Raw genomic sequence first — 54788 nt, 5'->3', positions numbered from 1 at the left:
GTCAACTACATCGCGGTCTTCCTGCAGGCCGACACGGGGCCAGCCGAGGGCGGGCTGCGGCTGGTGCCGATGACGCTCGCCGTATCGCTTTCCTCCGTGATCGCGAGCAAGGTCATCGCCCGCACCGGCGCGTACCGCTGGGCACCGCGGCTGAGCATGGCGCTCGGCCTGCTCGCGGTGCTCGGCCTGCTCACCGTGGACGAACTGCCGCTGGTCCTCGGCTGCCTGGTCGTCTTCGGCCTCGCCGCCGGGCTCAACCTGCAGGTCCTCGCCATGGCCACGCAGAACACCGCACCACCCGCGGACCGCGGCGCGGTCGCCGCGGCCGTCAACCTCGCCCGCGCGCTCGGCTCGGCCCTCGGCCCGGTCGCACTCGGCTTCGCCTACGACACCGGCCCGCACGGCGTCTTCCTCGCCCTGCTGCCCGTGCTCGCGCTCGGCCTCGTCACGGCGTTCGCGCTGCCGCACGTGCCGCTGCGCACCCACCACTGAGAAGGAGCCCCATCGTGATCTTCGTCCTCGGCGCCACCGGCAAGGTCGGCCGCGCCCTCGTCCCCGCTCTCCTGGACACCGGCGCCGCCGTCCGCGCCCTGACCCGCGACCCGGCGAAGGCCCGGATCGATCCGCGCGCCGAAGCCGTCCGCGGCGACCTCGGCACCGCGGACCTGCCCGCGCTGCTCGACGGCGCCGACCGCGTGTTCGTCCTGACCCAGGGCCACAGCGCCGACCGCGAAGCGGCGGTCGCTCAGGCGGCCGCCCGCGCCGGTGTCACGCACCTCGTCAAGCTGTCCACCTCGGGTGTCCACTTCGGACAGACCGATCCGATCACCCGCGCCCACGCCGAAGCCGAGCAGGCCATCCGCGAAGCGGGCCCGGCCTGGACGATCCTGCGGCCGGGTGCCTTCATGGACAACCGGTTCGCCTGGCTGGGCTCGATCCGCGAGGAGAACGCGGTGTACGTGCCCGACGGCGATCCGGCGTCCGCGCTGGTCCACGTCCGGGACCTCGCCGCGGTAGCGACGCTCGCCCTCACGACGTCCGGCCACGAAGGCGCGACCTACGAGCTCACCGGCGGCGAAGCCCTCACCACCACCGAGCAGGTCGCGATCCTGGCCGAAGCGCTCGGCCGTCCGCTGAAGTACGTCGAAGAACCGGAGTTCGCGGCCCGCGAACGCATGATGCGGAGGTATGGCTGGCCCGCCGAAGCCGTCGACGGCTTCTTCGCGCTCAAGCGCGAGTCCGCCGAGCACGAACACGTCGTCTTCGACACCGTCGAGCGCGTTCTCGGCAGGCCACCGCTCACTTTCGCCACCTGGGCGCGTGAGAACGCGGCAGCGTTCGCCTACCATTACCAGGAGTGACGGCAGGGAGGTGAGGGGATGGGCGACCGCCTGCGCGTCCTGGTCGTCGACGACCACCCCCTGTTCCGGTTCGGCGTCCTCACGCTGCTGGCCGCGGAACCCGGGATCGAGGTCGTCGGCGAGGCCGCCGGCGGGGCCGAAGCGATCGAGGCAGCGGCCGCCCTCCGCCCGGACGTCGTGGTCATGGACCTGCACCTGCCCGACCTGTCCGGGATCCAGGCGACCCGGCACATCGTGACCGCGAGCCCGGGCACCGGCGTGCTGATGCTGACGATGGCCGACGAAAGCGAGTCGGTCTTCGCGGCGATGCGCGCCGGTGCCCGGGGCTACCTGCTCAAGGACGCCGAGCCGGACGAGATCATCCGCGCCGTCCAGGCGGTCGCGCGGCGGGAAGCCATCTTCGGCCCGGACATCGCGAACCGCGTCCTCGGCTTCTTCCACCAGCCGCCGGCGAGCGAGCCGGTGTTCCCCGAGCTGACCGGACGCGAGCGCGAAGTCCTGTCCCTGATCGCGGCCGGGCACAGCAACGGCTTCATCGCGTCCACGCTGTGCCTGAGCCCCAAGACCGTGCGGAACCACATCTCGAACGTCTTCGCCAAGCTCCACGTCGCCGACCGGGCCGAGGCGATCGTCCGCGCCCGGGAGGCCGGCCTGGGCGGGTCCTGACGGGCGGCCGTCCGGGCAACATCGGGACGCCGGTCCCATGTGCCCGGGACACTCCGGCGGGCACTGTGGTGAAGGCGGGGGGTGGGGCCCTCGCCTCGTTCGAGGGGAATGGGTGACGATGTTCGAATCCGACCGGACACCGGTGGTGGTCCGCGCCACCGATCCGATCCTGCACAACGGCGTCTGCGTGGCGCTGCGTTCGCGCGACGACGTCCGGGTGGTGGACGGCGACCCGGACGGCTCGGCCGTGGTCGCGCTGCTGGTCGCCGACCGGCTCGACGAGCCGATGACCCGGCTGCTGTCGGCGCTCCGCCACCAGGGCTTCACCCGCATCGTGCTAGTCGCGGGCGAGGTCGACGACAACGAGATCCTCAACGCCGTCGAGCACGGGGTCTGCGCGGTCGCCCGCCGCGCCGACGCCGGCCCGGAGGTGCTGGTCCGGCTGATCAAGGCCGCGGCGGCCGGCGAGGGCGCACTGCCGCCCGACCTGCTCGGCCGGCTGCTGAACCGGGTTTCCCGCCTGCAGCGCCAGGTGCTCCAGCCGCGCGGTCTCCACCTGGGCGGCATGAGCAACCGGGAAACCGAAGTGCTCAGGCTCGTCGCGTCGGGGTTTTCAACGCAGGAAATCGCCGACGAGCTGTGCTATTCGCAGCGCACGGTGAAGAGCATCCTGCACGACGTGACGAACCGGTTCCAGTTGCGGAACCGGTCGCACGCGGTCGCGTACGCCCTGCGTGAAGGGCTGATCTGAGGCGGCTAACGCGGGACGCGTTCGGCGGGCCAGCGCACCTCGGGGACATCGGTGGGCCGCGGCACCTTCAGGAAGAGGCTGAACACGGCCGGACGGCGGTTGGACAGCTCCAGCCGGCCGCCGTCCGCCTCGACCAGGGCCCGGGCCAGCGCCAGCCCGACGCCGGTCGAGCCGCCTCCTGAGAAGCCGCGCTCGAAGATGTGCGGGGCCAGCTCGTCGGGCACGCCGGGCCCGGTGTCGCTGACCTCGATCACCACCGTGCCCTCGGCGTCGCCGCGGCGGGCGACGAGGGTGACCGTGCCGGAGCCGTGGCGCAGCGCGTTGTCGAGCAGCACGCCGATGACCTCGCGGAGCCGGCCGGGCGTCGCGCGCGCCATCAGCCCGTCGGCCACGCGCGTGCGCAGGTTGCGGCCCTCCGAGCGGAGCAGCTCGCGCCACTCCTGCGCCATCGCGGGCAGCTGGGTGGGCAGGTCCACCGGTTCCGCGCCGACCTCGCGCGCCGCGCGGGCCGCCGCGAGCAGCTCGTCGAGTGCCTCGGCGAGCCGGTCGGCCTGTTCCTGGGCGGCCTTCGACTCGTCGGCGACCTCTTCGTCCGAGTGCACGGTCAGGGGTTCCAGCCGCAGCTGCAACGCCGTCAGCCGGCTGCGCAGCTGGTGCGAGACGTCGCCGACGAGCTGGCGTTCGCGCTGCACGAGCTGGGCGAGCGCGGTGCCGGACGCGTCCAGCGCCTCGGCGACCATGTCGAGCTCGCCGACGCCGTAGCGGCTAGGGTCGGGCCGGAAGTCACCGCCGCCGAGCCGGGCCGCGCGTTCGGCGACATGCCGCAGGGGTTTCGCCAGCCGCCGCGCCGTCGCGATCGCCACCACCGCGCCGGTGCCGACCGACAGCAGCACCAGGAGCACGACGACGAGCGTCACCGTCGTCTGCCGCTCGTGCATCGGGCCGGCCGGGACGGCGATCTGGACCTTGCCTTCCCGCGCCAGGTCGGCCGTCTCGGTGACGGTGACGGGGCCCGGGTCGCTGCCGTAGCGCTTCTCGATCTGGCCGCTCGCCCGGACGGTCAGCAACCCGTTCGCCGGGACCGCCGCTCGCACCTGGTCGAGGTCGATCTCCTCGCCGTTGGCGATTTCGGTGTCCAGAATGGCCGCTGCCGCGCGAGCGTTCTCGGCGAGCGTCTCGCGGTAGCTCGACTCGATCTGCCAGCTCGCCACGATGCCCAGCGGGATGCCGAGGACCGCCGCGGTGACGGCGACGGCCAGCAGGATGGCCAGGAGAATACGGCGGCGCACGGCTTATTCGGCGTTGAAGCGGAAACCGACACCGCGGACGGTCGCGATCCGCCGCTCGCCGTCGTGGGTCTTGCTGGTCCGGCCGGCGGCCTCGTCGGCGGCGATGGCGAGCTTCCGCCGCAGCCACGACATGTGCATGTCGAGCGTCTTGGACGTCTTCGACTCGAGGTCGTTCCAGACCTCGGCGAGGATCTCGTCGCGGCTGACGACCTGCCCGGCCCGGCTCATCAGCACGCGCAGCAGCTCGAACTCCTTGTTCGCCAGCTGCACCTCGTGGTTGTCCACGGTGACCAGCCGGGCGCCGAGGTCCATTCGCACCCCGCCGGCCTCCAGGACCTCGGGGACCCGGCGGCGCAGCAGCGCGCGGATCCGGGCGAGCAGCTCGGCGAGCCGGAACGGCTTGGCGACGTAGTCGTCGGCGCCCGCGTCGAGGCCGACGACGAAGTCGACCTCGTCGGTGCGGGCGGTGAGCATCAGGACCGGCAGTTCGGTGCCCTGCGCGCGAAGGCGGCGGCAGACCTCCAGGCCATCCATCCCGGGCAGACCGAGGTCCAGCACGAGCAGGTCGACGCGCTGAGCGGCGGTGGCGTCGAGCACCGAAGGGCCGTCGGTGACGACGTGGATCTCGTATCCCTCACGTTGGAGGGCGCGGGAGAGCGGTTCGGCGATAGCCGGATCGTCTTCGGCGAGTAGGACCATGCTCACCTGGCCAACTCTACGGCGCGGAGGCGTGAAAACATCGTGACCGTGCCTGCCTACGAAGATGATCTGGCTCTCGCCACCCGGTTGGCTGACGCCGCCGACGCGATCACGACAGCGCGGTTCCGCGCCCTGGACCTGGCGGTGGAGCGCAAACCCGATCGCACCCCGGTGACCGACGCCGACACCGCGGTCGAAGACGCGATCCGGTCGCTGCTGGCGGCCGAGCGCCCGGACGACGCCGTGCTGGGCGAGGAGCGCGGCGGCTCGGCCGCGACCGGCCGCGCGTGGGTGCTCGACCCGATCGACGGGACCAAGAACTTCCTGCGCGGCGTACCCGTTTGGGCGACGCTGATCGCGTTGGTTTCGGACGGTGACCCGGTGGTCGGCCTGATCAGCGCACCCCTGCTGGGCCGCCGCTGGTGGGCGGCGTCCGGGTCGGGCGCGTTCTCGTCCGACACCGCGGGCACGCGCCGGCTGGCAGTTTCCGGCGTTTCGTCCCTTTCGGACGCTTATCTGTCCACAACGGACTTGAACTCGTGGACGGAGTACCACTCCCGCGAGAAGTACCTGGACCTGGTGGACGCGTGCTGGGAGACCCGCGCGTTCGGCGACTTCTGGCACCACGTGCTGGTGGCCGAAGGCGCGCTCGACGTCGCCGCCGAGTGCATCGTCAACCCGTGGGACGTCGCGGCGGCGCAGGTGATCGTCACGGAGGCCGGCGGACGGTTCAGCGACCTGGACGGCGCCGGGCGCTACGACAACGGGAGCGCGTTGTCGACCAACGGCCGCCTGCACGACGAGGCCCTGCGGATCCTCAAGCGGTAACCGGGTAGGCCGCTCGGCGGGAACTCCTTGACCGGTCTGAACCACCGGTGGTTCACTCCCAGTGCTCGCCGGGTCACCCGGTCCGTTGACAACGTTGTCAACCCGGTGGCCCGCTCACCCTGGGAGGAAGAGCATGCGCAGAGTCGTCACCGCGGCTTTGATCGTCCCCCTCGTCACCGCCGTGGCCGCCCCGGCCGACGCCCAACCCGAAAACCGGGACTTGGCTGCCTACGTCAACCCGTTCGTCGGCGCGAAGGCCGGCGACACCCCCGAGACGAACACCTACGCCGGCGACACGTTCCCCGGCGCCGACGTCCCGTTCGGCATGGTGCAGTGGAGCCCCGACACGCCCCTGCAGCCGAAGCCGCCCGCCGGGCAGGGCCGGTACTACGCCCGCGACCGCGACGGTGGCTACGCCTGGGAAGAGAACCGCCTCCGCGGTTTCAGCCTCACCCACTTCAACGGCGCCGGCTGCGGCGGCGCGGCGGGCGACGTCCCGTTCCTGCCGCTCGCCGGGCAGATCTCGACGTCTCCGGCCGTCGACGCGACGAAGTACTTCCCCACCTTCAGCCACGCCGACGAATCCGCGTCGCCCGGCTACTACAAGGTGACCACCGGCTCCGGCATCACGACCGAGCTGACCACCACCCAGCGCTCCGGCATGGGCCGCTTCACCTTCCCGAAGAACTCCCCGGCGACGCTGCTCATCGACGTCGCCCAGTCCGCGATGGGCAGCGACGACGCGTCCGTGACCGTCGATCCGGCCCGGCGGACCGTCGAAGGCTGGGTCTCCAGCGGCCACTTCTGCCGCGGCCCGAACACCTACAAGGTCTACTTCACCGCGTCCTTCGACCAGCCGTTCCTGACGTCCGGGACCTGGCAGAACGCCACCGTGACACCCGGCGGCACCAGCGCCCGCGGCGGCGACCTGAGCAAGACGACCTGGGACAAGCAGGTCGTCACGCCCGACGGCGGTTCCGGTGCCTACCTGAGCTTCGACCCGGCCAAACCGGTCCAGGTGCGCGTCGGATTGTCCTATGTGGACGCGTTCGGCGCGCGCCTCAACGCCGCCGTGGAACAGGGACACGACTCCTTCGACGCCGTGCGCGCCAAGGCACGGCAGACCTGGAACGACCGCCTGCGGCAGATCACCGTCGAGGGCGGCACCGAAGCGGCGACGAAGACGTTCTACACCGCGCTGTACCACACGCTCATGCAGCCGAACGTCTTTTCCGATGTGGACGGTCGTTACCCCGGCTTCGACAAAGCCGTCCACCGGACGAAACCGGGGCACGCGCAGTACGCCAACTTCTCCGGCTGGGACACCTACCGCGACGAGGTGCAGCTGCTGTCGATGCTCGCCCCGCACGAGGCCGCCGACATGGCGCAGTCGATGCTCAACCAGGCCGACCAGGCGGGCGGGATCTGGGACCGGTGGTCGCAGAACAACGACTTCATGGGCGTGATGGGCGGCGACCCCTACCACTCGATCATCGCCAGCACGTACGCCTTCGGCGCCACGGACTTCGACGCGGGACACGCGCTGAAATCCATGGTCGACGGCGCCACCCGCGTCCAGCAGGCGGGTGAACGCGCACTCGAGCGGCCCGGCCTGTCCGACTACCTGACGCTGGGCTACCACCCCAACAACGTCTCCGACATGCTCGAAGAGACGACCGCCGACTTCGGCATCGCGCAACTGGCCCAGCGGCTCGGTGACGCGAAGACGCATCAGCAGTTCATGGCCCGCGCCCAGTACTGGGAGAACGTCTACCACCCGGCCACCGGCTACCTGCAGACCCGGATGCGCGACGGCCAGTTCCTCTCGCCGTTCGATCCCGCGCAGTACCAGGAAATGCGTTACCAGGAAGGAAACGCGGCGCAGTACACCTGGATGGTGCCGTACAACGTCCGCGGTCTCTTCGACGCGATGGGCGGCGACGAAGCCGCGAAGAAGCGCCTCGACTTCTTCTTCACGAAGCTGAACAGCGACGCCAGTTCGCCGTACGCGTTCATGTCGAACGAGCCGTCGTTCGAGGTGCCGTGGGAGTACGCGTACGCGGGCGCGCCGTCGAAGACGCAGGACATCGTGCGCCGCTCGGCGGAGCTGCTGTTCAAGCCCACCGAGGACGGCCTGCCCGGCAACGACGACCTCGGCGCGACGTCGGCGTGGTACGTCTTCGCGGCGCTCGGCATGTACCCGGAGGCACCCGGCCGCGCCGAAATGGTGCTGGCCAGCCCGATGTTCCCGAAGATCACGCTCACTCGCGCGAGCGGGCAGCGAATCACCATCACCGCGCCCGGCGCGTCCAGCTCGGTGAAGTACGTGAAGAGCTTGAAGGTGAACGGCCGGCCGAGCACCAAGCCGTGGCTGCCGGAGTCCTTCGCGGTGAACGGCGGCCGGCTCGACTTCACGCTGGGCACGTCACCGACGTCGTGGGGCTCGGGTGCCTCCGACGTCCCGCCGTCGTTCCGCGACGGCGAAGTTCCGGTGCGCGGCCGCGTCGGCCCGGGCCGCGTCGTGGTCGCGCCCGGCGGGACCACCAGCGCCACGGTGACCGCCGAGGGCATCACCGGCGCCGGCACGGTGTCTTGGCAGGCGAAGCCGCCGGCCGGGATCACCGTGACGCCGTCGAGCGGCACGCTCACCGTGGGCGCGCACGAGACCGCTACGCAGCAGGTGACCGTGACCGCGGGCGGGTCGGCGGACGCGTACACGAGCGTTCCGGTGACGTTCAGCGGGCAGCAGGTGCCCGCGTCCCTGCCGGTGACCGTCGGGAAGCCGGGGACCCTGCACGCGGCGAACACGAACGTCGGCGTCACGGACGACAAGCTCGTCCAGTACGGCGACTTCGGCGAGACCGACCTCTACCCCGGCGGGTTCGCGTTCTCGTACTCCGCGCAGGGGTTCGCGTCCCACGGCATCACGCCGGGGGCCACGGTGACGGCGAACGGGCAGCAGTTCCGCTGGCCGTCGAGCCCGACGGGGTCGCCGGACAACGTGATCGCGGCGGGGCAAACGCTTGCGGTGATCGCCCCGCCGCCGGGCGCGACGAAGCTGTCGTTCCTCGGCGCGGCGACCGGCGCGGACGCCCAGGGCACGGTGACCGTCACCTACACCGACGGCTCGACCCAGCAGGCTTCCCTGGGTCTGTCGGAGTGGCTGCTCAAAGGCGGCGCGGAGACACCGCAGTTCGGGAACACGGTCGTGGCGACGGTGCCGTACGTGAACTCGGCGTTCCCCAGGTACATGTTCCGGCTCCAGCGGCCGTACACGTCGTCCCTGTTCGCGACGGCGCCGATCGCGCTCGACCCGGCCAAGCAGGTCCGCAGCATCACCCTGCCCACGTCGACCGGCGCGGGACAGGCGCACATCTTCACCTACGCCGTGAGCTGACCACCAAGTTCGTGAAGGCCACCTTGAGGAACTTGAAGTTCCTCAAGGTGGCCTTCACGAACTTTCAGGAACCCGGCAGCAGGCCGACGGCGCCGCGGGCGACCTGGGCCCAGGCCAGCCGGCCGAACAGGTAGTGGCACGCCACCTGTTCGCTGGTGAACCGCGCCCAGTCGTAGCGGTTGCCCTGTTCGCGCCAGAACACCTCCCACGCCTCGTCCTCGCCCTGCATCAGGCACCAGGCGTTGTCGACCTCGGCGCCGAGCGAGACGACCTCGGGTGGCACGCCCAGCACGCCGAGCCAGCGCTGGATCGACTGGGTGTTCATCAATCGTCTTCCCCCTTGGCCTCGGCGAGGTAGCCGAGCGTCACGAGTTCGTCGGCCGCCAGCAGGGCACGGTACCGGGTGCCGCCGCCGACCTGGCCGAACCAGTTCGCCGTCTCCGACCGCCACATCGGCACCGCGCGCACCACGACGTACCGGCGGTACTCGGCGTCCAGCATCCCCGGCGGCAGCGAGCGTTCCCTGAAGGGCGTGCCGTCGGCGAAGAACACCCGCCCGTACGCCGGGCCGAAGCGGTCGAGCACCGTGTCGGCCGGGACCATCACCGGCTCGGGCCGGTCCACGCTGCCCTCGGGGTAGATCTCGCCCGGCGGCCACGCGTACTCCGGCCCGAGGTCGCTGTGCCCGACGACGAACCGGCGGATCCACACGGCCTGCGTCGCCCTCGCGTACGGGACGTACCCCTCGGTCAGGTGCCGCGGCACCGGGCGCGGTGGCGCGGTCGGCGACCGGCGGAAGCCCGCGGTGACGTTGGTCAGCGCCTGGTCGTCGAAGATCAGCCGGGCGTCCGGGTGGTCGTTCGGGCGGAAGCCGTCCGGGTCTTCGGGCAGCGGCAGCTGGCTCGCCGGCCGGTCCATGGCCACCGGCAGGTGCCCGATGGGGAACATGTGCACCAGGAACAGCGCGACGATGCTCCCCCGCTCGGTGCGCGGCGAGCCGAGCGGCGGCAGCGGCACGGGCGAACCCGGGTTCGGTGGCGGGCCCGCCACCGGCGGCGGGGGACCCGCGACCGGTGGCGGCAGCGGGGCCGGCGCCGGCGTCGGCGGCGCCGGTGGGGCCGGCGGCAGCGGGAACGGCGGCAGCAACGGTGAGACCGCGTGCGGCCACGACGCGGGGCTGCCCGAGGGCGGCGTCGGCGCCTCTTCGAAGGCACCCGAATCCAGGCCGTACCCGGGCAGCTGCACCGGCCCGGTGTCGAGGTCGGCCTCGACCGGTTCGGAGCCCGCCTCGGAAGGCTCGGTCACACCCATCCTCCGGCTCGGTCGGTGCCCCGGTGGGCACACGCTGTTCGACGCGGCCGCGGCGCTGCCGGTCCCCTTGATACCGCACCCCTCCCCCGGGGGCGCGACGAGGTCAGTTTCTATTTTGGGGGGCTCCGGGTGGCGGAGCCCCCGGCCCGGGGCGAAGCCCCGGATGTCACTGCTTCTTTCCGGGGGCTCCGGGTGGCGGAGCCCCCGGCCCGGGGCGTAGCCCCGGATGTCACAGTGCGGCGACCACGCGGGACGGGCTCGGGCGGCCGAGCTGTCCCGCCATCCAGGCGCTGGCCCCGGCCAGCGCGTCCAGGTCGACGCCGGTGGCCACCCCGAGGCCGTCCAGCATCCACACCAGGTCCTCGGTGGCCAGGTTCCCCGTGGCCGACTCCGCGTACGGGCAGCCCCCGAGCCCGCCCGCCGAGGAGTCCACTGTCGACACTCCACATCGGAGCGCCGCCAGCGTGTTGGCCAGAGCCTGACCGTAGGTGTCGTGGAAGTGCACGGCCAAAGTACCGGCATCGCCGAACAGCCCGATCAGGTTTTCGACCTGGCCCGCCGTCGCGACGCCGATGGTGTCGCCCAGCGACAGCTGCGAGCACCCCATGTCCAGCAGGCGGCGGCCGGCGTCGGCGACCTGCTTGGCCGGCACGACGCCTTCCCAGGGGTCGCCGAAGCACATCGAGAGGTAGCCGCGCACGTCCAGGCCCGCCTCGCGGGCCCGGGTGACCACCGGCTCGAACATCGCGAACTGCTCGTCCAGCGACGAGTTGAGGTTCTTGCGCGCGAACGTCTCGGTCGCGCTGGCGAAGATCGCGATGTGCTCGACGCCGGCTTCGAGCGCGCGGTCCAGGCCCTTCTCGTTCGGCACCAGCACCGGGTACCGGACGCCTTCGCGGCGGTCGAGCCTGGCCAGCAGCTGCTCGGCGTCGGCCAGCTGCGGCACCCACTTCGGGTGCACGAAGCTGGTCGCCTCCAGGGTGGTCAGCCCGGCGCCGGCGAGCCGGTCGAGGAACTCCAGCTTGACCTCGACGGGCACGATCGTCTTCTCGTTCTGGAGCCCGTCGCGCGGGCCGACCTCCCAGATCGTGACCCGTTCCGGCAGCTCGCCCGCCGAGGGGACACGTTCGGGCAGGCCCAGTTCGCGGGTGCCCATCAGCGGCGTCTTTCGCCACGCGGCGGGTGCTCACCCTGGGGCGGCAGTGTGCTCTGGGGCGGCAGGGGCTGGGTCTGCTGGGCCCGCGGCCGGTAGTCGTCGTACGGGTTGTCGTTGACCTCCCGGTAGATCACCGTGTGCACCTTCTCCACGTGCGGGATGTCCTCGAACCGCAGCGGCTCGTCGGAGGCCGACTCGATGATCAGCGTGCCACAGCCGAAGACCCGGTCCAGCAGCCCGTGCTCGAACTGGACGCTGTTGATCCGGCCCATCGGGATGTCGATGCCGGTGCGCTTGAGCACGCCTTCACGGGCGATGAGCCGGTCGGTCGTCACGATGAAGTGGGTGGTCCGCCAGCGCACGAGCGGCGTCAGGAACAGCCACACGACCAGCACGAGCGCGACGACCCCGACGGCGATCAGCCCGACCGAGTTCCACGGCGAGGACGCGTCCTTCGCCAGGATCGCCAGCCAGGTGCCCGCGCCCACGGTGACCAGCAGCGCGAGCGTCGGCAAGACCAGCATCTTGAAGTGCGGGTGACTGTGCACCACGACGTGCTCTTGCTCGCTGAGCAATTCGTCCGGATAAGCCACGGCGGACGCTCCCAAGGTCGGTGCGGTGGTGTCGCTTCACCGTACCGGCGCGACACCCGGCCGGTGAGCGCAACGCCCCGAAGAATCAGGCGGGACGGACGTGCACCACGTCACCGGCGAACACAGTGTGCCGCTGCCCGCCCACCATGTCGACCTGCAACTGCCCGGCGGCGTCGATGTCGGCCGCGCGGCCGGTCAGCGCGGTGCCGTCCGGCAGCTGGACCTCGACGTCCTGGCCGAGGGTCGCGCAGTGGGTGCGGTAGTCGCCGAGCAGCCCGGCCTCGGTGAGGTCGCCGCCGGCCAGGCGCCAGCGCCGCTCCAGCTCGTCGAGCCCGGTGAGCAGCGCGACGGCGACGTCGGTGCGGTCGGTGTTCGTGGCGCCCTGCTCGGCCAGCGACGTCGCGGGCAGCCCGCCCGGGCCCGGCTCGACGTCACCCAGCGGCAGGACGTTGAGGCCGATGCCGAGCACGATCGACGGCTCGGTGCCCGCGACGGCCTCGGCGAGGATCCCGGCGCACTTGGCGCCGTCGGCCAGCACGTCGTTGGGCCACTTGAGCACGGCGTCGACGCCGACCCCGGCGGCGGCCGCCCGGACCGCCAGCCCGGCGACGAGGGACAGCGAGCCGAGCGCGGCGAACGGGACGCCCGGCCGGAACGCGACGCTGAGGTACAGGCCGCCCTTCGGCGAGCTCCACGACCGGGCCCGCCTGCCGACTCCGGCGGTCTGCTCCTCGGCGAGCAGAACGGTTCGGTCCGCGGCGCCGTCTTCGAGGGCTTTCCGCAGGTCGGCGTTGGTGGAACCGGTGCGCTCGACGACGTCGATCTTCGCGTACCGATCCTTGAGCGCCGCGGCCAGCCGAGCATCGTCGATTCCAGGCATGTGCCCACCATATGGGAGTCCCCCTAACGTGCAAGCTACTCAGTCGTTCACTAAGAGGTGTGCTCTTCTAAGTTGGACAACGTGACGTCCAAGCCGACCTCCTGGGCCCGCGGCGCGGCGCTGCGCGGCCTGGTCGCGCTGCCGCTCGTCGCGGGTCTGGTCACCGCGGGCTGGCTGCTGGCCGACCGGGCACCGGAGCCCGCACCTGCCCCCGCGCCGGTCCCGGCGCCGGTGGCCCAGGCCGGGCCGTCGGTCCTCGAAGTCAGCGCACCCGTCAAGGCGCAGGAGCCGGGCCAGGGCGCGTCCGGCCAGGGCGGCAAGAGCCCGTTGCGGCAGTGGGCCGACCAGCTGGCCGGGCCCCTCGACATCCCGGCGGACGCGCTGGTCGGCTACGCGAACGGCGAGCTGGCGCTGCGGAGCGAACGGCCGTCGTGCCACCTGTCGTGGGTCACCCTGGCGGGGGTCGGCTCGGCGGCGTCGGACCACGGCCGCGGCGGCGGCAACCTGCTCGGGCTGCCGCCGGCCCAGGCCAAGAAGGCGGCGGCTCCGGATTCGGCGTCGCTCGCGGCCGGCCGGGCGCTCTGCGCGAGCGGCGCCGACCTCGGCGCCGGACCCGGCTGGTGGAAGGCGATCGCGGCCTACCACCCGGGCAGTGAGACCGAGCTGTTCCGCCAGCGGGTCCTCGGCATGGCCCAGCTCTACGCGACGCTCTCGCTGGACCCGGCATCGGCCGGTTCGGCACGGGTCCACGCCACCCGGTTCGCGCTGGGCCAGCTCGGCCTCCCGTACGTCTGGGGCGGCAACGGCCCCGACGCGGGCGCGGCGGGCTTCGACTGCTCCGGGCTGACGAAAGCGTCGTACGACAGCGCGGGCGTCGCCCTGCCGCGGACGGCGGACAGCCAGTTCCGCGCGCTCCCCCCGGTCCCGGCTTCGCAGGAACCGCGCCTGGGCGACCTGGTGTTCTACGGAAGCCCGGCGACGCGCATCCACCACGTCGGGCTGTACCTCGGCAACGGCCTGATGATCAACGCGCCGACCGAGGGCCAGGCGATCCAGATCCACACGTACCACTCGAACGGCGACGACTACGCGGGCGCGGGCCGCCCCGCCTGACCCTGTTTCAGGACGGGCGGGGAGCCACCAGCCCGGATTCGTAGGCGAACACGACGAGCTGAGCGCGGTCGCGGGCACGCAGCTTGACCATGGCCCGGTTGACGTGTGTCTTCGCGGTCAGCGGGCTGATCACCATCCGCGCGGCGATCTCGTCGTTGGCCAGGCCTCGCGCGACCAGCGTGACGGCCTCGCGCTCGCGGTTGGTCAGCTCCGCGAGCCCCGCACCGGGGACGAGCGGCTGGGTGACGTACCGGTCGATCAGCTTCCGGGTGATCGACGGCGCCAGCAACGCGTCACCCCGGGCGGCGACGCGGACGGCGTGCAGGAAGTCCTCCGGCCGGATGTCCTTGACCAGGAACCCGGCCGCGCCCGCGCGCAGTGCTTCGAAGACGTATTCGTCCAGGCCGTAGTTGGTCAGGATGACGACGTGCACCGCGGCCAGCGCCGGGTCCGCGGCGATGCGCCGGGTCGCCTCGATGCCGTCGACGCCCGGCATCTGGACGTCGACGAGCGCGATGTCCGGGAGGTGCTCGCGCGCCATGCGGACCGCTTCGCTCCCGTCGGCGGCTTCGGCGACCACCTCGATGTCGGCTTCGACGTCGAGGAGCGCGCGGAACCCGCTGCGGATGAGCGGCTGGTCGTCGGCCAGCAGGACGCGGATCACGCCGGGTCCACGGGCAGTTCGGCGCGGACGCTGAAGCCGCCCTCGCGGCGCGGCTCCGCGAGCAGCTCGCCGCCGAGGGCGGTGACGCGTTCGCGCATGCCCAGCAGGCCGACGCCCGGCACCGGCGCGGTGTCCACGGTGGCCTGGCCGTCGTCGTCGACCCGGATGACCAGCGCGCCGGGCCGGTGGTCGATCCGGACCGACGCGGTGGCCGCGGCGGCGTGCCGGGCGATGTTCGTCAGCGACTCCTGGACGATCCGGTAGGCGGTCCGGCCCACCGCGGCGGGCACGTCGTCGCGCCGGCCCTCGATCGTCAGCCGGGCGTCCAGACCGGCGCTGCGCGCCCGGCGCACGAGTTCGGGGACGTCGCCGAGCCCGCGCGGCGGGTCCTGGTCGTCCTCGCGCAGCGCCTCCAGGGTCGCGCGCAGTTCCCGGGCCGCCTCGCGGCCGGCGTCCCGGATCGCCAGCAGGGCGCCGGGCACGTCCTCGCCTCGCTTGCGGGCCAGGTGGACGGCGACTTCGGCCTGCACCTTGATGACGGAGATCTGGTGGGTGAGCGAGTCGTGCAGCTCCCGCGCGATGTGCAGCCGCTCCTCGTCGGCGCGCCGGCGCGCGGTCTCCTCGCGGGTGCGCTCGGCCTCGTCGGCCCGGCGTTCGGCCTGCCGCAACGCCTCCCCCGCCGCGCCCGCGGCGATCAGCCAGGCCAGCTGGAGGACGTCCCGCGACTGCGTGAACGCCTCGCCGGCGTCGTGCAGGCCCGATGCCAGGAGCGCCAGCGGAACCCCGGCCAGCATGAGCACCGAAGCCACCACCGCGGCGACGCGGTGTCCCGTCCGGACCGCGGCGTACACGGCGAACAGGTAGGCGACGACGGGCACTTCGAAACCGGCGGCCTGGTACCCCAGCGCGCATCCAGCGGTCGCCGCCAGCACGGCGATCGGGGCCCGGCGACGCGCGGCCAGCGCCAGCCCGCCGGCCACCAGGAAGGCGTAACCCAGCACGGCAAATTCCGCGGGCCGCGGCCCGGACAGCCCGGCAACCAGCAGGGCCGCCGCCACCCCGGCGGCGATCACCCCGTCCACGATCCGTGCCCGGCTCACCCTCGCACCCTAACCGGGCGTTCGCGCGGAGAACTCCCGCGCGCAGAGCATTTCCGGACTACCGCGCCCGCGGTAGTCCCGCGGTTCCTGCGACAACCGCGGCAGCGCGAAGTGTCTGCTCCCGCGCGACGACGGGAGCGAGGTCCGGCGGACATGCTCGGGTGCGTCCGATCACCGGAGAAGGAGCCCCTCATGTCCGTCCACCTCGCCGCCGTCAGTGCCTACGACTTGACGCCCGGCCGGCTCTGGTCCCTGATAGCCGCGTTCCTCGGCCTGGCCGGCGTGATCGCGGGCGGGCTCGCGCTGGCCCGCGGCCGGGGAGCCGTCGTGGCGCTGGCCGGTGGCCTCGCGGCCGTGCTCATCGGCGGGTGGGTCGTGGCCGCCGCCAAGGGCGGTCCCGGCACCGGCTACGGGATCGTCGGCGGTTACGCGGCGCTGGTGATCGGGCTGGTGGCGATCGCCCTCGGCGGCCTGGCCGTGGCCCGCTCGCGCGGTTTTGCCGGTGGTCGCCGCTAGCGTCTCCGAGCCGCGGCGGCGACCTCACGGCGCTGCTCGACGTGCCGGCCCCGGACGTCGTCCGCCGCGCCGACGCCGCCGCGCTGCCGGCGGGCGTGCCGCCGTGGTGGTCGAAGGCGAGCGGGTGGCGGCGTATGAGGTGATCGCCGCCCCCGCCCGCCTCGCCGCGCTGCACGTCACGCTCCTCAGCGCTTGATCCGGTAGGACAGGTGCGTCACGCCGGTGCCCTCGGTGACCTCGGGGCCGGTCAGCTTCGTGGTGGCGTCGAGGTTCTCGAAGAAACGGACGCCGGAACCCAGCAGCACCGGGATGAGATCGACCTGGATGCCGTCGAGCAGGCCGAGGTTCAGGCACTGCTGGGCGATCGTGGTGCTGGCGACCGCGACGTTCTTGTCGCCGGCGGTCTTCTTGGCCTGCTCGACAGCGCTTTCGAGGCCGTCGGTGACGAAGGTGAACGGCGCGTCCGGGTGCGGCCAGTCCGCGGGCTCTTCGTGGGTGACGACGAAGACCGGCACGCCCATCGGGTGCTTGCCGCCCCAGCCCTGGGTGAGGGTGAACAGCCGGCGGCCGGTGATCAGCGCACCGATGTTGTCCATCGCGGCGCGCAGCATCTTCGCGCTGGCCTCGGAGGTCTTGAAGGTGGCCCAGTCGACGGCGGTGGGCACCTCGACGTCGCCGTTGCCGAACCACTCGAACAGGTGATCGATGCGGTCCTCCGGGTCGGCGACGAAGCCGTCGAGGGACATGGACATGTTGGCGATGACGTCGGCCATGGTGACTCCTTTTTCGCTGGTCGGAGGCGGTTTGCCTCGCTGATGAGAAGTCTGCCGCGGCCGCCCGGCCGGAAGATCTGCCACCTGGCCGACATCCGCCGGCGGGTGGCCGATGCCTTGACAGCCGAGATGGCCGGCGTCACCATGAACACATGTTCATGAACGAGTGTTCATAACCGAGGGGGCGGGATGACCGGGATCGTCAACACCGCACAGGCGGAAGCCTGGAACGGCTACGAGGGGGAACATTGGGCGACACACGCCGACCGGTACGACGCGGTCAACAGCGGCTTCAACGGCTATCTGCTCGACCGGGTCCGGCCGGGCGACCGGGTGCTCGACATCGGCTGTGGCAACGGCCAGCTGACCCGGCTGGCCGCGGCGCGAGCCCGGTCCGCCACCGGCGTCGACCTCTCCGGGCCGATGCTCGCGACCGCGCGGGCCCGGGCGGCCGAGGTGCCGAACGTGACGTTCGAACAGGGTGACGTCCAGGTCCACCCCTTCGCCGAAGGGGCGTTCGACCTGGCGGTCAGCCGGTTCGGGGTGATGTTCTTCGCCGATCCGGTGGCCGCGTTCGCCAACGTCCGGCGCGCCCTCGGCCCCGGCGGGCGGCTGGCGTTCCTCTGCATGACGGCACTGTCCGGCACCGACCTCGGCCGGGTGTTCGGCGCGCTGGCGGCGTACCTGCCCCAGCCGACCGGGCCGGACGGCAGCGGCCCGACGTCGTTCGCGGACCCGGACCGGACGAGGGCGGTGCTGACCGAAGCCGGCTTCGAGGACGTGGCGTGCGCCCGGGTCGAGGCCGGCCAGGTCTGGGGCCGCGATGTCCCCGACGCGGCGCGGTTCTTCGCCGGCTGGGGTCCGGTCCGCCACCACCTCGGCCTGGTCGGCGCCGCGACGGTGGCCAAGGCGACCGAGGCGTTGGCGGCGGCGCTCGAGCCGTTCGCGGAACCGGACGCGGTCCGCCTGCATGGCACCGCGTGGCTGGTCACGGGAAGGAGGTCGTGACGACAGCGCCCGTACGATGGCGGTGATGTCACCGAGGAAAGCCGCGGCCCAGCGGGACGGGCAGTCCCTGCACGACCTGCTGGTCGAAACCGCCCAGAAGATGATCGCCACGCACGGGACGACCGGAATGACCGTGCGGGAGATCGCGCGCATGGCGGGCGTCGCCGACGGCGTGCTCTACAACCACTTCTCCGACAAGGAGGAACTGGTGGCCAGAGCCTTGCTGGAGCACGTGCGCACGACGGAAGCGGAACTCGGCGAACTGCCGGTGGCGGGCGAAGGCACCGTGACGGGCAACCTCCGCCGCCACCTGGAGTTCGGCCTGGCCCTGCACAAGGTGATCGTGCCGGCGTTCAGCGGCCTGGTCGGGCAACCGCGGGTGCTGGAGCGGTTCGCGGAGATCAGCGAGCGGTCCGGCTACTGGCGCGACCGCCTGGTGGCCTACCTGAAGGAGGAGCGCGCGCTCGGCAGGCTCCGCCCGGGGTCCGAAGTGGACGCGACGGCGGCCCTGCTGGTCGGCTACTGCCACGCCTCGGTCATGGCGGCGGTCTTCCCGCACACCGGCCCGCTCGACCCGCCGACGGTGGACTCGGTCGTGACCGCCGCCCTCCACGGCATCGCGCCCGCCGGCGCCGAACCGCCGGCCGCCTCCGGCGTGCTCGGCTAGACCATCGGGTTGCCACTGGCCGTGGCTTCGGGGACCTCCTGGACCACGTCCCAGTGCTCGACGATCCGGCCGTCCCGCACCCGCACGACGTCCGCGATCGCGCTCCCCCGCGACCCGGGTGTGAGGCGGAGCAGGCTGTGCGTGCACACGAGATCGTCCTCGGCGATCACCCGGCGCACGTCCAGGCTCAGCTCCGGGAAGCGCGCCACGAACCCGGCCAGATACTCCGCCGAGGCGCCGGCGCTCGCCGGGGCGTGGGGGTTGTGCTGGACGTAGCCGTCGCCGACGTAGGCGGCGAAGGCGTCGGCCGGGCGCTTCTCGGTGAAGGCCAGCCTGAGGAAGGCGAGGACGACTTCCTTGTTGTGCTGCGATTCCGTCATCAGTGTCCATCCTTTGTGGAGTTATCGACACCAAGCCCACCATCCGCGAAACAGAAAGGGAAAGACCTGTGGACTCTGCCGCGATACCCTCCCGATATGGACGATGTCGAGGTCCGTGAGCTGCGGTACTTCCGGGCGGTCGCCGAAGAGCTGAACTTCTCCCGCGCCGCCGAACGGCTCGGCATGGCCCAGCCACCGCTGTCGCGGGCGATCCGGCTCCTGGAGCGGCGGCTCGGCGTCCAGCTCTTCGAACGCACCAGCCGGCACGTCGCGCTGACGCCGGCCGGGAATGTCCTGTTCGCGGAGTCGGCCAAGGCTCTCGACGCGGTCACCGCCGCAGTCCGGCGCACCCGCCGGGCGGCGCAGCGGACGCCGGCGCTCGTGGTCACCGCGAAACCCGGTGTCGCGACCGATCTGCTGCGGCGGATCGCCGACGCGCACCCGGATCCGGTCGAGATCCGGGTCAGCGGGTTCGGCGAGCAGGCGGAGATGGTGCGTGACGGCCGGGCCGACGTGGCGGTGGTCGGCTGCCCGGGCACCCAGCACGGCCTGGACGTCGAACTGCTCTTCAGCGAGCCGCGGGTGGCTGCGCTGGCGCCGGGTCACGAGCTCGCCGGCCGGTCCGCGCTGACGTGCGCCGACCTCGCCGGGCGGCCCACGCCGTGCTGGCCGCTCTCGTCGGCCGCGGACCGGGCGTACTGGTCCGGGCAGGACGTGACCGGCGGGCCGGTGACGCCGGGTCCGGTGGTGTACGACAGCGCCCAGCTGATGGAGACGGTCGCGCTCGGACAAGCGGTGGCGTTGCTGCCGGCCTCGTTCGCGGAGCTGGGTTCGCGGGACGACGTCGTCTACCGGCCGGTCGTCGACGCGTCGCCGTACTCGCTCGCCCTCGCGTGGGCGGCCGGGGCGCGGGACGTGCGGATCGCGCGGTTCGTGCGGACCGCCACCGAAGTCAGCGAAGCACTACCTCGACCGGGAGCAGTCCCGGCGGGGTGACCGTGCGGATCACCGGCGGCACCCGGACGTCGTCGGCTTCGAACGCCACCCGCAGCTGCTCGACGTCGGCGTCGGCCATGAGCTCGGCCAGCTCGTCGGTGCGGGCGAGGGCGTCGGAGGTGAGCGAGACGGCGGCGTCGAGGCCGCCCCAGACGTCCCACTGGAGCATCTCGTGCTTGTTGAGCGAGGCGAGGTCGAACTGGAGGCTGTACCGCGCGTACGGCAGGCCGCGCAGGAACGGCACGTCCAGGTCCGGGGAGACGACCAGCCGGGCCGGGTCGACGTCGCCCGCGCGGGCCGCGGTCCACGCGTCGGCGCCGGTCAGGAACCGGTCGCGGGGCACGTCGAGGAGGTCGAGCTCGGTGTCGTCCACCGGGTCGCGGTAGCCGGGCGGCAGCTGGGGTTCGACCAGGTGCCAGCCGGAGCCGTCGTGGACTTCGGCGACGACGTGGTCGATGTACCAGCCGGGCATGAGGTAGCTCGCGAAGCCGGCACGGGCGCGGGCCGGGATGCCGTGGTGGCGGGCCATCGAGACGAACAGGAGGGTGAAGTCGCGGCAGCAGCCGACGATCCGCTGCAGCGGTGACCGGGGGCCGCCGGGTGGCGCCGGGTCGAGTTCGCGCAGGCGCGCGAACATGTCCGAGGCGTACCGGAGGGTGATCTCTTCGCGGCGTTCGGCCGGGAAACCGTGCTCGGTGATGTCGCCCTGGGCCCAGTAGTGGAACACCAGCTGGGACGCGGCCTCGCGCAAGGCGGCGATGTCGCGCGGCGTGGCGTCGAGCCACTCCGCCTGTACACCCGGGTCCGAGAAACGGCTGTGGCTGACATAGAAGTCGTCCATAGCTGAAGACGCTATCGGGATTTATCCGGACTGCGCCACAAGTTCTCCGCGGAACGTCGAGCGGTACGCACTCGGCGACACCCCGAGGGCGGCCTGGAAGTGCTGGCGCAGCGAAGCCGCCGTGCCGAAGCCGGCTTCGGTGGCGACGCGGTCGACCGGCAGGTCCGTCTCCTCGAGGAGCTGGCGGGCGCGCTCGACCCGTTGCTGGGTCAGCCATTGCAGGGCCGAGATGCCGACCTCCTCACGGAAGCGGCGGGTGAACGTGCGGGTGCTCATCGTCTCGCGGGCGGCGAGTTCGCGCAGGGTCAGCGGCCGGTGGAGGTTCTCCAGGGCCCAGGCCCGCGCCACCTTGGTCGACGACGTGCGGGGCTCGGGCACCGGCCGCCGGACGAACTGGGACTGGCCGCCTTCGCGGTGCGGGGACACCACCGTGCCGCGGGCGACCTCGTTGGCCACCGCCGCGCCGTGGTCGCGGCGGATCATGTGCAGCACCAGGTCGATCCCGGCGGCGACGCCCGCCGAGGTCAGCACGTCGCCGTCGTCGGTGTAGAGCACGCACGGGTCGACGTCGACCTCGGGGAACCGGTCCTGCAGCTCTTCGGCGGATCGCCAGTGCGTGGTGGCCGGGCGGCCGTCCAGCAGCCCGGCCGCGGCGAGCACGAACGCGCCGGTGCAGATCGACGCGATCCGCGCGCCCGGCGGGATCGTCTCGAGCGCGGCCTTGAGCGGCGGGGTCAGCACGCGTGCCATCGGCTCGTATTCGGCCCGGGACGCCGGGACGATCACCGTGTCGGCCTCGGCCAGCACCTCGGGGCCGCGGTCGACCGGGATGGTGACGTCGGAGTCGGTGCGGACCGGGCCGGGCTCGAGCGTGCAGGTCACGACCTCGTACAGCGGCTCGCCCGCCGCCGAACGGGCCTGCCCGAACAGGCGGTGGACGATACCCAGCTCCATCACGAGCATGCCGTGGCGAACCAGGATGGCGACGTGGTGACGGTGCGGGTGCATGAACTCGGCCATGGCTCGATTCTTGCACATGTTGGCTATCAGGCCACTCGATCGACCCCCCACAGCCGCGTGATCATCGAAGTCATGAACGTGTTGTGGGTTTTCGCGCATCCCGAGCCCCGCTCGCTGAGCGGGGCCCTCCGTGACGACGGGCTCCGGACGCTCCGCGAGTTCGGTCACGACGTCCGGGAGTCGGATCTGTACGCGATGAAGTGGAACCCGGTGGTCGACGCCGCGGACTTCGGTGCCGAGGCCGGGGACGACCGGCTCGTCGTCGGAGCGACGTCGGCTCGCGCGCACGCCCGTGGCGAACTCGGCCCGGACATCGTCGCCGAACAGGAAAAGCTCGAGTGGGCGGACGCCGTCGTCGTGCAGTTCCCGTTGTGGTGGTACGGCATGCCCGCGATCCTGAAGGGCTGGTTCGACCGTGTCTTCGTGAAGGGCTTCGGCTACGGCGTCCGCGCCGAGGACGGCCGGACTCTGCGCTACGGCGAGGGCAAGCTGGCGGGCAAGCGCGCGCTGGTGGTGCTCACCGCGGGTGCCCGCGAGCCGGCCATGGGGCCGCGCGGGGTGAACGGCGCGCTGGCCGACGTCCTGTTCCCGCTGCACCACGGAACCCTGTTCTACGCGGGAATGCCGGTCCTGCCACCGGTGGCGGTCCACGGCGCCGACCGCGTTTCCGACGACGAGTTCGCCGAGGCGCGCGAACTCCTCCGAACGCGCCTGAGCACGCTGGAAACGACCGATCCGATCCCGTTCCGCACCCAGAACGGCGGCGACTACGACGACGACCTTGTTCTCCGCCCCGACCGCGCGCCCGGCGCCACCGGCCTCGCCATCCACCTCGCTGAAGAGCCGTGAATGGCACATTGACGGACTTCAAGTCCCTCAATGTGCCATTCACGGACTTACGCGGGCAGGGTGAGGCGCTGCCCGAGGCCACCATCCACGGGGAGGTCGGCGCCGGTGGTGAACGTCGCTTCGAAGGCCAGGAACAGCACCGCCGCCGCGACTTCTTCCGCGGTGGCGTGGCGCTTCAACGGCGTGATCTCGTCGCCGATCGCCTTGAACTGCGCCAGCACGGACTCCGGCACGCCGGTGACGCCCATCGTCGGCGTGTCGGTGTAGCCGGGGCTGACCACGTTCACCCGGATCCCGCGCGGCGCCAGCTCGGCCGCGTACGTGCTGGCGAACGACCGCACCGCCGCCTTCGCCGCCGAGTACAGCCCCATCCCGGCGATGCCCGCCCCGACCGCGACCGACGTCGTGAAGACGAACGAGCCACCGGGCCGGACCAGCGGCGCCAGGCGCTGCGCCGTGAAGTACGCGCCCTTGGTGTTGACGTCGAAGGTCCGGTCGTAGACCTCGGGCGTCGCCTCCTGGTACGGCGTCAGCGTCGAGAACCCGACGTTGACGAACACCAGGTCCAGCTCGCCGAGCGTCTCCGTGGCCACCGCGGCCAGCTCGGCGACATCGTCCAGGCGAGCCGCATCCGACGACAGCAGGTGCGCCTTGCCCGGCAGGGTCCCTTCCAGCGGCGAGACGTCCCGGCCGGTCAGGAGCACCTCCGCGCCGCCGTCGAGCAGGGCGCGCACCACCGCAATCCCCATGCCGTGCGTGCCGCCGGTGACGACGGCCTTCTTCCCCAGGTACTTCACCGGATCTCCTCGATGACGCTCGCGATCGCGTGCGAACCGTGGCCCGCGGCCACCGCACGGTCGAACAGCTCCCGCAGCACGGCGGGTACCGCCGGGTTGATGCCCTGCGCGCGGCTCGCCTCCACCAGCAGGCCGAGCCCGGCCGCGTTGATGTCCAAAGCGGACACGTCGGTGGCGTAGTCCCCGCTGGCGACCTGCTCGCCGATACCGGGCAGGAACCCGCCGACCGCCGAAAGCCACGCCGTGGCCATCGGCGTGAACTGCTCGGGCTGAACGCCCTCGGTGCCGACGAGCGCGAGCGCGTGCAGGTACCCGCCCATCGTCGACCACATGATGCCGAGCAGCGCGAGGTCGTAGAGCGCGGCCAGTCCGGCGTCCTCGCCGAGGAACACCGGCTCCCCCAGGACCGAGAGCACTTCGCGCTGCGCCGCGAACGCCGTTTCCGAGCCGCCGTAGAGGATCCGGGCGGCCGGCGTCCCGATGCTCTGTGGCACGGCCATGATCACGCCGTCCACGTAGTCGATGCCCTGCGAAGCCGCCCACTTCGCGACCCGGCGAGCCTCCTCCGGTGTCCCGGACGTGAGGTTGACGAGCACCTTCGGCGACGCGGCTTCCAGGACCGGCTGTTGACTGTCGTAGGTGGACAGACAGCTGACGACGACGTCGGCCGAAGCCACCTCGGCCGGGGTGGCCGCGAGCCGGGCACCGCGGTCGAGCAGCGGCCCCGCCTTGAGCGGCGACCGGTTCCACACCGAGACGTCGTGTCCCGCCCCCAAGAGCGCCCTGGCGAGGGCGGTGCCCATCCGCCCCAGGCCGAGCACGCCCACCTGTTTCTTGCTTTCTCCCATGGCCTCCATGCTGCTGAGGCGCTTTACACTGGACAAGTACCGACTAATAAGTCAGGTACCCACTCCAACGTAAGGATCCTGCATGCAGCCCCGGACTTACCGCTGCGGACTGGACGCCGCCGTCGACGTGATCGGCGGCCGCTGGAAGGCCCTGATCCTCTGGGCGCTGCACGCCGAGCCGCTGCGGTTCGGCGAGCTGAAGCGGAAGGTGGCCGGGATCAGCGAAAAGATGCTCATCCAGGCCCTGCGGGAGCTGGAGGCGGACGAGATCGTGCACCGCGAGGTGTTCCCCGAGATCCCGCCGAAGGTCGAGTACTCGCTGACCGAGCCGGGTCAGCGGCTGAACACCGCGTTGCTGCCGCTGGGCGACTGGGGCGAGGAGAACATGGCCGGGATCGCGAACCGCCGCGGCGTCACGCCGGCGCCACCGCATACTGCTTCAGCGTGATCGCGTTGCCCGCCTTGAGCGGCAGCTCCTCGATCAGCTTGCGCCAGGGCAGGTACGGCAGCAGCCGGTAGTTCAGGTTGCGGAACTTCAGCCACGCGCGCGTCGGCGGGACGAACCACTTCCCGTTGCCCTCGGCCAGCTTCCGGCAGGCGCCGACGAAGCCGCGCATCTCCTCCCGGTACGCCCGGAACGCCGTCACGTGGTCGCCGCCGGCCGCCGCCAGTTCGCCGGCCAGCACGTACGCGCCGACGATCGCCAGGCTCGTCCCCATCCCCGAAAGCGGCGCGGCGCAGTAGGCGGCGTCGCCGACCAGGGCGACACGCCCCTTCGCATCGCGGCGGACGTCCTCGGCGACGTTTAACGCGACCTCACCATGTCGCGACCTGAGCCTGGAGACGCCGGGCCGATTCCGCACCCGGCGCCGGAAGGAGCGGGGTCACCGGTGACCGGCGATCAGTTCGAAGACCCGGCGGCTACGCGTTGACCAGGTCCGCGCCGGCGAAGAAGGTCCGCGCCGCCGCCATCGCGCCGTCGTCCAGCAGCACGTCGCCGGGGCGGCTGCCGTTGCCGACCAGGACCCCGCCCCAGTTCATCCCCAGGTACCCGGCGCAGAGTTCCAGCGTGCCGATCAGCGGCTGGGCCTCGCGCGCCGTCTCGCTCAGCACGCTGACGCCCCACAACGTCTTCCCGCGCATCTTCGGCTTGAACTCCACCGGCAGGCGCATCCACCCCGACCAGTAGTCGAGGTAGAGCTTCACGCTCGCCGCGACCGAATACCAGTACACCGGCGACACGATGACGATGTCGGTCGCCGCGAACGTCGCGTCCATCAGCAGCTGTTCGTGCTCGCCCGGCGCCGGGTGCTCGCCGGCGCCGTGACGGCGGTCCTCGAACGGCGGCAGGGGCACCTCCGGCAGCCGGATCCACCGCTGCCCGACGTCGCGGGGCAGTTCCTTCGCCGCCCGCCGGGCCAGTATCTCCGTGTTGCCCCCGGCCCGCGCGGCGCCCACCAGGAACAGGAAGCTGCGGTCGCTCATGATGGAACCCCTCCAGTTATTTGCATGTACATATAAATACTGTCCCTGGACTATCCTGACGTCAAGAGGAGGCCGGAAGATGACTGTCGACGAACAGGCGTGGGGACGCGTCCTCGTGCTGCACGCCCGGATCGAGCAGGAGCTCGCGAAAGCCCTGCAGCGGCGCCACGGGCTCGGCCTGTCCGAGTACCGCGCGCTCGGCAAGCTGGTCGCCGGACCGCTGGGCGGCCTGCGGATGCAGGAGCTCGCCGAGGCGATCGGCCTCAACCAGAGCTCGGTCAGCCGGATGTGCGCGCGCCTCGAAGACGCCGGCCTGACCATCCGCGACCTGTGCGAGGACGACCGGCGCGGCGTCTACTCGGTGATCACCGACGCCGGCCGCAAGCGCTACGCCGAAACCGAGCCGACGTACTGCGCGGTGCTGCGGACCGCGCTCGACAAGGCCGCGAGCGACCCCGAACTCGCCGCCGCGGCCGCCGCCGTCCGCGGCGCTTGACCCTTATATGCCTCAGTGGTTATATAAGGGCATGTCCGCGAAGCTGCTGACCATCGATGACCGCCCCGTGCTGAGGCTGGAACGCCGGCTGAAGCACGCGCCCGAACGGGTCTGGCGCGCCATCACGGACCCCGCCGAGCTCGCGCACTGGTTCCCCGCCCGGGTGGACGTCGACCTGCGCGACGGCGGCGCGATCCAGTTCACCTTCCCCGGCGAGGACACGACGACGACCGGCCGCGTGGTCACCGCCGACCCGCCGCGCGAGTTCACCTTCGTCTGGAACGACGACACCCTGCGCTGGCTGATCTCCCCCGACGGCGACGGCAGCCTCCTGGAGTTCACCCACACCTTCGGCCGCGGCGACCCGGCGATCGCGAAGCTCGCGGCGGGCCGCAACGCCGCCGGCTGGGACGTCTGCCTCGACGCGCTCGACGCGCGCCTGGCCGGCCGGGACTTCGAGCGGCCCCAGCGGTGGCACGACCGGATGGCGTCCTATGTGGACGAATTCGGCCTCGGTTACGGGGAGGTGCCTGCGGACGGCACGATCCGCTTCCGCCGCGACCTCGTCTGGAAGCCGGTGGACGAGGTCCGGGCGCTGCTGCCCGGCGAGCCCGGCTGGCACGTGGTCCAGGACCCCCTCGACGGCACCCGCGTCGAGTTCGCCGAGGCAGCGGAAGACGACGTCCCCGCCCAGCTCACCAGGCGGCACGAGCAGCTCGACAAGCTGTTCGCCGCCACCTTCGGCGTCGACCTGCCGGACTGGACGCCCGACCGCGTCGAGGCGCTGAAGAAGCACTACGGACAGCGTCCGACCCAGGGTTGACGCGCGGGCCCGAAGCCGGCATTACGTTCGGTTCATGCGTTTTCGCGTCTTCCTGGACGTCCTGGCGGCCGTGGTCCTCACGGCCGGGGCCGGCGGCAACCTCGTCGCCGGCGCCTGGGTGCTGCCGTCGTGGCTGCCGACCTGGCTCGGCTGGACGATCCTCGTGGGGAGCGTCTTCCCGATCGTGCTCCGGCGGTGGTGGCCGCTCGGCAGCTACGTGCTCGGGCTGGTGCTGGCCGCTGCCGCCGTGCCCATCGGCGGGCCGGTCTTCGGCGCCGCCGTGGTGGGTGCGGGCAGTGCGCTCTACGTCGTGGTGATCCGGCTGCGGAGCCGGATCGGCCAAGTCGGTCTCGCGGCGGGGTGGATCGAACTGGGCGTGCTGGCGCTCACGGCGCCGAACCCGAGCACCACCACGACGGTGAACGTCAGCGCGGCGGCGCTGGTCGTGGGGTTCCTGCTCGGCCTCACCGTCCGCACCCGCCGCGAGTACGCCGCGATCGAGCGGGAAAACCACACCCGGCAGGCGGTTTCGGCGGAACGGCTGCGGATCGCGCGCGAGATGCACGACGTCGTCGCGCACAGCATGAGCCTGATCGCGGTGAAGGCGGCGGTCGGCAACCACGTCGCCCTCGAGCAGCCCGACCAGGCGCGGGACGCGTTGCGCGTCATCGAAGACACCAGCCGCGAGACCCTTGCGGAGCTGCGGCGGATGCTGGGCGTACTGCGGGACGGCACCGGTGTCCCGGTGCTGGCGCCCGCCCCGACGCTCGACGACCTGCGGGCGCTCGCCGGCCGGGCACAGCTGACCGGCCTGGCGGTCGACCTCGTCGTCGACGGCCTCGACGAGCTGCCCGGTGGCGTCGGCCAGTCGGTGTACCGGATCGTGCAGGAAGCACTGACCAATGTGGTCAAGCACGCGAGCGCGGCGACGTGCCGGATCCGTCTCACCGGCGGCGACGGCGACGTACGCATCGAAGTGTCCGACGACGGCCGCGGCGGCGAAGCGGTACCCGGCCACGGGCTGATCGGGATGCGCGAACGCGTCGCGGTCTACGACGGCGAGTTCTCGGCGGGTCCTTCCGACCCCGGCTTCCGGGTTTTCGCGCGGCTGCCCTACGAAACGGTGGTGACCCGATGACCCGCGTCCTGATCGCCGACGACCAGGCGCTGCTGCGCGGCAGTTTCCGGGTGCTGGTCGACAGCGCGCCGGGCCTCGATGTCGTCGGCGAGGCGTCCGACGGCGTCGAAGCGGTCGCCCTGACGCGGCGCGAGCGGCCGGACGTCGTGCTCATGGACGTCCGGATGCCGGAGATGGACGGCATCGAGGCGACCCGCCGGATCTGCGCGGATTCGGACGTGCGGGTGCTGATGCTGACGACGTTCGACCTGGACGAGTACGTCTACGCGGCGCTGCGCGCGGGTGCGAGCGGGTTCCTGCTGAAGGACACCCGTCCGGCCGACCTCCTGGCGGCGATCGAAGTCGTGGCGGCGGGCGACGCGCTGCTGGCACCGTCGGTGACCCGCCGCCTGGTGGCGGAGTTCGCCCGGCTGCCATCGGGCCCGGTGCCCCGCCTGGACGGCGTCACGGCCCGCGAGCAGGAGGTGCTGTCACTGGTCGCGCGCGGGTTGTCCAACGACGAAATCGCGGCGCGCCTGCACCTGGGCATCGCGACGGTGAAGACCCACATCGGCCGCCTGCTGCACAAGCTCGCGGCGCGGGACCGGGCCCAGCTGGTGATCGCGGCTTACGAGTCGGGCCTGGTCCGGCCGTCGACGCCCGCGGACGTTGCCTACGCCACACGCCAAGTGACCGACAAGTAGTTAAGCTCCCCGGCATGAGCAGTGCGACGGAGCCGCTCGGGACGCCGCCCGAGGATGAACCGGACATCCACACCACGGCCGGCAAGCTGGCCGACCTGTATCGCCGGTACGACGAGGCGGTGCACGCGGGCTCGGCCCGCGCGGTGGAGAAGCAGCACGCCAAGGGCAAGAAGACCGCGCGCGAGCGGATCGAGCTGCTGCTCGACGAGAACTCGTTCGTGGAGCTCGACGAGCTGGCCCGGCACCGCTCGACCAACTTCGGGCAGGAGAAGAACCGCCCGTACGGCGACGGCGTCGTCACCGGCTACGGCACCGTCGACGGCCGCCCGGTGTGCGTGTTCAGCCAGGACGTCACCGTCTTCGGCGGCAGCCTCGGCGAGGTCTACGGCGAGAAGATCGTCAAGGTGATGGACCTGGCGATCAAGACCGGCCGGCCGATCATCGGCATCAACGAGGGCGGCGGCGCGCGCATCCAGGAGGGCGTCGTCTCGCTCGGGCTGTACGGCGAGATCTTCCGCCGCAACGTGCAGGCCTCCGGCGTCATCCCGCAGATCTCGCTGATCATGGGCGCGAACGCGGGCGGGCACGTCTACTCCCCCGCGCTGACCGACTTCGTCGTGATGGTCGACGAGACCTCGCAAATGTTCATCACCGGCCCGGACGTCGTCAAGACGGTCACCGGCGAGGACGTCACCTTCGAGGAGCTCGGCGGCGGCCGCACCCACAACACGAAGTCCGGCGTCGCGCACTACCTCGGTTCCGACGACGAGGACGCCATCGCCTACGTCAAGGAACTGCTCTCCTACCTGCCGCAGAACAACCTGTCCGAGGCGCCCGTGTTCGAGTCGTCGGACGCCCCCGCCGGGTTCTTCGACGACGTCACGGACGCCGACCGCGAGCTCGACACGATCATCCCGGACTCGCCGAACACCCCGTACGACATGCACGAGGTCATCAACCGCGTGGTCGACGACGGCGAGTTCCTCGAGGTCCACGAGCTGTTCGCGCCGAACATCATCGTCGGGTTCGGCCGCGTCGGCGGCCAGAGCGTCGGCGTCGTCGCCAACCAGCCGACGCAGTTCGCCGGCTGCCTCGACATCGACGCGTCCGAGAAGGCCGCGCGGTTCGTCCGCACCTGCGACGCGTTCAACATCCCGGTGCTCACCTTCGTCGACGTCCCCGGCTTCCTCCCGGGCACCGACCAGGAGTGGAACGGCATCATCCGCCGCGGCGCGAAGCTCATCTACGCCTACGCGGAGGCGACGGTCCCGCTGGTCACGATCATCACGCGCAAGGCGTACGGCGGCGCGTACGACGTCATGGGCTCCAAGCACCTCGGCGCCGACATCAACCTGGCCTGGCCGACCGCGCAGGTCGCGGTGATGGGCGCCCAGGGCGCGGCGAACATCGTCCACCGCAAGACCCTGGCCAAGGCGGCTTCCGAAGGGCGCGACGTCGATCAGCTCCGCGCGGAGCTGATCCAGGAGTACGAGGACACGCTGCTGAACCCGTACGCGGCGGCCGAACGCGGTTACGTCGACTCGGTGATCGTGCCGGCGCACACCCGCGGGCACGTCGCGCGGGCACTGTCGCTGCTGCGGAACAAGCGGGAGTCGCTGCCGCCCAAGAAGCACGGGAACATCCCGCTGTGAGCGAGGAGAGCCGTCCCCTGCTGAGGGTGGTCCGCGGAAACCCGAGCGACGCCGAGCTGGCGGCGCTGACGGCGGTCGTCGCCGCGGCGTCGGCCGCGAAGGCGCCGGAGAAGCCGAAGCCGCGTACGTCGTGGTGGGGCGATCACGCTGCTTCGCTGCGTCGGCCGCTTCACCCCGGTGAAGGTGCTTGGCGCGCTTCGGGTCTCCCTCAGGGCTGAAGGACGTCGAGGAAGACCGTCGGGGCTTCGTTCTCCCGCACGATCGTGCCCAGTAGCGTCGCGAGCCGGTCGCGGTCCTGAGTGCTCAGTACCGCGGCCAACTCGTCGACGCGCCGGCATGTCGCCGCGTAGAAGTCCTCCGCCAGTTCGCGGCCTTCCTCCGTCAGCACGACTTGCACGGCGCGGCGGTCGTCCGGGTCGGGCTCGCGGCGGACCAGCCCGCGCCGGACCGCGCGGTCGGCCAGGCCGGTCAGGCTCGACTTTTCGAGACCGAGCGTCGCACCCAGGTCGCCCATGCCGTACGGCCGGCCCATCAGCACGCACAGCAGCTGCCCCTGCTGCACGGTGAGCCCGTACTCGCGGGCGGACTCGGCGTAGACGGCGTTCACCAGGAACGACGCGCGCACGAGCCCGGCCACCACACCGAGGTCCGCCCCGCTCTTCCCCATCCCTTCAGCCTACTTCGCGATCGCTTCCCGGATGGCGGGCACGATCTCCCCGGCCCAGCGCGCGGTCGCGTCCTCGTCGGGTGTGGTGCCACCGGGCCCGAAGAGCACGAACCCGGCGGCGCCGTGCTCCAGCACCGCGCCGGTCAGCTCCTCGATCCACTGGGCCGGCGAGCCGCCGATCCAGCGTCCGTCGTCGTCGCGGGTGTTGCGCAGCGGCTCCGCCGTGATGCGGCCCGGGAAGTTGTAGACGGTGGCGATGGCCGCGGGGTCGCGTCCGGCGTCCACCGCGGCCTTGTCGATGACCGGGCGGGACGTGCGGTAGCGCTCGCTGAGCCAGTCGGCGGCGCGGCCGGGCATCCAGCCGTCGGCGACGCGGCCGGTGACGGCGAGGGACTTCGGCCCGACCGAACCGGTCCACACCGGCGGCATCGGCGCCGCGGCCTGCTCGAGGGCGGTGACCTGGTAGAACTCGCCGTCGAAGGTCACCGGCTCGCCACCCCCGCCCAGCATCTTCACCAGCCGGATCCCTTCCTCGAAGGCACGGACGGCCTGGCCCGGGGTGAGCTTGGTGAAGCCGAGCCGCGCGATGTCGTCCCAGAGCCCGCCGACGCCCATGCCGAGCACGATCCGGCCGCCGGTCAGCGCGGACAGCGACGTGACGGTGCGGGCCAGCATCGACGCGGGCCGCGTCGGCAGGTTCGTCACGCTGACCAGGCCGGACACCCGTTCGGTCCGGCCGAGCAGGACGCCGAGCTCGGCGTACGCGTCGAGGCGGTCGGCGTAGTAGGGGTGGTCGGACACCGTGATCAGGTCGAGCCCGCCGCGGTCGGCCTGGACGGCCAGCCGCAGGGTGTCCGGCACGGCGGCCACCGCCGTCGAGACACCGATACCGAAGTGCGCCATGATTCCTCCCAGTTTTAGTTCGTACTACGAACTTAGCATACATGATTCTTGACACGAACTACTTGGCGCACGGCGGCCTGTCACCCCGGGCAGCCGGAGCCGGACGCGGAAAACCGGTTTGAGCGTCGCGGCCCGGGCGCTATCGTGGATCTCGCCCGGTGCGACGGTGAGGGTTACTTCTCTGGTATCCCTTGGGTTCGACTCCCGAAAGCCTTCACCACCAGCGACCTCGGGCACACCAGCTTCATCACGCACTCCCGGTGCGAAGCCCGCGGTTACTTCATGCTGTAAACACGAAACCCGCGGGCGGCGAAGATCTCGGGAGCCGCGGCTTCACCGATGCCCGGTGCGCAGGCGAGGGTTACTTCCTCTTAATGGGCAGGTCGGGGGTTCGAATCCCTCCCGGACCACGCAAGTGGCCCGGTAGCTCAGCCGGCAGAGCAGCAACGTACCTTCACCGACTTCGATCTCGGGCATCGCTGTGGCCGTGGCTCCCTCCTGCAAGAGGGGGAAGAAATGAGCAAGTTCAACACCGCACGAGCACCCGCCGCGACCTCGCCGGTCCGCGGCGAGGCCACGCCGTCCACGGTCACCCACCAGGGCGGCGCCGGCTACGCGCGCGACGCCCGGTCGGAGCTCTTCCTGCTCGCCGTGACCACCATGGCCGGCGAGCACACCTACTACGAGACCGCGGACACCCGCGACACCCGTTACGCCGGGCTCGTCCGGAAGTCCACCCTCGAGGATCCACAGTGGACTGCGCGGTTCCTGCGCTGGCTGCGCACCGACGCGAACCTGCGCACGGCGGCGCTCGTCGGCGCGGCCGAGTTCGCCAAGGCGCGGCGGGACGCGGGCCTCGACGGGCTGAGCCGTCAGGTCGTCGCGAGTGTCCTGCAGCGGGCCGACGAGCCCGGTGAGCTGCTCGCGTACTGGACGTCCGTGCACGGCCGGGCCGTGCCGAAGCCGGTCAAGCGCGGCATCGCCGACGCGGTGGAGAAGCTCTACGACGAGCGGTCCTTCGTCAAGTGGGACTCCGCCTCGCGGGCGTTCCGGTTCGCCGACGTCCTGGAGCTGACCCACCCGGGCCACCGCGACGCCGGGCAGGCCGGGCTGTTCCGGCACATCCTGGACGAGCGGCACGACCGCGGCAACGCGATCCCGGCCGGCCTGGAGACCCTCCGGGCCCGGGCCGAGCTGCTGTCGTGGGACGCCGGCCGCCGCCGTGAGCTGTTCGCCCGTCCCGGCGCGGCGGACGTCCTGCGCGCGGCGGGGATGACCTGGGAGTCGGTCGCCGGCTGGCTGCAGGGTCCCCTGGACGCCCGCGTCTGGGAGGCGCTGATCCCGTCGATGGGCTACATGGCTCTCTTGCGGAACCTCCGCAACTTCGACGAGGCCGGCGTCTCGGACGAGGTCGCGCAGCGGGTGGCCGGGCGGCTCGCCGATCCCGCGCAGATCGCGAAGTCGCGGCAGCTGCCGATGCGGTTCCTGTCGGCCTACCGCGCGGCGCCTTCGCTGCGCTGGGCGTGGGCGCTGGAGCAGGCGGTCTCGCACGCGCTGGCCAACGTGCCCGTGCCGGCCGGCCGCACGCTCGTCCTCGTCGACACGTCGGCGTCGATGAACATGGGCTTCAGCAAGGACGGCACCCTGATGCGCTGGGACGCGGCCGCGGTGTTCGGCCTGGCACTGGGCCGGCGCTGCGCGGACGCCGACATCGTGTCGTTCTCGGACAGCTTCCTGGGCGGCGCGCGGACCAAGGTGTTCAAGCTGCGCCCGGGCGGCTCGCTGCTGAGCGACGTCGAGCGCTGGAAGTCCGGCGGGTTCTTCCTCGGCGGCGGCACCAACACCGCCGGCGCGTTGAAGAAGCACTTCGCGAAGCACGACCGCGTCGTCATCCTCACCGACGAGCAGGCCGGGTGGGGCGACGTCGGGCAGGCGCTGCCCGCGCACGTCCCGCTGTACACGTGGAACCTCGCGGGCTACCGGTACGGCCACGCGCCGTCCGGGAGCGCGCACCGGCACACGTTCGGCGGCCTGACCGACCAGGCGTTCCGGATGATCCCGCTGCTCGAACGCGGTATCCACGCCGACTGGCCCTTCTGAGAGACGCCGCGAAGGCCCTCATGCCGAGAGCATGGGGGCCTTCGCGCTGTGCACGGACGGTCACAGAATTGGCCGTGGACCGAGGACTAGTCTGCGCCGTATAGTCCACGTGGAATAACCGACATGGAGGGATCACGTCATGGCCTCGGCCAAGCTGACGCCGCTCGGGATCGCCGTGCTGGAGCTGCTCCACGAGAAGCCCATGCACCCGTACGAGATGGCCCAGCTCATGCGCGAGCGGTACGTCGACACGCGGGTCAACGTCAAGGCGGGCTCGCTGTACCACACCGTGGAGCGCCTGCACCGCAGCGGCTTCGTCGAGGTTGTCGACACCCAGCGTGACGGCAGGCGGCCGGAACGGACCGTCTACGGCATGACGCAGAGCGGGCTGGACGAGTTCAACCAGCGCGGCCGCGAACTGCTGGGGGACGTCATCAAGGAATACCCCGCGTTCCTGTCCGGGCTCGCCGTCATCGACGAGCTGGGCCGGGAGGCATCCCTGCTCGAACTCGAACACCGGGTCACGCGGCTGCGGGCCGGCGTCGCTGCCGACCAGGCCGTCCTGGACCACCTCGCCGGGGACGGGACGCCGGAGATCTACTGGCTGGACTGGCGTTACCAGTGCGACCACCGGAAGTTCGAGCTGGAGTGGACCGAGCGGCTCCTCGAAGACCTGCAGTCCGGGCGGATCCCGTTCCACGACAGCGACAAAGAAACGCACCTCACGCTCATCACCAAGGAAGACGACGATGAACGCAAGACAAGCTAACCCGTGGGCCGCGCTCGGCGCGCTGTGCCTGGGTTTCTTCATGATCCTGCTCGACACGACGATCGTTTCGATCGCGATCCCGACCATGCTGCGCGAACTGGGCGCCGGGCTGAACTCGATCGTCTGGGTGATCAGCGTCTACCTGCTGACCTACGCCGTGCCGATGCTGTTCACCAGCCGGCTCGGCGACCGCTTCGGCCCGAAGCGCGTCTTCCTCGCCGGGCTCGTCGTGTTCACCGGCGCGTCGCTGTGGTGCGGCCTGTCCGGCAACGTCGAAATGCTCATCGCCGCGCGGGCCGTGCAGGGGCTCGGCGCCGCGCTGATGACGCCGCAGACGCTCGCGTTCATCACGCACCTGTTCCCGCCGTCGAAGCGCGGCCCGGCGATGGGCATGTGGGGCGGCGTCGCGGGGCTGGCGACGATCGCGGGCCCGCTGCTCGGCGGCGTGCTGGTGGACCACTTCGGCTGGGAGTGGATCTTCTTCGTCAACGTGCCGATCGGCGTGGTCGCCATCGTGCTCACGCTGCTGCTGGTGCCGGACTGGCAGCCGAAGCACGCGCACGCGTTCGACCTGCTGGGCATCCTGCTCTCGAGCGCGGCGCTGCTGTGCATCGTGTTCGGCGTCCAGAACGGCCAGCAGTACGACTGGGGCACGGTCTTCGGCGGCGTCACGGTGTTCGAGATCATCGGTGCCGGCGTGGTGCTGATGGTCGCGTTCGTCTTGTGGCAGCGGGTCAACAAGCGTGAGCCGCTGCTGCCGCTGCAGGTGTTCTCGAACCGGAACTTCTCGGCCGGGACGCTCACCGCGGCCACCGTCGGCTTCGCGATGACCGGCATGTTCCTGCCGCTGGTCATCTACATCCAGTCCGTGCTCGGCCTGACCCCGACGACGGCGGGCCTGCTGACCGCGCCGATGTCGCTGCTGGCCGGGATCGTGGCGCCGTTCGTCGGGAACCTGTCGGACAAGATGAACGGCAAGTACCTGGTGATGTTCGGCCTCACCGCGCTCGCCGCCGGGCTGGGAATCGTCGCGCTGCAGGCGACGCCGGACAGCAGCCCGTGGAGCTTCGTCCCGGCGCTGCTGTTGTGCGGGCTCGGCATCGGCTGCATCTTCTCCCCGATGAGCAACATGACGATGGGGTCGGTCGAGCCGCGGCTGGCCGGGACCGCGTCCGGCATCTTCAACACCGCGCGCCAGGTCGGCGGCGTGCTGGGCAGCGCGGCGATCGGCGTGCTGCTGCAGGCGCGGATCAGCGCGTCCATCGCCGACGAAGCGACGAAGGCGGCGACGCAGCTGCCGGAGCAGTACCGGGCACCGTTCGCCGAAGGGATCGCTCACGCCGCGGCGGGCGCGGGCGAGTTCGGTTCGGCGGGCGGTCCGTCGCCGATGCCCGGCCTGCCCGCGGAGATCGCCGCCCAGGCGGGGAAGCTGGCGACCCAGGCAGTCCACAGTGGACTGACCGACGCGGCCCGCGTGACGATGCTGCTGCCGATGGTCGTGCTCCTGCTCGGCGTGGTTTCGGCGGCGGTGATGCGGAAGGTCGAGCCGCGCTGGAGCACGCCGGCCGCGGCACCCGAGACGGCCGCGGCCTGAACCGCGCAGACCCCCGCTCCGGGTGTCGGGACCGGAGCGGGGGCCTGCACGGACCGCGGGAGCGGTGGTCTAGCGGCGGCGGTAGGACAAGCCGTACCCGTACGGGAACAGGCCCTGCTTCCCGTCACCGGCGTTGATCGGTTCCTGCGACGAGCTCGTCGGCCAGGTGAAGCTCAGCTTCCCGGCCGGGTTGTAGTCGCCGTACAGCACGTCCGCGACGCCGGCGCCTTCCGACCCCGGCAGCCAGGCGGCCACCAAGCCGTTGAACGAAGGCAGCTGCGCGGCGATGTCCAGCGGCCGTCCCGAGACGGTCACGACGACCAGGGGCACCCGCGCGGCCTTCAGCTTGCCGATGAGGGCGAGGTCTTCGGCGTCGAGGCCGAGTCCGTTCGGCCGGTCTCCCTGCCCTTCGGCGTACGGCGTTTCGCCCACCACGGCGACCGCGACCTTGTAGCCGGCGCCGATTCCGTTACCCGCACGGTCATACGTCACTCCCGTACCCTTCCCGGCACCCGCTTTGATGCCGTCGAGGATCGTCGTGCCAGGGATGACCCGCTCGCCGCTCCGGCCCTGCCAGGTGAGCGTCCAGCCGCCCGCCTGGTTGCCCAGGTCGTTCGCGTTCTTCCCGGCCACGAAGATCTTGTTGTCGGTCTTGGCCAGCGGCAGCACGCCGTCGTTCTTCAGCAGCACCTGCGACTCGCGCGCCGCCTGCCGCGCCAGCGCGTGGTGCGCCGCGCTGCCGAAGTCCTTCTGCAGCGAGCGATCGGTGTACGGGTGCTCGAACAGGCCGAGCTCGAACTTCTTCGTGAGGATCCGCCGGTTGGCGTCGTCGATGCGCGCCATCGGGACGTGTCCGTTGAGGACTTCCGCCTTCAGCGTGCTGATGAACTTCAGGTAGTCGTTCGGGACCATGACCATGTCGATGCCGGCGTTGACGGCCTGGCTGACCTCGGCCGGGGTGAAGCCGGACTGCCCGTCGATCTGGTCGATGCCGTTCCAGTCCGAGATCACGTACCCGGAGAAGTGCAGCTCGCCCTTGAGCAGGTCGGTGATCAGGAACTTGTTGCCGTGGTCCTTGACGCCGTTCCAGCTGTTGTAGCTGATCATCACCGAGCCGACGCCGTGGTCGACCGCGGCCTGGAACGGCGGCAGGTGGATCGTCCGCAGCTCGTCGAGGCCGATCTGGGTGTTGCCCTGGTCGACGCCGCCGGTGGTGCCGCCGTCGCCGATGAAGTGCTTGGCCGTGGCCATGATCGACGTCGAAGCGCCGAGCGAGCTGCCCTGCAGGCCCTCGATGACCACGGAGTTCGCGACGGCGTTGGCGGGGATCTCGCCGAAGGACTCGTACGTGCGGCCCCAGCGGTCGTCGCGGGCGACGCACAGGCAGGGCGCGAAGCCCCACTTGACGCCGGTGGCGGCGGCCTCGTCGGCGGTGACGGCGCCGATCTGCCGGACCAGCGCCGGGTCGTTGGCGGCCCCCAGGCCGATGTTGTGCGGGAAGACCGTGGCGCCGTAGGCGTTGTTGTGGCCGTGCACGGTGTCGGAGCCGTAGACGATCGGGATGCCGAGGCCGGTCGACGTCGCCGCGCGCTGGTAGGCGTCGATCATGTCCGCCCACCCGGCCGGCGTGTTCGGCGCCGGCGTGGAACCGCCGCCGGAGAGGATGGAGCCGAGCCGGGCGGCGGCGGACTGGGCGGGCGTCGCGGCCCCGCGCTCGCCCTCGGTCATCTGCCCGATCTTGTCGTCGAGCGTCATCCGCGCCATCAGGTCCTCGACGCGGTCGGACACTGTGGCCTGGGGGTTCTTGTAGAGCGGCGTCGCGGACGCGGACGCCATCGGCAAGAGAGCCGTGCCCGCTAGGAGCAGGCCTGCCAGGACAGTGGTTCGCAATGATCTCGTGGTGCGGAGGAGCAGCATTGGTCTCTCCGGAGACGATCGATATGTTGCGAGCCACAACAAAATAACTCTCCCGCGAAGTGGCGACGGTCACAATTCGGTGACGGCCGCCTGGTCAAGTAAGTTTCAGTCGTGCAGTTCGTCCTCGCCTCCCAGTCCCCCGCCCGGCTCGCCCTCCTGCGCTCCGCGGGCCTCGATCCCGCCGTGTTCGTCTCCGGCGTCGACGAGGACGCCGTCGCCGCCGCCCTGACCGATCCGTCGCCGCCGGAGCTGGTCGCCGCCCTCGCCGCGGCCAAGGCCGAGGCGGTCCTCGACAAGGTCGCCGCGACCCATCCGGACGCCGTCGTCGTCGCCTGCGACTCGATGCTGAACATCGGCGGGCAGATGGTCGGCAAGCCGGGCTCGCCGGACATCGCGCGCCGCCGCTGGGCCGCGATGGCGGGGACATCCGGTGAACTCCTCACCGGGCACGCGGTCGTCCGGCTCGACGGCGGGACGCGCGCGAAGGAGGCGTCCGGCTGGGAATCGACCACCGTCCGGTTCGGCACGCCGAGCGCGGCCGAGATCGACGCCTACGTCGCCAGCGGGGAGCCGCTCCACGTCGCCGGTGGCTTCACGATCGACGGCCTGGGCGGCTGGTTCGTCGAAGGACTAGACGGCGGCCACACGAGCGTCATCGGCATCAGCCTGCCGCTGACGCGCCGGCTGCTGGCCGAGGTCGGCGTCAGCGTCGTCGATCTCTGGCGGCCTCCCGCATCCTGAGAAAGGCGCCACACGAACGGGTGATCCGGAAGAGTCCTCTCTTGCCTAACGTTCTCTTTACCCGGCAAGACTGGAAACTTTCGAGCACCGGAGTCGCCCCGTGTCTTTCGTACGGACATACACCAAGCCGCGGGTGTTCGCGGCCGCGGTTCTCGGCTCTCTCGTCGTCGGTGCCGTCCTCGGTGTCGTCGCGCGGCAGACCGAGGCAGGCTGGCTGACCGACCTCCTCGACCAGATCGGCACGATCTTCACCACGCTGCTGCAGATCGCGGTGATCCCGCTGGTCTTCACGGCGATCGTGGTCGGCATCAACAGCCTCCGCGGCCTCGGCGGCGGGCGCACCGCCGCACGCCTCGGCGGCAAGACGGTGCTGTGGTTCGCGATCACGTCCTTCATCGCGTCGTTGATCGGCATCGCGATCGGCCGGATCTTCAACCCCGGTGCCGGGGGCCTCGGCGGCGTCGAGGCGACCGCCAAGAACGCCGACAAAGCCGCGAAGAGCGTCGACCACTGGGGCTCGTGGGACGCGTTCGTCGACGGGCTGCTGCCGCAGAACTTCGTGAAAGCGTTCTCCGACGGCGAGACGCTGCAGGTGCTGTTCCTGGCGCTGGTCATCGGTGCCGCCGCCTACAGCCTCGGTGACAAGGCGAAACCGTTCGTGGACTTCACGACGAGCGTGTTCGAGATCATCCAGCGCTACCTCGGCTGGATCGTCCGGCTCGCCCCGATCGGCATCGTCGGCCTGATCGGCGCGGCGGTGTCGAACTACGGCGATGCGCTGTTCCGGCCGCTGTTCTCCACCACGCTCGCGGTGTACGTCGGCTGCCTGCTCGTGCTGTTCGTCGTCTACCCGATCCTGCTGCAGTTCGTGGCGAAGGTCAGCCCGCTGAAGTTCTTCGCCAAGGCGGGCACGGCGATCCAGTTCGCGTTCGCTTCGCAGTCTTCGGCCGCGACACTGCCGCTGACCCGCCAGTCCGCGGTGAACCTCGGTGTCCAGCCGGCGTACGCGGCCTTCGCGACCCCGCTCGGCAGCGCGACCAAAATGGACGGCTGCGCGGCGGTCTTCCCGGCGATCGCGGCGATCTTCGTCGCGAACCTGGCCGGGGTGTCACTGAACTTCTGGCAGTACGTCGGCATCGTCGTGGTCGCGGTGGTCGGCGCGCTGGCGACCGCCGGGACCACCGGCTGGCTGACGGCGTTCACGCTGACGACGTCGTTCATCGGCCTCGACGCCAAGCAGGTGGCGCTGGGCCTGGCGCTGATCTACTCGGTCAACCCGATCATGGACATGATGCGCACGGCGACGAACGTCGCGGGTCAGATCGTGGTGCCGACGATCGTGGCGCGCAGCGAAGGCCTCCTCGACGACGACGTCCTCGACTCCCCCACCGACAACCCGCTGCACAGCGACGACGGCTCGACGGCCCGCCACGCGGAACCCGCCCCCGCCTGACCGCAAGTGCGTGAAGGCCACCTTCAGGAACTTGAAGTTCCTGAAGGTGGCCTTCACGGCGTTTCAGGACGGGCAGGCGCGGAGGTCGGCGCGGGTGAGGCGGATGTCCGGCCAGCCGCGCAGGTCCGAGGGTGACGTCACCCGCCGCGTGCAGCCGACCGACCGGCCCACCAGGTCGTACACCTCGCCCAGCACCGGCGCCGCCGCGCACTTCGGGGTGCCGGCCAGCGAGCCCGGGCAGTCGTGGCGGACCACGATCACGTCCGGGCGGCCGTCGGCCGTCACGTCGTAGAGCGACAGCGTCCCGGCGTCCGCGTAGTACGGCTTGCCCGGGTCGCGCCACACTCCCCCGCTGCCGACGAGGAGCTCGCCGTAGGCGGTCCTGCCGTCGGCACCGGCGTCGCCGCGGACCAGGCACGCCGGGGCCGCGCCGTCGATGCAGCGCAGCGAGTTCTGGTCCAGCCGCACGCCGAGCTGGGCGATCGACAGCTCGAAGACCGTTCCCGGCTCGGGACCGACGCGCAGCCGCGCCGCACCCCCCGCCGAGTCGGTCAGCAGCACCACGGGCGTGCCCCCGACCGTCACCGCCGCGAGCTCGCGGCACGGGCTGCCCCCGCAGGTCAGCGCCGGTGCGATCGGCGCGGCCGCGGGTTCGGCCGCCCCGGCGGGCGCCTCCGGCCGCGGCCGCAGCAGGAACACCGCGCCGATCGCGCCGACGGTCACCACCGCGGCCAGCACCGCGGTGAGCAGCGCCGACCGGGGCGTCCGCGCTGCCGTAGTCCGCATAAGACAGAGCGTAAGCCGCTTCGCGAGCGTCTGTCGGCGGCGCCCCGTCGCGATGTGACTGAATCCCCCGGGGGTGCAACCCCCGTACCCCGCCCGTGGGGGCGCCGCCCCCACGGACCCCCCAAAGCCCGGGTGCCCGACGGGGTCACAACTAGCGGAGCGTGTCCGTCTATGTTGTCCCGGTGACGAACCCGAACCTTCCGCCGGCCCTGTACCTCCCCACCGGCCCGGTCAGCACCGAGACCGAAGGCGCGTCGATCGAGCTGCGCCGCACGCCGGACGGCCGCACCGCGCTGGTCGCGTTCACCGCGCTGGACCGGCTGATCGACTGCTGCGGCGAGCACCAGCCGTGGGTCCTGGTGAACACCGAGCACCTGGGCCTGGTCCATTCGGCGAACCCGTACGACGTGATCGTGCTCGACTCGCCGCTGCCCGAGGACCTGCGCCACCGCCCCGTGCACGTCTGAGCGTGGTTCACCTCTCACTCCAGAGACTCACGACGTCATATCCGTAGACTTCCGTGATGCCGCGTGGGCGGTCAGCAATGCAGCTGTCGGACGCAGGAGGTGCGGGGTGGCCGAGCAGGTCGGCGAATCCACGGGTGGTCCGGTGACCAAGATCCTGGTCGCCAACCGTGGCGAAATCGCGGTACGCGTCATCAGGGCCGCCAAAGACGCTGGCCTGGCCAGCGTCGCGGTTTACGCGGACCCGGATCGCGACGCGCCCCACGTCCGCTTGGCCGACGAAGCCTTCGCGCTCGGCGGCACCACGGCCGCCGAGAGCTACCTGAACTTCGACAAGCTCCTGGAAGCCGCCAAGCGCTCGGGCGCCGACTCGGTGCACCCGGGCTACGGCTTCCTCTCCGAGAACGCGGACTTCGCCCAGGCCGTCCTCGACGCCGGGCTGACCTGGATCGGGCCGGGCCCGCAGGCCATCCGCGACCTCGGTGACAAGGTCACCGCCCGCCACATCGCCATGCGCGCGGGCGCGCCGCTGGTGCCGGGCACCAAGGAACCGGTCAAGGACGCCTCCGAGATCATCGCGTTCGCGGACGAGCACGGCCTGCCGGTGGCCATCAAGGCCGCGTTCGGCGGCGGCGGCCGCGGCCTGAAGGTCGCGCGCACCCGCGAAGAGATCCCCGAGCTGTTCGAGTCGGCCACCCGCGAGGCGGTCGCCGCGTTCGGCCGCGGCGAGTGCTTCGTCGAGCGGTACCTGGACAAGCCGCGGCACGTCGAGGCGCAGGTGCTGGCCGACATGCACGGGACCGCGATCGTCGTCGGCACCCGCGACTGCTCGCTGCAGCGGCGGCACCAGAAGCTCGTCGAGGAGGCGCCCGCGCCGTTCCTGAGCGACGATCAGCGCAAGCGCATCCACGAGTCGGCGAAGGCGATCTGCAAGGAAGCCGGCTACTACGGCGCCGGCACGGTCGAGTACCTCGTCGCCGTCGACGGCACGATCTCCTTTCTCGAGGTCAACACCCGGCTGCAGGTCGAACACCCGGTGTCGGAGGAGACGACCGGGCTCGATCTGGTTCGCGAGATGTTCCGCATCGCGCGCGGCGAGAAGCTGCGGATCACCGAAGACCCCGAGCCGCGCGGCCACTCGATCGAGTTCCGCATCAACGGCGAGGACGCCGGCCGCGGCTTCCTGCCCGCGCCGGGCACGGTGACGAAGTTCGTCGCGCCGAGCGGGCCGGGCGTGCGCGTCGACTCCGGCGTCGAGTCCGGCAGCGTCATCGGCGGGCAGTTCGACTCGATGCTGGCGAAGCTGATCGTCACCGGCTCGGACCGGAACAACGCCCTCGAGCGCAGCCGCCGTGCCCTCGCCGAGATGGTCGTCGAAGGCATGGCGACGGTGCTGCCGTTCGACCGCGTGATCGTGAACGACCCGGCGTTCATCGGCGACGAAACCGGCTTCAGCGTGCACACCCGCTGGATCGAGACGGAGTTCGACAACAAGATCGAGCCGTTCGTGGCGCCGGACGTCGAAGCCGCCGAAGAGGAACCACGGCAGAACGTCGTCGTCGAGGTCGGCGGGCGCCGCCTCGAGGTGTCGCTGCCGGGCGGGTTCGCGCTCGAAGGCAGCGGGGGCGGCACCGCCGTCAAGGCGAAGCCGCGCAAGCGCGCCGGCGGCACGAAGGCGGCGGTGAGCGGCGACGCCGTCACGGCGCCGATGCAGGGCACGATCGTGAAGGTGGCCGTCGAAGAGGGCCAGACGGTCGAAGCCGGTGAGTTGATCGTCGTCCTCGAGGCGATGAAGATGGAGAACCCGGTCACCGCACACAAAGCGGGCACCGTCACCGGCCTTTCGGTCGAGGTCGGCGCGGCCGTGACGCAGGGCACGCAGCTTCTCGAGATCAAGTAGGAGTTCGTGACGGATGTCGTGGTGGGCCGCCCCCGGGGCGGCCTACCATCGACTACGTGACCGAAGTCCCGTCTCCGCAGCTGCGGATCAGCGACCAGAACCGCGAATCCGCGCTGTCCGCGCTCGGCGAGCACATGACCGCGGGCCGGATCGACATCGACGAGTACGGCGAGCGCTCGGCCCGGATCACCGCGGCCAAGACGCGCGGCGAGCTCGGCGAGATCTTCGCGGACCTGCCGGTCCCGCACCCGCGTTACGAAGACGCCCCGCAGGCCGTTGCGCCACCCCGGCCCGATGCCGCGCCGGCGCCGCAGCATCCGGCGGCGCCGCCGGCGCAGTGGTCGCCCGCCCAGCGGTTCATCACCGGGTTCCTGCCGCTGGTCTGGATCGCCACGATCGCGCTGATCGCGACCGGCGTGGTGCACGGGACGCTGATCCTCCTCCCGATCGGGCTGAGCGTCTTCGGCCGCGCGATGTGGGGACACGGGCACGACCACCACCGCGACCGCGACCGTCGCGACCGGCACCTGCGCGACCGGGAGCGCCGGCGCGAGCTGCGCGACTCCTACCGCGACCACCGGCGCGGCCTGGACCACTGACCGGCGATGAGCGACATGCGGTTGAGCGACGACGAACGCCAGGACGCCCTGGACGTCCTCGAAGAGCACGTCCGCAGCGGACGCCTCGACATCGACGAGTACGGCGCGCGCTCCGCGAAGGTCACGGCGGCCAAGCGGGTCAGCGAGCTGGTCCCGCTGTTCGACGACCTGCCGTCGCCGCGCCCGAGCGCGTTGCTCAACGGCGTGTCCGCACCCCAGGTGCCGGTGATGTCCGGGGACAACCAGCTGGCGCGCTTCCTGACGGCGAGCGCGGTGCCGATCTCGATCGTCCTCGCGATCGCGGTCCTCATCCTGTCCCGCGGCCGGCTGCTGATCATCTCGGTCGCCTTGCCGCTGGTGATCGCGGCCATCGCGGGGGCCCGCCGCCGTCGCTGAGCCTGCGGGAATCACCGGCGTGATGGGCGTGGTTCCGGGCGTGCCGGGCACGGCCGTCAGCGCCCGGGTTCCGGTGATCCCCGGCTAAACCTCTCCCGGCCGTCACGCGTGTCGGTGCTGTCCGATCGGGGAGGGAGACACGCAAATGAAAGTCAATTCGGTGAAACGCGTCGCCGCAGTGGTGGCCGCCGCGGCGATCACCGCGACGGCGGCCCCAGCGGCCGAGGCCGCGGGGCTCGGGCACTGGCGGGCCGAATTCCTGGCCACGCCCGAGGGGTATCCCGACGCGACCGGGTTCGTCCGGGGGAACGACAGCCACGGCGGGTACGCCGGAAACCTCGTGCTGGGCGAGGCGTCGGTCTTCGTGACGTGGTCGGCGGGACGGCCGGCCGTGCACCCGCTCCCGGACGGCATGGCGCACTTCACGGTCGCCGACGAGAACTCCGCCGGGACGGTGCTCGGGAGCATCACGGACGCCGGCTTCCGGTACCAGGTGGCGCTGTTCGGCCACGGCGGGTTCCGGGTGCTCCCCCGCCCCGCCGACCGGCCCCTGGTGTCGGCGGTCGCGCTGAACGAACGTGGCGACGCCATCGCCCGCGCTACGGCTTCGGACGGCAGCGACCCGGCGGTGCTGCTCTGGCGCGCCGACGACGTCGAGCATCCGGTGGTGATCACCGGGATGCCGTACCTGCAGGCCGCCGACATCGACGACGACGGCACCGTTCTGGTGAACTCCTTCCCGGGCTCGTACCTCTGGCGCGACGGCGAGTTCCGGCAGCTCACCGCCCCGCCAGAAGCGGCGTACCTCTACGCGCAGGCGATCCGGAACGGACAGGTCGTGGGCAACTACGGCACAGCCGACCAGCTCCACGGCGAGGCGGTGCGGTGGCGGTCGCCCGAGCAGCCGGAGATCCTGCCGTCGTCGAGCTCGGGGTGGGGGATCAACCGGTACGGGCTGGTCGTCGGCTACGGCGCGCGGCCCGACCCGTTCGGCCCGCTGGGACCGCTGTCGGTCTGGCTGAACGGCCGGGCGCTGGGACCGCTGCCCCTGCCGCCAGGGTTCTCCCTCGGCGGCGCGAAGGCGGTCGGCGACGACGGGACGATCGCGGGCGTGGTGTCCAACCAGGACCCGACGATGTACGGCGGCCGCCCGGTGGTGTGGCGGTACTCCCTGCGCTGACGGCCTTGATCGCCGGGCCGGGGGCGACGTGCTCCCGGCCTGGCTAGGCTGGGCGGAGTGGAACCGGTGGAGATCAACGCGGGCACGTACTACCTGCGCCAGCTGCGCGCCGACCGGCACATCGACGACCGCCGGGTGCTGATGGAGGCGTTCGCCGACCCGACGCACCGCAAGTACGTGCTGAACTACCGCCTGCGCACCCTGGACGAGGCAACGGAGTACGTGGCGCTGCGCGCGGCCCAGTGGGCGGGCGACGAGCGTTGTTCGTGGGCGATCGCGGAGCCGACCTCGGGCAGGCTCCTGGGCGAGGTGGGCCTCCGCGAACTGGACCTGGACAGGGCGTACGCGGAGGCAACGGTCTGGGTCCACCCGTCCGAGCGCGGCAAGGGCATCGCGACGACGGCGTTGAACGCGGCCCTGCGCTTCGGTTTCGGAGGCCTGGGACTGACCGAGGTGAGCTACCGCCACGAGGAGAGCAACACGGCCTCGGCGATCGTGGCGAAGCGCTGCGGGTTCACGCTGCTGGGCCCGGAGCAGACGCCGGCCCCGACCGGCGAGCGCCTGATCCGCTGGCACCGCACGTCGTGACCACCGCCGAACATCCCCCGCCACTCCCAGGGGGGCGGCCCCGAGGCCAGTCTATCGGCGCCCCCGGACGAAACCCGCTCCGAAGGCGCCCGCAAGCCTCAGGTATCCACAATCGGCCAGGGCTGTGGATAACCGCGCGTGAAGCCTCAGCTCACCGGTTCCACGAGCCCCGCCCGGGCCTCCGGGGCCGCTGACCTCAGCGCGTCCGCCGCTTCGTCGCTCGGCTGGGACTGGGACTTGCGCTCCGCCTCGACCCGGGCCTGGTAGACCTCGATCTCGCGCTTCACCGTTTCGGGGGACCAGCCGAGCACCTCGCCCACCAGTGCCGCCACCTGCTCCGCGCAGTCGACGCCGCGGTGGGCGTACTCGATCGAGATGCGTGTCCGGCGGGCCAGGACGTCCTCCAGGTGCAGCGCCCCTTCGTGCGAAGCCGCGTACACCACTTCGACGCCCAGGTAGTCCGGGGCGTGGTCGATCGGCTTCAGCAGCTCCGGGCGGCCTTCCGCCGAGGCCAGGACCTCGTGGACCAGCGAGCCGTAACGGTCGAGCAGGTGCCTCACCCGGTAGGGGTGCAGGCCGTGCTCAGCGGCCAGGTGGTCGGCCTGGTTGACCAGCGCGTGGTAGCCGTCCGCGCCCAGCAGGGGGACCTTGTCCGTGATCGACGGCTGCGAGCGGCCCGGCAGGTCGACCGCCGCCGCGTCGACGGCGTCCGCCGCCATCACCCGGTATGTCGTGTACTTGCCGCCCGCGATCGCCACCAGGCCCGGCGCCACTCGCGCCACCGCGTGCTCGCGTGAAAGCTTCGACGTCTCTTCGCTCTCCCCCGCCAGCAACGGGCGAAGGCCCGCGTACACGCCTTCGATGTCGTCGTGCGTCAGCGGCGTCGCCAGGACCGTGTTCACGTGCTCGAGGATGTAGTCGATGTCGTGCTTCGTCGCCGCCGGGTGCGCCAAGTCCAGGTTCCAGTCCGTGTCGGTCGTCCCGACGATCCAGTGGTTGCGCCACGGGATCACGAACAGCACCGACTTCTCCGTGCGCAGGATCATCCCCGACTCCGAGACGATCCGGTCGCGCGCGACGACGATGTGCACACCCTTGCTCGCGCGCACCCGGAACCGCCCGCGCCCGCCGGACAGCCGCTGCAGCTCGTCGGTCCAGACGCCGGTGCAGTTGATCACCGCGGCGGCCGAGATCTCTGTTTCGCGCCCGTCCTCGACGTCGCGCACGCGCACACCGGAGACTCGGTCGGCCTCGCGCAGGAACCCGACGACCTGGGTGGACGTCCGCACGACCGCGCCGTAGTGCGCCGCTGTCCTGGCCACCGTCATCGTGTGGCGGGCGTCGTCGGACTGCGCGTCGTAGTAGCGGATCCCGCCGATCAGCGCCGACCGCTTGAGCGCCGGCACCATCCGCAGCGCGCCCGCGCGCGTCAGGTGCTTCTGGCCCGGGACGCTGCGGGCGCCGCCCATCGTGTCGTACATCAGCAGGCCCGCCGCGGTGTACGGCCGCTCCCACACGCGGTGCGTCAGCGGGTACAGGAAGCTGACCGGCTTCACCAGGTGCGGCGCGATCGTCGTCAGCATCAGCTCGCGCTCGCGCAGGGCCTCCCGGACCAGGCCGAATTCGAGCTGCTCCAGGTAGCGCAGGCCGCCGTGGAAGAGCTTGCTCGACCGGCTCGACGTCCCGGACGCGAGGTCACGGGCTTCGACGAGCGCGACCCGGAGCCCGCGCGTCGCGGCGTCGAGCGCGGTACCCGCGCCCACCACGCCGCCGCCGATGACGACGAGGTCGAAGGTCTCGTTGCCGAGCCGTTGCCAGGTCTGTTCCCGCTTGGCCGGGCCCAGTCGAGCCGGGTTGGTCTCCGCTGCGTGCTGCGCGCTGGCCACGTGACACTCCTCCTCGTGCTGGCGAGGCTTCCAGCATCGCACGACCTGGTGATCATCCGCCCGTCGATGGATGACACTTGTGGCGTAACCCTCCGCGATCTTGAAAAGATTCGGCTGGCCGGTGCTTGGTATCCGCTTCTACGCCCCGGTAACGTCGCCCGGACGTGGGTCGGCAACGGTGCCGTGGCACGCCGTGATCGACCCTGCGCAGAGTGTCCAGTGTGGAGGTGCAGCGGTGAGTGCTGGAGCAATAATCGTCTGGGAAATACTGGGAACGGCCGCGTTGATCCTGCTCGGCAACGGCGTGGTCGCCAACCACGTGCTCCGCAAGAACAACGGTCACAACGGCGGCTTCCTCTTCATCACCTTCGGCTGGGCGTTCGCCGTCTTCACCGGCGCCAGCATCGCCGCGCCCAGCGGGGCGCACCTGAACCCGGCGGTCACGCTGGGGCTGGCGATCTCGGGCAAGACCGCCTGGGCGGACGTCCCGTTCTACTTCATCGGGGAGATGGCCGGCGCGATCATCGGCGCCGTGCTCTGCTGGGCCGCCTACAAGCTGCAGTTCGACGACCACCCCGAGCCCGAGAACACGCTGGGCATCTTCTCCACCGCGCCCCAGATCCCGAACGTCGCCTGGAACCTCGTCACCGAGATCATCGGCACCTTCGTCCTGGTCGCCTGGATCCTGCTCAGCCCGGCCGCCGCGGCCGCGTCCCCGAGTGGCGTCCCGACCTTCGGCAACTCCGCGCTGGGCTACGCCGGTGTCTCGTTCGTGGTCCTCGTGATCGGTACCTCGCTCGGCGGGCCGACGGGCTACGCCATCAACCCGGCCCGTGACCTCGGCCCGCGGATCGCGTACGCGTTCCTGCTGCCGATCAAGAACAAGGCGAACGCCAACTGGGGCTACTCGTGGATCCCGGTCGTCGGCCCGCTCGTCGGCGGCGCGCTCGCCGCACTCGTCTACCTCGCCGTCCACAACCTGACCTGATCGCCTCCCGAAGACGGAATTCCTGGAGCACACATGACTTCGTACGTAGCCGCGATCGACCAGGGCACCACCTCGACGCGGTGCATGATCTTCAACCACGAAGGCCGCGTGGTCTCGGTCGACCAGCGCGAGCACGAGCAGATCTTCCCGAAGGCCGGCTGGGTCGAGCACAACGCGGAAGAGATCTGGGAGAACACGCGCCGGGTCGCCGCCGGTGCGCTGGCCAAGGCCGACCTGACCGCCAAGGACATCGCCGCCGTCGGCATCACCAACCAGCGCGAGACCGCCCTGGTCTGGGACAAGACGACCGGCACGCCGGTGTACAACGCGATCGTCTGGCAGGACACCCGCACCGACCGGATCGTCACCGAACTCGGCAACCTCGGCGGCGGCCAGGAGCGTTACCGCGCCAAGGTGGGCCTCCCACTGGCGACGTACTTCTCGGGGCCGAAGGTCAAGTGGATCCTCGACAACGTCGAAGGCGCGCGCGAGAAGGCCGAAGCCGGTGACCTGATCTTCGGCAACATGGACACCTGGGTGCTGTGGAACATGACCGGCGGGGTGGACGGCGGCATCCATGTCACCGACCCGACCAACGCGTCCCGCACCATGCTCATGGACCTCGACACCCTGCAGTGGGACGCCGAGATCGCCGGCGATATGGGCATCCCCCTTTCGATGCTGCCGGAGATCCGTTCCTCGTCCGAGGAGTACGGCAAGGTCCGCGAGAAGGGCGCGCTGGCCGGCGTCCCGATCGCGGGCATCCTGGGCGACCAGCAGGCCGCGACGTTCGGCCAGGCCTGCCTTTCGCCCGGCGAGGCCAAGAACACCTACGGCACCGGCAACTTCATGCTGCTCAACACCGGCACCGAGAAGGTGATGTCGGAGAACGGGCTGCTCACCACGGTCTGCTACAAGATCGGCTCCAACGACACCATCTACGCGCTGGAAGGCTCCGTCGCCGTCACCGGTTCGCTGGTGCAGTGGCTGCGCGACAACCTCGGCCTGATCACGACCGCGGCCGAGATCGAGGAGCACGCGCGCAGCGTCGAGGACAACGGCGGCGCGTACTTCGTCCCGGCGTTCTCGGGTCTGTTCGCTCCTTACTGGCGGTCCGACGCTCGCGGCGCGATCGTCGGGCTCACCCGGTTCGTCAACAAGGGCCACCTCGCCCGCGCGGTGCTGGAGGCGACCGCCTTCCAGTCGCGCGAGGTCATCGACGCGATGAACGCCGACTCCGGCGTCCCGCTGAAGTCGCTCAAGGTCGACGGCGGCATGGTCGTCAACGAACTGCTCATGCAGTTCCAGGCCGACATCCTCGGCGTGCCGGTGATCCGCCCGGTGGTCAACGAGACCACCGCGCTGGGTGCCGCGTACGCCGCCGGCCTCGCCGTCGGGTTCTGGAAGTCCGAAGACGACATCCGCACCAACTGGGCCCAGGACAAGCAGTGGGATCCGGCCATGGACGACTCCCGCCGCGAACGCGAGTACCGCAACTGGAAGAAGGCCGTGACCAAGACCTTCGACTGGGTCGACGACCAAGACTGACCACCGGCAACGAGGGTCCGGGGGCGCCTGTCACGGCGCCTCCGGCCCGCCCGTTCAGGCCTCCCAGCCCTCCGGTTCGCCGGACTGCTCGTTGGGGGCGATGATCAGGAAGTTCACCCCCTGGTCGTCCGCGACCCGCACCTGCCGCCCGTACGGGGAGTCGAACGGCCGGCCCAGTACCTGGCCGCCGAGTTCGGTCACCTTGGCCGCGCTCGCGTCGGCGTCCGCCACCCAGAAGTAGGCGGACCAGTTCGACGGCACCTCCGCCGGCACCGACGCGGGCAATGCGCCGACACCGCCGACCGGGCGGCCGTCGAGCAGGACCACCGAGTACGAGAAGTCGTCACTGGACAGGTCCTGGAAGCCGTAGCCGAAGACCTGCTCGTAGAACGCCTTCGCGGCCGGGTAGTCGCGGCTCATGCACTCGTTCCAGGCCGGCGTACCCGGGAGCGCCGTGACCTGCGTGCCGATGTGGTTGCCGTCCTCCCAGAGGCCGAAGACCGCGCCCGCCGGGTCGGCCACGACGGCCATCCGGCCCTCCTTCATCACCTCCATCACGGGCATGAGGATCTGCCCGCCGGCCTCGGTGATCGCCGCGGCCGTCTTGTCCACATCGGACACCGACAGGTAGGTCGTCCACACCGCTGGGGTGTCCTGGCCCGGTGAGGTCTGGCCGATGCCGGCGACGGGCCGCCCGCGCAGCATCGCCATGCCGTAGAAACCGGTCTCCTCACCGCCCCGGTGCACGTCCCAGCCGAACAGGCCGCTGTAGAACGCGACCGCTTTCGCCTGGTCGGGCACCATCAGGTCCACCCAGCTGGGTGTGCCGTCGGGCCACCGCTCGTCCCGGAACACCATTTCCGCTCCCAACCCTCGTCCGCGCCGCCTGGGGTGACGGCCGACACAGTGTTGCACCGGGCACCGACAAAAACAGGGCCGAAGGGCTCCCCACCACGGAACCGGGCCGGCCGGGGACGGTCGGTGAACAGCCTCAGCCGCGGACCAGCCGGGCGTAGACGACGATGTTGTCGACGTAGTTGTGCGCGCTCCGGTCGAAGACGCCGCCGCAGGTGATCAGCCGCAGCTCGGCGTCGGCCGTGTCGTTGTAGACGCCTTCGCTTTCGAAGTCCTTCTTCGGCACTTGGTGCACCTTCGTCACCTCGAACTGCGCCGTGGTGCCGTCCTTGCGGGCGACCGAGACGCGGTCGCCCGCGGCCAGCTCCTTCAGCCGGAAGAAGATGCCCTTCTGGTGGTTGCCGTCGACGTGCCCGAGGACGACCGCCGGGCCGACCTCGCCCGGCGTCGGCGCGTACGTGTACCAGCCCGCCTGCAACGGCGTGGTCACCGGCGGCACCTGGATGGTGTTGTCCGCGTTCAGCCCGAGCGGGATCAGCGACGAGTGCGCGCCGATCTTCGGGATGTCGATCGAAACCGGCTCCGACTTCGGCATCGCCGCGAGGACGTCCTGATCGCCGGCCCCGGGCTCCGGCGTCACCTCGACCGGCTGTCCCGCCGGTTGCGCGGTGGACGGCCCCGGACCGCCGCCGAACGTCAGGACCAGCACCGCCAGCGCCGCCAGCAACGCGATCACCAGGGTGATCAACACACCCCGTCCGCTCGTCATCCTCCTGGCCATGTCCTCCCCCTGACTGGTGCCCGCAGTTCACACGTCCGGGTGGTTCGATCGGTTGAGCCTGACCGTACCTCCGCGGACGGCCACTCCGGAGCCGTGGCTCCGGAGTGGTTCCCCCGATCAGCGGCGCCGGGCCCGCCGCGCCAGCACGAGACCGCTGCCGCCGACGGCGAGCACGCCCATGGCGGCCGCGGCCGCGAGCGGGGTGCCGGAGCTGTCGACGGGTCCGTCGGTCCCGCCGGTCTGCGGCGCGCCCGCGGGCACCTTGCCGACCTGCTTCTTCAGCGGCAGGACCTCGAGCGTCGCGGTCGAGGTCTCCGGGCCGCAGTGCAGCGTGACGGCGTACTTGCCGGGCTTGACCTTCCTGACGGTGCCGAAGGCGAAGCCGGGCCTGTCGGCGGCAAGCGCGGCCGACCGCACGTCGACCTTCTCATACGGACGGGTCGAGCAGCCGAAGTCGAGGTTCACCCGCGCCCCCGGCAGGGCCTTGCCCGGCGACAGGGACAGCTGCTTGCTGATCCGGGTCATCGGGCCGTCCGGAAAGTCGTTCCCCGGGGTGGTGGACGTGACCGGCGCCGCCGGCGTGGTCGTGGGCGTGGCGGCAAGCGCGGCACCAGGCGCGAGGACAAGGAAAGCCGCAGCAGCACCGGCGACGGCAATAACGTTCTTCATTCTTTTCTCCCCTGCGGAATGGATGCGAACGGTACCGGTAGACAGTTCCCCCTGCTCCGGCTTCATCCGTTCACCTACATACCCAAAGACGTCTCCACCTGCGGAAGGTTGCGCCACAAGGTTACGAATGCGTCGCGAATGCCCGCGTCGGGAACTCATGAAAAAAGCCACCCCGGAGCAGTGCTCCGGGGTGGCTTTTGAATTCGGGAATCAGCCGGCCATGCTGCCGTCGCCCGCTTTCGCGGCGCCGGAAGGCACCTTCGCGACCTGCGACGCGGGCACCGTGAATTGCGTGCTGTAGGTCTGGCTGCCGCAGGTCACCGTCAGCGGGTACGTCCCGGCCGCGGTGCCGGGCTTCAGCTGGACGTCGGCGCTGATGTTCGCGTCGACACCCATGAACGGGCCCGGGGTGTAGTTGCCGAAGGTCAGCACCGGCGAGGCGAACTTCGGCGAAGCGCCTTCGCACTTGGCCAGCGCGACGTTCGGCGCGTCGCGGACGTACTTGTCCACGAGCGTCGAGTTGATGGCCGTGTTCACGTTGAGCTGAACCAGGCCGGCGCTCGGCGCCGGAGTGGCACTGGGGGTGGAACCGGTGCTCTGCGCCATCGCCGGACCTGCCAGCGCCGTCGCCCCGATCACCGCTGCCGCAACGAAAACCACCGTCTTGCGCACTCTCGCACCCTTCACGTTCCCAAGCCTTACAACCGACAGGACGCGACGGGTGCGCCCGGGTTGCGTGCCGGATCAGTCGAGATCGTCGTGCCGCATCAGCTGGCGCCCGGCCTCGGTGATCGAGCCCGACAGCGACGGGTACACCGAAAATGTCAGTGCCAGGTGGTCCACTGTGAGCTGGTTCTGGACGGCGAGCGCGATGGGAAGGATGAGCTCGCTCGCCTGCGGCGCCACGACGACACCACCGACGACCACGCCGGTGGCGGGGCGGCAGAACAGCTTCACGAAGCCTCGGCGGAGGCCCTCCATCTTCGCGCGCGCGTTGGTGGCCAGGGGCAGCATGATCGTGCGCGCGGGCACCTCGCCGGAGTCGATCGCCTGCTGGCTGATGCCGACGGTGGCGATCTCCGGGTGGGTGAAGACGTTGGCGGCGACGGTCTTGAGCTTGATCGGCGCGACGCCCTCGCCCAACGCGTGCCACATCGCGATGCGGCCCTGCATGCTCGCCACCGAGGCGAGCATGAGCACGCCGGTGCAGTCGCCGGCGGCGTA

59 protein-coding genes (2 of these 59 cut by a window edge) are annotated in these 54788 nt (G+C 71.2%); 32 read left to right on the top strand and 27 right to left on the bottom strand.

Annotated elements, in window-relative coordinates:
• From A3CE_RS0128420 to A3CE_RS0128405, 4 genes are all read left to right on the top strand, one after another.
• Window positions 1-492, top strand: the 3' end of a protein-coding gene (locus A3CE_RS0128420) for an MFS transporter (protein ID WP_020643494.1). Its footprint begins 801 nt before the window's first position; only the last 492 of its 1293 coding nucleotides appear in the window; its start codon lies beyond the left edge, outside the window; its stop codon occupies window positions 490-492.
• A gap of 14 nt (window positions 493-506) precedes the next feature.
• Window positions 507-1361 (top strand): NAD(P)H-binding protein, encoded by an 855-nt coding sequence (locus A3CE_RS0128415; RefSeq protein ID WP_020643493.1) that lies wholly within the window; start codon window positions 507-509, stop codon window positions 1359-1361.
• 18 nt (window positions 1362-1379) lie between these two features.
• Window positions 1380-2027: a response regulator gene (locus A3CE_RS0128410; protein WP_020643492.1), complete on the top strand. Its 648-nt coding sequence runs from the start codon at window positions 1380-1382 to the stop codon at window positions 2025-2027.
• A 118-nt stretch (window positions 2028-2145) separates the two neighbouring features.
• Window positions 2146-2778: a response regulator transcription factor gene (locus tag A3CE_RS0128405; RefSeq protein WP_026468955.1), complete on the top strand. Its 633-nt coding sequence runs from the start codon at window positions 2146-2148 to the stop codon at window positions 2776-2778.
• Between the two features lie 5 nt (window positions 2779-2783).
• Here A3CE_RS0128405 and A3CE_RS0128400 read toward each other — a convergent pair whose 3' ends face one another.
• Together A3CE_RS0128400 and A3CE_RS0128395 are read right to left on the bottom strand one after the other, a co-directional pair.
• Window positions 2784-4067, bottom strand: a complete 1284-nt coding sequence (locus A3CE_RS0128400) for an ATP-binding protein (protein WP_020643490.1) — start codon at window positions 4065-4067, stop codon at window positions 2784-2786.
• 3 nt (window positions 4068-4070) lie between these two features.
• On the bottom strand, window positions 4071-4766 hold the full coding sequence (locus A3CE_RS0128395) for a response regulator transcription factor (protein ID WP_026468954.1): 696 nt from the start codon (window positions 4764-4766) through the stop codon (window positions 4071-4073).
• Window positions 4767-4808: 42 nt separating this feature from the next.
• Here A3CE_RS0128395 and hisN point away from each other — a divergent pair, with 42 nt between their 5' ends.
• Window positions 4809-5594, top strand: coding sequence for a histidinol-phosphatase (gene hisN / locus A3CE_RS0128390; protein ID WP_020643488.1), 786 nt, complete (start codon window positions 4809-4811; stop codon window positions 5592-5594).
• A 133-nt stretch (window positions 5595-5727) separates the two neighbouring features.
• Entirely contained in the window at window positions 5728-8991 is a 3264-nt protein-coding gene (locus A3CE_RS0128385; protein ID WP_020643487.1) for a GH92 family glycosyl hydrolase, read from the top strand.
• A gap of 64 nt (window positions 8992-9055) precedes the next feature.
• On the opposite strand, the gene A3CE_RS0128380 is transcribed toward A3CE_RS0128385, so the two are convergent.
• The 5 genes from A3CE_RS0128380 to A3CE_RS0128360 all read right to left on the bottom strand — a co-directional run bounded on the left by A3CE_RS0128380 (window position 9056) and on the right by A3CE_RS0128360 (window position 12931).
• Window positions 9056-9316 carry a hypothetical protein gene (locus tag A3CE_RS0128380; RefSeq protein ID WP_003105220.1) on the bottom strand — a complete coding sequence of 87 codons (261 nt, stop codon included), beginning with the start codon at window positions 9314-9316 and terminating at the stop codon, window positions 9056-9058.
• Window positions 9316-10302, bottom strand: coding sequence for a TNT domain-containing protein (locus A3CE_RS0128375; RefSeq protein WP_245589604.1), 987 nt, complete (start codon window positions 10300-10302; stop codon window positions 9316-9318). The genes A3CE_RS0128380 and A3CE_RS0128375 overlap by 1 nt, the downstream gene beginning before the upstream one ends.
• Before the next feature lie 229 nt (window positions 10303-10531).
• Window positions 10532-11458, bottom strand: coding sequence for a hydroxymethylglutaryl-CoA lyase (locus tag A3CE_RS0128370; protein WP_020643485.1), 927 nt, complete (start codon window positions 11456-11458; stop codon window positions 10532-10534).
• Complete coding sequence (locus tag A3CE_RS0128365) at window positions 11458-12051, bottom strand: PH domain-containing protein (RefSeq protein ID WP_026468953.1); 594 nt, start codon at window positions 12049-12051, stop codon at window positions 11458-11460. Before A3CE_RS0128365 ends, A3CE_RS0128370 begins: the two co-directional genes overlap by 1 nt.
• 85 nt (window positions 12052-12136) lie before the next feature.
• Window positions 12137-12931, bottom strand: coding sequence for a biotin--[acetyl-CoA-carboxylase] ligase (locus A3CE_RS0128360; protein WP_020643483.1), 795 nt, complete (start codon window positions 12929-12931; stop codon window positions 12137-12139).
• Window positions 12932-13012: 81 nt separating this feature from the next.
• Here A3CE_RS0128360 and A3CE_RS0128355 point away from each other — a divergent pair, with 81 nt between their 5' ends.
• Window positions 13013-14044, top strand: coding sequence for a C40 family peptidase (locus A3CE_RS0128355; protein WP_026468952.1), 1032 nt, complete (start codon window positions 13013-13015; stop codon window positions 14042-14044).
• Between the two features lie 7 nt (window positions 14045-14051).
• On the opposite strand, the gene A3CE_RS0128350 is transcribed toward A3CE_RS0128355, so the two are convergent.
• Window positions 14052-14708 carry a response regulator gene (locus A3CE_RS0128350; protein ID WP_020643481.1) on the bottom strand — a complete coding sequence of 219 codons (657 nt, stop codon included), beginning with the start codon at window positions 14706-14708 and terminating at the stop codon, window positions 14052-14054.
• Entirely contained in the window at window positions 14705-15808 is a 1104-nt protein-coding gene (locus A3CE_RS0128345; protein WP_020643480.1) for a sensor histidine kinase, read from the bottom strand. The genes A3CE_RS0128350 and A3CE_RS0128345 overlap by 4 nt, the downstream gene beginning before the upstream one ends.
• 192 nt (window positions 15809-16000) lie before the next feature.
• Between A3CE_RS0128345 and A3CE_RS0128340 the strand changes: the two genes are divergently transcribed.
• Window positions 16001-16324 carry a DUF6223 family protein gene (locus A3CE_RS0128340; protein ID WP_020643479.1) on the top strand — a complete coding sequence of 108 codons (324 nt, stop codon included), beginning with the start codon at window positions 16001-16003 and terminating at the stop codon, window positions 16322-16324.
• Between the two features lie 185 nt (window positions 16325-16509).
• On the opposite strand, the gene A3CE_RS0128330 is transcribed toward A3CE_RS0128340, so the two are convergent.
• Entirely contained in the window at window positions 16510-17097 is a 588-nt protein-coding gene (locus tag A3CE_RS0128330; RefSeq protein ID WP_020643477.1) for a dihydrofolate reductase family protein, read from the bottom strand.
• 189 nt (window positions 17098-17286) lie between these two features.
• On the opposite strand from A3CE_RS0128330, the gene A3CE_RS0128325 reads away from it, so the two are divergent.
• A complete protein-coding gene (locus A3CE_RS0128325) occupies window positions 17287-18105 on the top strand; it encodes a class I SAM-dependent methyltransferase (protein WP_020643476.1) in 819 nt (272 codons plus the stop codon).
• Between the two features lie 16 nt (window positions 18106-18121).
• Entirely contained in the window at window positions 18122-18772 is a 651-nt protein-coding gene (locus A3CE_RS0128320; RefSeq protein WP_020643475.1) for a TetR/AcrR family transcriptional regulator, read from the top strand.
• Here A3CE_RS0128320 and A3CE_RS0128315 read toward each other — a convergent pair.
• Entirely contained in the window at window positions 18769-19152 is a 384-nt protein-coding gene (locus A3CE_RS0128315) for a nuclear transport factor 2 family protein (RefSeq protein WP_020643474.1), read from the bottom strand. The genes A3CE_RS0128320 and A3CE_RS0128315 overlap by 4 nt on opposite strands.
• A 96-nt stretch (window positions 19153-19248) precedes the next feature.
• On the opposite strand from A3CE_RS0128315, the gene A3CE_RS0128310 reads away from it, so the two are divergent.
• On the top strand, window positions 19249-20148 hold the full coding sequence (locus tag A3CE_RS0128310; RefSeq protein ID WP_020643473.1) for a LysR family transcriptional regulator: 900 nt from the start codon (window positions 19249-19251) through the stop codon (window positions 20146-20148).
• Here the strand turns inward: A3CE_RS0128310 and A3CE_RS0128305 are convergent.
• Window positions 20105-20989: a transglutaminase domain-containing protein gene (locus A3CE_RS0128305; RefSeq protein WP_020643472.1), complete on the bottom strand. Its 885-nt coding sequence runs from the start codon at window positions 20987-20989 to the stop codon at window positions 20105-20107. The genes A3CE_RS0128310 and A3CE_RS0128305 overlap by 44 nt on opposite strands.
• Before the next feature lie 21 nt (window positions 20990-21010).
• The gene (locus A3CE_RS0128300) at window positions 21011-22009 is read right to left on the bottom strand and encodes a GlxA family transcriptional regulator (RefSeq protein WP_020643471.1); all 999 of its coding nucleotides are present in this window, start codon (window positions 22007-22009) and stop codon (window positions 21011-21013) included.
• A gap of 72 nt (window positions 22010-22081) precedes the next feature.
• Between A3CE_RS0128300 and A3CE_RS0128295 the strand changes: the two genes are divergently transcribed.
• Window positions 22082-22858 (top strand): NAD(P)H-dependent oxidoreductase, encoded by a 777-nt coding sequence (locus A3CE_RS0128295; protein ID WP_043792643.1) that lies wholly within the window; start codon window positions 22082-22084, stop codon window positions 22856-22858.
• A gap of 47 nt (window positions 22859-22905) precedes the next feature.
• On the opposite strand, the gene A3CE_RS0128290 is transcribed toward A3CE_RS0128295, so the two are convergent.
• A complete protein-coding gene (locus A3CE_RS0128290; protein WP_020643469.1) occupies window positions 22906-23655 on the bottom strand; it encodes an SDR family oxidoreductase in 750 nt (249 codons plus the stop codon).
• Window positions 23652-24503: an NAD(P)-dependent oxidoreductase gene (locus tag A3CE_RS0128285; protein WP_020643468.1), complete on the bottom strand. Its 852-nt coding sequence runs from the start codon at window positions 24501-24503 to the stop codon at window positions 23652-23654. Before A3CE_RS0128285 ends, A3CE_RS0128290 begins: the two co-directional genes overlap by 4 nt.
• Before the next feature lie 82 nt (window positions 24504-24585).
• Between A3CE_RS0128285 and A3CE_RS0128280 the strand changes: the two genes are divergently transcribed.
• The gene (locus A3CE_RS0128280) at window positions 24586-24951 is read left to right on the top strand and encodes a winged helix-turn-helix transcriptional regulator (protein WP_020643467.1); all 366 of its coding nucleotides are present in this window, start codon (window positions 24586-24588) and stop codon (window positions 24949-24951) included.
• On the opposite strand, the gene A3CE_RS0128275 is transcribed toward A3CE_RS0128280, so the two are convergent.
• On the bottom strand, window positions 24917-25366 hold the full coding sequence (locus A3CE_RS0128275) for an FAD-dependent monooxygenase (protein WP_260473775.1): 450 nt from the start codon (window positions 25364-25366) through the stop codon (window positions 24917-24919). The genes A3CE_RS0128280 and A3CE_RS0128275 overlap by 35 nt on opposite strands.
• A 58-nt stretch (window positions 25367-25424) precedes the next feature.
• The gene (locus A3CE_RS0128270; protein WP_020643465.1) at window positions 25425-25988 is read right to left on the bottom strand and encodes a flavodoxin family protein; all 564 of its coding nucleotides are present in this window, start codon (window positions 25986-25988) and stop codon (window positions 25425-25427) included.
• A 79-nt stretch (window positions 25989-26067) separates the two neighbouring features.
• Between A3CE_RS0128270 and A3CE_RS0128265 the strand changes: the two genes are divergently transcribed.
• The 6 genes from A3CE_RS0128265 to A3CE_RS0128240 are packed head-to-tail and all read left to right on the top strand — an operon-like array spanning window position 26068 to window position 30998.
• Window positions 26068-26484 (top strand): MarR family winged helix-turn-helix transcriptional regulator, encoded by a 417-nt coding sequence (locus A3CE_RS0128265; RefSeq protein ID WP_020643464.1) that lies wholly within the window; start codon window positions 26068-26070, stop codon window positions 26482-26484.
• Between the two features lie 31 nt (window positions 26485-26515).
• Window positions 26516-27307 carry an SRPBCC family protein gene (locus tag A3CE_RS0128260; RefSeq protein WP_020643463.1) on the top strand — a complete coding sequence of 264 codons (792 nt, stop codon included), beginning with the start codon at window positions 26516-26518 and terminating at the stop codon, window positions 27305-27307.
• Between the two features lie 34 nt (window positions 27308-27341).
• The gene (locus tag A3CE_RS0128255) at window positions 27342-28445 is read left to right on the top strand and encodes a sensor histidine kinase (protein WP_020643462.1); all 1104 of its coding nucleotides are present in this window, start codon (window positions 27342-27344) and stop codon (window positions 28443-28445) included.
• Window positions 28442-29128: a response regulator gene (locus A3CE_RS0128250; RefSeq protein WP_020643461.1), complete on the top strand. Its 687-nt coding sequence runs from the start codon at window positions 28442-28444 to the stop codon at window positions 29126-29128. Before A3CE_RS0128255 ends, A3CE_RS0128250 begins: the two co-directional genes overlap by 4 nt.
• 14 nt (window positions 29129-29142) lie before the next feature.
• Complete coding sequence (locus tag A3CE_RS0128245) at window positions 29143-30780, top strand: acyl-CoA carboxylase subunit beta (protein WP_020643460.1); 1638 nt, start codon at window positions 29143-29145, stop codon at window positions 30778-30780.
• Complete coding sequence (locus A3CE_RS0128240; protein WP_026468948.1) at window positions 30777-30998, top strand: acyl-CoA carboxylase subunit epsilon; 222 nt, start codon at window positions 30777-30779, stop codon at window positions 30996-30998. The genes A3CE_RS0128245 and A3CE_RS0128240 overlap by 4 nt, the downstream gene beginning before the upstream one ends.
• On the opposite strand, the gene A3CE_RS0128235 is transcribed toward A3CE_RS0128240, so the two are convergent.
• Window positions 30989-31447, bottom strand: coding sequence for a MarR family winged helix-turn-helix transcriptional regulator (locus A3CE_RS0128235; protein ID WP_020643458.1), 459 nt, complete (start codon window positions 31445-31447; stop codon window positions 30989-30991). The two genes, A3CE_RS0128240 and A3CE_RS0128235, sit on opposite strands and share 10 nt — an antisense overlap.
• Window positions 31448-31456: 9 nt before the next feature.
• On the bottom strand, window positions 31457-32350 hold the full coding sequence (locus tag A3CE_RS0128230; RefSeq protein ID WP_020643457.1) for an LLM class flavin-dependent oxidoreductase: 894 nt from the start codon (window positions 32348-32350) through the stop codon (window positions 31457-31459).
• Between the two features lie 516 nt (window positions 32351-32866).
• Between A3CE_RS0128230 and A3CE_RS0128220 the strand changes: the two genes are divergently transcribed.
• From A3CE_RS0128220 to A3CE_RS0128210, 3 genes are all read left to right on the top strand, one after another.
• Complete coding sequence (locus A3CE_RS0128220) at window positions 32867-34450, top strand: TROVE domain-containing protein (protein WP_020643455.1); 1584 nt, start codon at window positions 32867-32869, stop codon at window positions 34448-34450.
• A 139-nt stretch (window positions 34451-34589) separates the two neighbouring features.
• Window positions 34590-35219 (top strand): PadR family transcriptional regulator, encoded by a 630-nt coding sequence (locus A3CE_RS0128215; protein WP_020643454.1) that lies wholly within the window; start codon window positions 34590-34592, stop codon window positions 35217-35219.
• On the top strand, window positions 35200-36813 hold the full coding sequence (locus A3CE_RS0128210; RefSeq protein WP_084641817.1) for a DHA2 family efflux MFS transporter permease subunit: 1614 nt from the start codon (window positions 35200-35202) through the stop codon (window positions 36811-36813). Before A3CE_RS0128215 ends, A3CE_RS0128210 begins: the two co-directional genes overlap by 20 nt.
• A 69-nt stretch (window positions 36814-36882) precedes the next feature.
• Here the strand turns inward: A3CE_RS0128210 and A3CE_RS0128205 are convergent, their stop codons facing one another.
• Window positions 36883-38730 (bottom strand): glycoside hydrolase family 3 protein, encoded by a 1848-nt coding sequence (locus tag A3CE_RS0128205; protein ID WP_051183791.1) that lies wholly within the window; start codon window positions 38728-38730, stop codon window positions 36883-36885.
• Between the two features lie 111 nt (window positions 38731-38841).
• Here A3CE_RS0128205 and A3CE_RS0128200 point away from each other — a divergent pair, with 111 nt between their 5' ends.
• Both A3CE_RS0128200 and A3CE_RS0128195 read left to right on the top strand, forming a co-directional pair.
• Window positions 38842-39471 carry a Maf family protein gene (locus A3CE_RS0128200; protein ID WP_020643451.1) on the top strand — a complete coding sequence of 210 codons (630 nt, stop codon included), beginning with the start codon at window positions 38842-38844 and terminating at the stop codon, window positions 39469-39471.
• A 100-nt stretch (window positions 39472-39571) separates the two neighbouring features.
• Window positions 39572-40924 (top strand): dicarboxylate/amino acid:cation symporter, encoded by a 1353-nt coding sequence (locus A3CE_RS0128195; RefSeq protein ID WP_026468946.1) that lies wholly within the window; start codon window positions 39572-39574, stop codon window positions 40922-40924.
• A gap of 63 nt (window positions 40925-40987) precedes the next feature.
• On the opposite strand, the gene A3CE_RS0128190 is transcribed toward A3CE_RS0128195, so the two are convergent.
• Complete coding sequence (locus A3CE_RS0128190) at window positions 40988-41710, bottom strand: hypothetical protein (protein ID WP_020643449.1); 723 nt, start codon at window positions 41708-41710, stop codon at window positions 40988-40990.
• 182 nt (window positions 41711-41892) lie between these two features.
• Here A3CE_RS0128190 and A3CE_RS0128185 point away from each other — a divergent pair, with 182 nt between their 5' ends.
• The 6 genes from A3CE_RS0128185 (at window position 41893) to A3CE_RS0128160 (ending at window position 46837) form a co-directional block, all read left to right on the top strand.
• Window positions 41893-42177 (top strand): SAV_915 family protein, encoded by a 285-nt coding sequence (locus A3CE_RS0128185; RefSeq protein ID WP_020643448.1) that lies wholly within the window; start codon window positions 41893-41895, stop codon window positions 42175-42177.
• A gap of 106 nt (window positions 42178-42283) precedes the next feature.
• Window positions 42284-44074, top strand: a complete 1791-nt coding sequence (locus A3CE_RS0128180; RefSeq protein ID WP_020643447.1) for an acetyl/propionyl/methylcrotonyl-CoA carboxylase subunit alpha — start codon at window positions 42284-42286, stop codon at window positions 44072-44074.
• 56 nt (window positions 44075-44130) lie between these two features.
• The gene (locus A3CE_RS0128175) at window positions 44131-44673 is read left to right on the top strand and encodes a DUF1707 SHOCT-like domain-containing protein (RefSeq protein WP_020643446.1); all 543 of its coding nucleotides are present in this window, start codon (window positions 44131-44133) and stop codon (window positions 44671-44673) included.
• Window positions 44674-44679: 6 nt separating this feature from the next.
• Window positions 44680-45069, top strand: a complete 390-nt coding sequence (locus A3CE_RS0128170) for a DUF1707 SHOCT-like domain-containing protein (protein ID WP_020643445.1) — start codon at window positions 44680-44682, stop codon at window positions 45067-45069.
• Between the two features lie 145 nt (window positions 45070-45214).
• The gene (locus A3CE_RS0128165; protein WP_020643444.1) at window positions 45215-46249 is read left to right on the top strand and encodes a hypothetical protein; all 1035 of its coding nucleotides are present in this window, start codon (window positions 45215-45217) and stop codon (window positions 46247-46249) included.
• A gap of 57 nt (window positions 46250-46306) precedes the next feature.
• Entirely contained in the window at window positions 46307-46837 is a 531-nt protein-coding gene (locus A3CE_RS0128160; RefSeq protein ID WP_020643443.1) for a GNAT family N-acetyltransferase, read from the top strand.
• Between the two features lie 146 nt (window positions 46838-46983).
• On the opposite strand, the gene A3CE_RS0128155 is transcribed toward A3CE_RS0128160, so the two are convergent.
• A complete protein-coding gene (locus A3CE_RS0128155) occupies window positions 46984-48723 on the bottom strand; it encodes a glycerol-3-phosphate dehydrogenase/oxidase (protein ID WP_020643442.1) in 1740 nt (579 codons plus the stop codon).
• 235 nt (window positions 48724-48958) lie between these two features.
• On the opposite strand from A3CE_RS0128155, the gene A3CE_RS0128150 reads away from it, so the two are divergent.
• Together A3CE_RS0128150 and glpK are read left to right on the top strand one after the other, a co-directional pair.
• Complete coding sequence (locus A3CE_RS0128150) at window positions 48959-49711, top strand: MIP/aquaporin family protein (RefSeq protein ID WP_026468945.1); 753 nt, start codon at window positions 48959-48961, stop codon at window positions 49709-49711.
• A 33-nt stretch (window positions 49712-49744) separates the two neighbouring features.
• Complete coding sequence (gene glpK, locus A3CE_RS0128145) at window positions 49745-51259, top strand: glycerol kinase GlpK (protein ID WP_020643440.1); 1515 nt, start codon at window positions 49745-49747, stop codon at window positions 51257-51259.
• Window positions 51260-51313: 54 nt separating this feature from the next.
• Here glpK and A3CE_RS0128140 read toward each other — a convergent pair whose 3' ends face one another.
• The 5 genes from A3CE_RS0128140 to A3CE_RS0128120 form a co-directional block, all read right to left on the bottom strand.
• Window positions 51314-52117 (bottom strand): VOC family protein, encoded by an 804-nt coding sequence (locus tag A3CE_RS0128140; protein ID WP_020643439.1) that lies wholly within the window; start codon window positions 52115-52117, stop codon window positions 51314-51316.
• 133 nt (window positions 52118-52250) lie between these two features.
• Window positions 52251-52883, bottom strand: coding sequence for a class F sortase (locus A3CE_RS0128135; protein ID WP_376741634.1), 633 nt, complete (start codon window positions 52881-52883; stop codon window positions 52251-52253).
• A gap of 129 nt (window positions 52884-53012) precedes the next feature.
• Window positions 53013-53564 carry a hypothetical protein gene (locus A3CE_RS0128130; protein WP_043791107.1) on the bottom strand — a complete coding sequence of 184 codons (552 nt, stop codon included), beginning with the start codon at window positions 53562-53564 and terminating at the stop codon, window positions 53013-53015.
• Window positions 53565-53774: 210 nt separating this feature from the next.
• Window positions 53775-54236 carry a hypothetical protein gene (locus A3CE_RS0128125; RefSeq protein ID WP_020643436.1) on the bottom strand — a complete coding sequence of 154 codons (462 nt, stop codon included), beginning with the start codon at window positions 54234-54236 and terminating at the stop codon, window positions 53775-53777.
• A 72-nt stretch (window positions 54237-54308) separates the two neighbouring features.
• Window positions 54309-54788, bottom strand: partial view of an NAD(P)H-quinone dehydrogenase gene (locus tag A3CE_RS0128120; RefSeq protein ID WP_020643435.1) — the end only. It continues 921 nt past the right edge of the window; the window shows 480 of its 1401 coding nt (coding positions 922-1401); the start codon falls outside the window, past its right edge; it ends in the stop codon at window positions 54309-54311.

It is taken from the genome of Amycolatopsis balhimycina FH 1894, assembly GCF_000384295.1.
In the GTDB taxonomy this organism is placed as follows: domain Bacteria; phylum Actinomycetota; class Actinomycetes; order Mycobacteriales; family Pseudonocardiaceae; genus Amycolatopsis; species Amycolatopsis balhimycina.
The sequence above is the reverse complement of the archived record's forward strand: the minus strand, read 5'-3'. Positions and strand labels throughout refer to the sequence as shown.

Bases quoted from the DNA above. Each gene is read 5' to 3' on its own strand.
- A3CE_RS0128320 (WP_020643475.1), top strand. From the start codon at position 18,122: ATGGCGGTGATGTCACCGAGGAAAGCCGCGGCCCAGCGGGACGGGCAG.
- glpK (WP_020643440.1), top strand. From the start codon at position 49,745: ATGACTTCGTACGTAGCCGCGATCGACCAGGGCACCACCTCGACGCGG.
- A3CE_RS0128250 (WP_020643461.1), top strand. From the start codon at position 28,442: ATGACCCGCGTCCTGATCGCCGACGACCAGGCGCTGCTGCGCGGCAGT.
- A3CE_RS0128270 (WP_020643465.1), bottom strand. From the start codon at position 25,988: ATGAGCGACCGCAGCTTCCTGTTCCTGGTGGGCGCCGCGCGGGCCGGG.
- A3CE_RS0128330 (WP_020643477.1), bottom strand. From the start codon at position 17,097: ATGGCCGACGTCATCGCCAACATGTCCATGTCCCTCGACGGCTTCGTC.
- A3CE_RS0128280 (WP_020643467.1), top strand. From the start codon at position 24,586: ATGCAGCCCCGGACTTACCGCTGCGGACTGGACGCCGCCGTCGACGTG.
- A3CE_RS0128245 (WP_020643460.1), top strand. From the start codon at position 29,143: ATGAGCAGTGCGACGGAGCCGCTCGGGACGCCGCCCGAGGATGAACCG.
- A3CE_RS0128370 (WP_020643485.1), bottom strand. From the start codon at position 11,458: ATGGGCACCCGCGAACTGGGCCTGCCCGAACGTGTCCCCTCGGCGGGC.
- A3CE_RS0128285 (WP_020643468.1), bottom strand. From the start codon at position 24,503: ATGGGAGAAAGCAAGAAACAGGTGGGCGTGCTCGGCCTGGGGCGGATG.
- A3CE_RS0128405 (WP_026468955.1), top strand. From the start codon at position 2,146: ATGTTCGAATCCGACCGGACACCGGTGGTGGTCCGCGCCACCGATCCG.
- A3CE_RS0128170 (WP_020643445.1), top strand. From the start codon at position 44,680: ATGAGCGACATGCGGTTGAGCGACGACGAACGCCAGGACGCCCTGGAC.
- A3CE_RS0128215 (WP_020643454.1), top strand. From the start codon at position 34,590: ATGGCCTCGGCCAAGCTGACGCCGCTCGGGATCGCCGTGCTGGAGCTG.
- A3CE_RS0128300 (WP_020643471.1), bottom strand. From the start codon at position 22,009: ATGGCCGAGTTCATGCACCCGCACCGTCACCACGTCGCCATCCTGGTT.
- A3CE_RS0128340 (WP_020643479.1), top strand. From the start codon at position 16,001: ATGTCCGTCCACCTCGCCGCCGTCAGTGCCTACGACTTGACGCCCGGC.
- A3CE_RS0128385 (WP_020643487.1), top strand. From the start codon at position 5,728: ATGCGCAGAGTCGTCACCGCGGCTTTGATCGTCCCCCTCGTCACCGCC.
- A3CE_RS0128205 (WP_051183791.1), bottom strand. From the start codon at position 38,730: ATGCTGCTCCTCCGCACCACGAGATCATTGCGAACCACTGTCCTGGCA.
- A3CE_RS0128255 (WP_020643462.1), top strand. From the start codon at position 27,342: ATGCGTTTTCGCGTCTTCCTGGACGTCCTGGCGGCCGTGGTCCTCACG.
- A3CE_RS0128130 (WP_043791107.1), bottom strand. From the start codon at position 53,564: ATGAAGAACGTTATTGCCGTCGCCGGTGCTGCTGCGGCTTTCCTTGTC.
- A3CE_RS0128410 (WP_020643492.1), top strand. From the start codon at position 1,380: ATGGGCGACCGCCTGCGCGTCCTGGTCGTCGACGACCACCCCCTGTTC.
- A3CE_RS0128265 (WP_020643464.1), top strand. From the start codon at position 26,068: ATGACTGTCGACGAACAGGCGTGGGGACGCGTCCTCGTGCTGCACGCC.
- A3CE_RS0128190 (WP_020643449.1), bottom strand. From the start codon at position 41,710: ATGCGGACTACGGCAGCGCGGACGCCCCGGTCGGCGCTGCTCACCGCG.
- A3CE_RS0128230 (WP_020643457.1), bottom strand. From the start codon at position 32,350: ATGGCGCACTTCGGTATCGGTGTCTCGACGGCGGTGGCCGCCGTGCCG.
- A3CE_RS0128210 (WP_084641817.1), top strand. From the start codon at position 35,200: ATGAACGCAAGACAAGCTAACCCGTGGGCCGCGCTCGGCGCGCTGTGC.
- A3CE_RS0128235 (WP_020643458.1), bottom strand. From the start codon at position 31,447: ATGGGGAAGAGCGGGGCGGACCTCGGTGTGGTGGCCGGGCTCGTGCGC.
- A3CE_RS0128395 (WP_026468954.1), bottom strand. From the start codon at position 4,766: ATGGTCCTACTCGCCGAAGACGATCCGGCTATCGCCGAACCGCTCTCC.
- A3CE_RS0128260 (WP_020643463.1), top strand. From the start codon at position 26,516: ATGTCCGCGAAGCTGCTGACCATCGATGACCGCCCCGTGCTGAGGCTG.
- A3CE_RS0128315 (WP_020643474.1), bottom strand. From the start codon at position 19,152: ATGACGGAATCGCAGCACAACAAGGAAGTCGTCCTCGCCTTCCTCAGG.
- A3CE_RS0128220 (WP_020643455.1), top strand. From the start codon at position 32,867: ATGAGCAAGTTCAACACCGCACGAGCACCCGCCGCGACCTCGCCGGTC.
- A3CE_RS0128380 (WP_003105220.1), bottom strand. From the start codon at position 9,316: ATGAACACCCAGTCGATCCAGCGCTGGCTCGGCGTGCTGGGCGTGCCA.
- A3CE_RS0128295 (WP_043792643.1), top strand. From the start codon at position 22,082: ATGAACGTGTTGTGGGTTTTCGCGCATCCCGAGCCCCGCTCGCTGAGC.
- A3CE_RS0128140 (WP_020643439.1), bottom strand. From the start codon at position 52,117: ATGGTGTTCCGGGACGAGCGGTGGCCCGACGGCACACCCAGCTGGGTG.
- A3CE_RS0128165 (WP_020643444.1), top strand. From the start codon at position 45,215: ATGAAAGTCAATTCGGTGAAACGCGTCGCCGCAGTGGTGGCCGCCGCG.
- A3CE_RS0128360 (WP_020643483.1), bottom strand. From the start codon at position 12,931: ATGCCTGGAATCGACGATGCTCGGCTGGCCGCGGCGCTCAAGGATCGG.
- A3CE_RS0128375 (WP_245589604.1), bottom strand. From the start codon at position 10,302: ATGGGTGTGACCGAGCCTTCCGAGGCGGGCTCCGAACCGGTCGAGGCC.
- A3CE_RS0128325 (WP_020643476.1), top strand. From the start codon at position 17,287: ATGACCGGGATCGTCAACACCGCACAGGCGGAAGCCTGGAACGGCTAC.
- A3CE_RS0128135 (WP_376741634.1), bottom strand. From the start codon at position 52,883: ATGACGAGCGGACGGGGTGTGTTGATCACCCTGGTGATCGCGTTGCTG.
- A3CE_RS0128310 (WP_020643473.1), top strand. From the start codon at position 19,249: ATGGACGATGTCGAGGTCCGTGAGCTGCGGTACTTCCGGGCGGTCGCC.
- A3CE_RS0128305 (WP_020643472.1), bottom strand. From the start codon at position 20,989: ATGGACGACTTCTATGTCAGCCACAGCCGTTTCTCGGACCCGGGTGTA.